General features: G+C 46.8%; 44 protein-coding genes, 1 tRNA gene and 1 pseudogene (1 of these 46 running past the window's edge). 27 read left to right on the forward strand and 19 right to left on the reverse strand.

The window, feature by feature from the left end:
* From JGK07_RS04410 to JGK07_RS04445, 8 genes and pseudogenes are all read left to right on the forward strand, one after another.
* A pseudogene (locus JGK07_RS04410) lies at positions 1-520 on the forward strand (IS701 family transposase); the annotation flags it as partial.
* Between the two features lie 305 nt (positions 521-825).
* On the forward strand, positions 826-5412 hold the full coding sequence (gene gltB / locus JGK07_RS04415; protein WP_293224613.1) for a glutamate synthase large subunit: 4587 nt from the start codon (positions 826-828) through the stop codon (positions 5410-5412).
* 144 nt (positions 5413-5556) lie between these two features.
* Positions 5557-6474 carry a transposase gene (locus JGK07_RS04420; RefSeq protein ID WP_293224615.1) on the forward strand — a complete coding sequence of 306 codons (918 nt, stop codon included), beginning with the start codon at positions 5557-5559 and terminating at the stop codon, positions 6472-6474.
* A gap of 384 nt (positions 6475-6858) precedes the next feature.
* Positions 6859-7269 carry a hypothetical protein gene (locus JGK07_RS04425; RefSeq protein WP_293218319.1) on the forward strand — a complete coding sequence of 137 codons (411 nt, stop codon included), beginning with the start codon at positions 6859-6861 and terminating at the stop codon, positions 7267-7269.
* 6 nt (positions 7270-7275) lie between these two features.
* Positions 7276-8820, forward strand: a complete 1545-nt coding sequence (locus JGK07_RS04430) for a GUN4 domain-containing protein (protein WP_293208854.1) — start codon at positions 7276-7278, stop codon at positions 8818-8820.
* Positions 8821-8925: 105 nt separating this feature from the next.
* Positions 8926-9210, forward strand: a complete 285-nt coding sequence (locus JGK07_RS04435) for a hypothetical protein (RefSeq protein ID WP_293196400.1) — start codon at positions 8926-8928, stop codon at positions 9208-9210.
* Positions 9200-9574, forward strand: coding sequence for a type II toxin-antitoxin system RelE/ParE family toxin (locus JGK07_RS04440; RefSeq protein ID WP_293190686.1), 375 nt, complete (start codon positions 9200-9202; stop codon positions 9572-9574). The genes JGK07_RS04435 and JGK07_RS04440 overlap by 11 nt, the downstream gene beginning before the upstream one ends.
* On the forward strand, positions 9571-9768 hold the full coding sequence (locus tag JGK07_RS04445; protein WP_293190688.1) for a hypothetical protein: 198 nt from the start codon (positions 9571-9573) through the stop codon (positions 9766-9768). Before JGK07_RS04440 ends, JGK07_RS04445 begins: the two co-directional genes overlap by 4 nt.
* Before the next feature lie 93 nt (positions 9769-9861).
* Here JGK07_RS04445 and JGK07_RS04450 read toward each other — a convergent pair whose 3' ends face one another.
* Positions 9862-11415 carry a radical SAM protein gene (locus JGK07_RS04450; protein ID WP_293190690.1) on the reverse strand — a complete coding sequence of 518 codons (1554 nt, stop codon included), beginning with the start codon at positions 11413-11415 and terminating at the stop codon, positions 9862-9864.
* 380 nt (positions 11416-11795) lie between these two features.
* On the opposite strand from JGK07_RS04450, the gene JGK07_RS04455 reads away from it, so the two are divergent.
* The 9 genes from JGK07_RS04455 to JGK07_RS04495 all read left to right on the forward strand — a co-directional run bounded on the left by JGK07_RS04455 (position 11796) and on the right by JGK07_RS04495 (position 15579).
* Positions 11796-12050, forward strand: coding sequence for a hypothetical protein (locus JGK07_RS04455; protein WP_293180611.1), 255 nt, complete (start codon positions 11796-11798; stop codon positions 12048-12050).
* Positions 12051-12221 (forward strand): type II toxin-antitoxin system RelE/ParE family toxin, encoded by a 171-nt coding sequence (locus JGK07_RS04460; protein WP_293180614.1) that lies wholly within the window; start codon positions 12051-12053, stop codon positions 12219-12221.
* A complete protein-coding gene (locus JGK07_RS04465; protein WP_293180794.1) occupies positions 12169-12351 on the forward strand; it encodes a type II toxin-antitoxin system RelE/ParE family toxin in 183 nt (60 codons plus the stop codon). Before JGK07_RS04460 ends, JGK07_RS04465 begins: the two co-directional genes overlap by 53 nt.
* Positions 12352-12373: 22 nt before the next feature.
* Complete coding sequence (locus tag JGK07_RS04470; RefSeq protein WP_293180617.1) at positions 12374-12598, forward strand: hypothetical protein; 225 nt, start codon at positions 12374-12376, stop codon at positions 12596-12598.
* A 195-nt stretch (positions 12599-12793) separates the two neighbouring features.
* Complete coding sequence (locus JGK07_RS04475; RefSeq protein WP_293190694.1) at positions 12794-13042, forward strand: AbrB/MazE/SpoVT family DNA-binding domain-containing protein; 249 nt, start codon at positions 12794-12796, stop codon at positions 13040-13042.
* Positions 13036-13314: a type II toxin-antitoxin system PemK/MazF family toxin gene (locus JGK07_RS04480; RefSeq protein WP_293190696.1), complete on the forward strand. Its 279-nt coding sequence runs from the start codon at positions 13036-13038 to the stop codon at positions 13312-13314. The genes JGK07_RS04475 and JGK07_RS04480 overlap by 7 nt, the downstream gene beginning before the upstream one ends.
* A gap of 161 nt (positions 13315-13475) precedes the next feature.
* The gene (locus tag JGK07_RS04485; protein ID WP_293241433.1) at positions 13476-14333 is read left to right on the forward strand and encodes a hypothetical protein; all 858 of its coding nucleotides are present in this window, start codon (positions 13476-13478) and stop codon (positions 14331-14333) included.
* Between the two features lie 85 nt (positions 14334-14418).
* Positions 14419-14856, forward strand: coding sequence for an O-acetyl-ADP-ribose deacetylase (locus JGK07_RS04490; protein ID WP_293180629.1), 438 nt, complete (start codon positions 14419-14421; stop codon positions 14854-14856).
* Between the two features lie 81 nt (positions 14857-14937).
* A complete protein-coding gene (locus JGK07_RS04495) occupies positions 14938-15579 on the forward strand; it encodes a transglutaminase family protein (RefSeq protein ID WP_293180632.1) in 642 nt (213 codons plus the stop codon).
* Between the two features lie 265 nt (positions 15580-15844).
* Here the strand turns inward: JGK07_RS04495 and JGK07_RS04500 are convergent, their stop codons facing one another.
* The gene (locus JGK07_RS04500) at positions 15845-17059 is read right to left on the reverse strand and encodes a class I SAM-dependent methyltransferase (RefSeq protein WP_293241436.1); all 1215 of its coding nucleotides are present in this window, start codon (positions 17057-17059) and stop codon (positions 15845-15847) included.
* Positions 17060-17306: 247 nt separating this feature from the next.
* Between JGK07_RS04500 and JGK07_RS04505 the strand changes: the two genes are divergently transcribed.
* Positions 17307-17978 carry a hypothetical protein gene (locus JGK07_RS04505; RefSeq protein ID WP_293241439.1) on the forward strand — a complete coding sequence of 224 codons (672 nt, stop codon included), beginning with the start codon at positions 17307-17309 and terminating at the stop codon, positions 17976-17978.
* 94 nt (positions 17979-18072) lie between these two features.
* On the opposite strand, the gene JGK07_RS04510 is transcribed toward JGK07_RS04505, so the two are convergent.
* The gene (locus tag JGK07_RS04510; RefSeq protein ID WP_293122540.1) at positions 18073-19257 is read right to left on the reverse strand and encodes an NAD(P)H-quinone oxidoreductase subunit H; all 1185 of its coding nucleotides are present in this window, start codon (positions 19255-19257) and stop codon (positions 18073-18075) included.
* A 207-nt stretch (positions 19258-19464) separates the two neighbouring features.
* Here JGK07_RS04510 and rsmH point away from each other — a divergent pair, with 207 nt between their 5' ends.
* The 3 genes from rsmH to JGK07_RS04525 all read left to right on the forward strand — a co-directional run bounded on the left by rsmH (position 19465) and on the right by JGK07_RS04525 (position 23695).
* Entirely contained in the window at positions 19465-20367 is a 903-nt protein-coding gene (rsmH, locus tag JGK07_RS04515; protein WP_293190700.1) for a 16S rRNA (cytosine(1402)-N(4))-methyltransferase RsmH, read from the forward strand.
* Positions 20368-20721: 354 nt separating this feature from the next.
* A complete protein-coding gene (locus tag JGK07_RS04520) occupies positions 20722-22395 on the forward strand; it encodes a SpoIIE family protein phosphatase (protein WP_293180644.1) in 1674 nt (557 codons plus the stop codon).
* Between the two features lie 877 nt (positions 22396-23272).
* Positions 23273-23695 carry an anti-sigma regulatory factor gene (locus JGK07_RS04525; protein WP_293150468.1) on the forward strand — a complete coding sequence of 141 codons (423 nt, stop codon included), beginning with the start codon at positions 23273-23275 and terminating at the stop codon, positions 23693-23695.
* Positions 23696-24419: 724 nt separating this feature from the next.
* On the opposite strand, the gene JGK07_RS04530 is transcribed toward JGK07_RS04525, so the two are convergent.
* Together JGK07_RS04530 and JGK07_RS04535 are read right to left on the reverse strand one after the other, a co-directional pair.
* Positions 24420-24851 carry a nuclear transport factor 2 family protein gene (locus tag JGK07_RS04530; RefSeq protein ID WP_293196404.1) on the reverse strand — a complete coding sequence of 144 codons (432 nt, stop codon included), beginning with the start codon at positions 24849-24851 and terminating at the stop codon, positions 24420-24422.
* Between the two features lie 340 nt (positions 24852-25191).
* The gene (locus JGK07_RS04535; RefSeq protein ID WP_293180650.1) at positions 25192-26154 is read right to left on the reverse strand and encodes an orange carotenoid protein N-terminal domain-containing protein; all 963 of its coding nucleotides are present in this window, start codon (positions 26152-26154) and stop codon (positions 25192-25194) included.
* Positions 26155-26365: 211 nt separating this feature from the next.
* Here JGK07_RS04535 and queG point away from each other — a divergent pair, with 211 nt between their 5' ends.
* The 3 genes from queG (at position 26366) to JGK07_RS04550 (ending at position 28575) form a co-directional block, all read left to right on the forward strand.
* Positions 26366-27349, forward strand: a complete 984-nt coding sequence (gene queG / locus JGK07_RS04540; protein ID WP_293180653.1) for a tRNA epoxyqueuosine(34) reductase QueG — start codon at positions 26366-26368, stop codon at positions 27347-27349.
* 438 nt (positions 27350-27787) lie between these two features.
* Positions 27788-27859: transfer RNA gene (locus tag JGK07_RS04545), tRNA-OTHER, on the forward strand.
* 77 nt (positions 27860-27936) lie between these two features.
* Positions 27937-28575: an HAD-IA family hydrolase gene (locus JGK07_RS04550; protein WP_293180656.1), complete on the forward strand. Its 639-nt coding sequence runs from the start codon at positions 27937-27939 to the stop codon at positions 28573-28575.
* Positions 28576-29073: 498 nt separating this feature from the next.
* Here the strand turns inward: JGK07_RS04550 and JGK07_RS04555 are convergent, their stop codons facing one another.
* Both JGK07_RS04555 and JGK07_RS04560 read right to left on the reverse strand, forming a co-directional pair.
* Positions 29074-29901, reverse strand: a complete 828-nt coding sequence (locus tag JGK07_RS04555) for an SWIM zinc finger family protein (protein WP_293180659.1) — start codon at positions 29899-29901, stop codon at positions 29074-29076.
* 259 nt (positions 29902-30160) lie between these two features.
* A complete protein-coding gene (locus JGK07_RS04560) occupies positions 30161-33520 on the reverse strand; it encodes a DEAD/DEAH box helicase (protein WP_293224620.1) in 3360 nt (1119 codons plus the stop codon).
* Positions 33521-33784: 264 nt separating this feature from the next.
* Between JGK07_RS04560 and JGK07_RS04565 the strand changes: the two genes are divergently transcribed.
* Together JGK07_RS04565 and JGK07_RS04570 are read left to right on the forward strand one after the other, a co-directional pair.
* Positions 33785-33952 (forward strand): hypothetical protein, encoded by a 168-nt coding sequence (locus JGK07_RS04565; protein ID WP_293150440.1) that lies wholly within the window; start codon positions 33785-33787, stop codon positions 33950-33952.
* Entirely contained in the window at positions 33921-36068 is a 2148-nt protein-coding gene (locus tag JGK07_RS04570) for a polyribonucleotide nucleotidyltransferase (RefSeq protein WP_293180665.1), read from the forward strand. Before JGK07_RS04565 ends, JGK07_RS04570 begins: the two co-directional genes overlap by 32 nt.
* A gap of 603 nt (positions 36069-36671) precedes the next feature.
* On the opposite strand, the gene JGK07_RS04575 is transcribed toward JGK07_RS04570, so the two are convergent.
* From JGK07_RS04575 to JGK07_RS04620, 10 genes are all read right to left on the reverse strand, one after another.
* The gene (locus JGK07_RS04575) at positions 36672-37895 is read right to left on the reverse strand and encodes a Rid family detoxifying hydrolase (RefSeq protein ID WP_293196410.1); all 1224 of its coding nucleotides are present in this window, start codon (positions 37893-37895) and stop codon (positions 36672-36674) included.
* 127 nt (positions 37896-38022) lie between these two features.
* Entirely contained in the window at positions 38023-38520 is a 498-nt protein-coding gene (msrB, locus tag JGK07_RS04580) for a peptide-methionine (R)-S-oxide reductase MsrB (RefSeq protein ID WP_366035037.1), read from the reverse strand.
* Positions 38521-38777: 257 nt separating this feature from the next.
* Positions 38778-44024 (reverse strand): response regulator, encoded by a 5247-nt coding sequence (locus JGK07_RS04585; protein WP_293290752.1) that lies wholly within the window; start codon positions 44022-44024, stop codon positions 38778-38780.
* 78 nt (positions 44025-44102) lie between these two features.
* Positions 44103-44921 (reverse strand): HNH endonuclease, encoded by an 819-nt coding sequence (locus tag JGK07_RS04590; RefSeq protein WP_293180674.1) that lies wholly within the window; start codon positions 44919-44921, stop codon positions 44103-44105.
* 141 nt (positions 44922-45062) lie between these two features.
* Complete coding sequence (locus tag JGK07_RS04595) at positions 45063-48149, reverse strand: methyl-accepting chemotaxis protein (RefSeq protein ID WP_293180677.1); 3087 nt, start codon at positions 48147-48149, stop codon at positions 45063-45065.
* A gap of 146 nt (positions 48150-48295) precedes the next feature.
* Positions 48296-48829 carry a chemotaxis protein CheW gene (locus JGK07_RS04600; RefSeq protein ID WP_293180800.1) on the reverse strand — a complete coding sequence of 178 codons (534 nt, stop codon included), beginning with the start codon at positions 48827-48829 and terminating at the stop codon, positions 48296-48298.
* A 490-nt stretch (positions 48830-49319) separates the two neighbouring features.
* Positions 49320-49709: a hypothetical protein gene (locus tag JGK07_RS04605; RefSeq protein ID WP_293196414.1), complete on the reverse strand. Its 390-nt coding sequence runs from the start codon at positions 49707-49709 to the stop codon at positions 49320-49322.
* Positions 49710-50130: 421 nt separating this feature from the next.
* Positions 50131-50409 (reverse strand): hypothetical protein, encoded by a 279-nt coding sequence (locus JGK07_RS04610; RefSeq protein WP_293206367.1) that lies wholly within the window; start codon positions 50407-50409, stop codon positions 50131-50133.
* Between the two features lie 19 nt (positions 50410-50428).
* On the reverse strand, positions 50429-51655 hold the full coding sequence (locus JGK07_RS04615) for a response regulator (RefSeq protein WP_293180683.1): 1227 nt from the start codon (positions 51653-51655) through the stop codon (positions 50429-50431).
* Positions 51656-52004: 349 nt separating this feature from the next.
* A complete protein-coding gene (locus JGK07_RS04620) occupies positions 52005-53387 on the reverse strand; it encodes an IS200/IS605 family accessory protein TnpB-related protein (protein ID WP_293211091.1) in 1383 nt (460 codons plus the stop codon).
* Between the two features lie 735 nt (positions 53388-54122).
* Between JGK07_RS04620 and hmpF the strand changes: the two genes are divergently transcribed.
* A complete protein-coding gene (gene hmpF, locus JGK07_RS04625) occupies positions 54123-55928 on the forward strand; it encodes a pilus motility taxis protein HmpF (protein ID WP_325315127.1) in 1806 nt (601 codons plus the stop codon).
* Positions 55929-55930: 2 nt separating this feature from the next.
* On the opposite strand, the gene tilS is transcribed toward hmpF, so the two are convergent.
* Together tilS and JGK07_RS04635 are read right to left on the reverse strand one after the other, a co-directional pair.
* The gene (gene tilS / locus JGK07_RS04630) at positions 55931-57070 is read right to left on the reverse strand and encodes a tRNA lysidine(34) synthetase TilS (RefSeq protein ID WP_293196420.1); all 1140 of its coding nucleotides are present in this window, start codon (positions 57068-57070) and stop codon (positions 55931-55933) included.
* Between the two features lie 410 nt (positions 57071-57480).
* Positions 57481-57671, reverse strand: partial view of a KGK domain-containing protein gene (locus JGK07_RS04635; protein ID WP_293180692.1) — the final stretch only. It continues 241 nt past the right edge of the window; the window shows 191 of its 432 coding nt (coding positions 242-432); its start codon lies off the right edge, out of view; it ends in the stop codon at positions 57481-57483.

The raw sequence follows: 57671 nt of genomic DNA on the forward strand, positions 1-57671 counted from the left end.
GGCTTTCACAAAAATTCAACTTTCTTTAGAACGACCTAGAACAGTATGGGTAGCAATTCAATTCGTCGAATTATCAAAATGCACGGGTAAGAAAGTAATAGCTATCGTCATGAATGCAGAAACTTTCGATACCGCCACTGAAATAGATTATTTGATCGGTAATGTTGACGTATCAACAGCGACAAAGGAGTGGATAGTAAAAACTTATTCACTCATAAATTGGGTTGAAATTTTCTATCGGGAAGCCAAGGGCTGGTTGGGCTTAAATGAATATCAAGTCAGAGATGAAATCAGCCTAAAAAGACATTTCATTATGGTGTTTTGTGCTTACACTTTCATTCTCTGGCATACCTTAACAGGAGGATTAAGGCGCCAATGGGCAAACAAACCTTTAAACACTTTTAATGATGCACTCGAAGCATTTCGGACAGCCATATCTTTTAGATTTGTGAAATCGTTGAACCAAAATTGGGACGTATTCTCCGCTTATAAAGCCAGTTTAGGCCTTGTTTGGGCTTAAAATTTGTTTAAGTCCCGCTAAGGGAACCGCACTCCTGTGTGGTCAGTTCAACAGCGGGCGCAAATCCTTGAGACATAACGGGAACCAAGAGGTGGGAACACCCAGAGAGTGTCACCTTGTGTCAGCCTCGAAGCGGGGAAATCTCACAAACCTTTAGCATTGCACCTTTAACTTCAGTATCTGGCTTATTAATCTGTATCCTGAGCTACTATTTAACGTGCGCTTACCCTGGATACTAGGTCGATCGCCATCCCACGCTCTACTCTAGATCAAAATCTTTTCGCCACTTTGAGAGATACATCAAAATGAACAACAACGGACTGCCACAAAAACAAGGGCTGTACGATCCGCAGTTCGAGCACGATGCTTGCGGAGTCGGATTTATTGTACACGTCAAGGGTAACAAATCCCACGAAATAGTCGAACAGGCATTGACAATCCTGTTAAATCTCGACCATCGGGGGGCTTGTGGCTGCGAAGCCAATACCGGAGACGGCGCGGGCATTTTGATGCAAGTGCCCCACAAATTCCTCAAAAAAGCAGCCGCAGCCGAAAATATCGAACTTCCAGCCGCCGGCGAGTACGGTGTTGGTGCGATTTACTCATCGCGCGATCGGACTCAACGGGAAAACGGCAAACGCATCTTTGCAGAAATCGCCGCCGAAGAAGGATGTCCCGTGCTCGGTTGGCGCGATGTCCCCACAGATAACTCGTCTCTGGGCGACACCGCCAAAGCTAGCGAACCATTTATGCAGCAAGTGTTTGTCAGCCGCACCCCAGGTATGGACGAGGCGGCTTTTGAGCGCAAACTATACGTGATCCGCAAACGCGCCCACAATGCGATTCGCAGGCAGAAAGTAGATCCATACTGGTATAATTCTACGCTGTCATGCCGGACGATCGTCTACAAGGGAATGTTGATGCCCGTGCAAGTTGGAGATTATTATCCCGAACTGCACGACCCCGACATGGAAAGCGCTTTAGCCCTAGTTCACTCGCGCTTCAGCACCAATACTTTCCCAAGTTGGGAACGATCGCACCCTTACCGCTACATCGCCCACAACGGCGAAATTAACACCATGCGCGGCAACATCAATTGGATGAATGCGCGGCAATCGATGTTTGAGTCGGAACTATTCGGCGATGATTTAAAGAAAATCCCCAATTTAATCAATGTCGAAGGTAGCGACTCAACTATTTTTGATAATGCTTTGGAATTGCTGACTTTGGCCGGGCGTTCTTTGCCTCATGCCATTATGATGATGATTCCCGAACCGTGGACAGCCCACGAGTCGATGAGTGATGAGAAAAAGGCTTTCTACGAATACCATTCCTGTTTGATGGAACCTTGGGATGGGCCTGCTTCGATCGCCTTTACGGATGGTACATCGATCGGGGCCGTGCTCGATCGCAATGGTTTGCGTCCTTCTCGTTACTGCATTACCAAGGATGACTTAGTAATTATGGCATCGGAAGCGGGAGTTTTGCCGATCGCACCGGAACGAATTCTTTCAAAAGGCCGCTTGCAACCAGGCCGGATGTTCCTGGTAAATACCGCAGAAGGCCGCATCATTTCTGACGATGAAATCAAACATCAAATCGCTTCGGAACATCCGTACCGCGAGTGGATTGACACGCACATGGTAGAAATTGCCAAACTTCTAGATGTTACGGAAGTTGCAGAATCCAACCCAGTGCCTTTATTACAGCAGCAAATGGCTTTCGGCTACACCTTTGAAGAACTGCGGTTGCTGTTAGCACCGATGGCACGGGACGGGGTGGAAGCTGTCGGTGCAATGGGCGCGGATACGCCGTTAGCTGTTTTATCGAACAGGCAAAAGTTGCTTTATGAATACTTCCAACAACTGTTTGCCCAAGTTACGAATCCGCCCATTGATTCGATCCGCGAAGAGATTGTCACTTCTGCGGAAACGACAATTGGATCGGAACGCAATTTGCTGAAACCGGAACCAGAAAGCTGTCATTTAATTGAGCTGAAAACACCTATTCTCAGCAATGAAGAATTGGCTAAACTCAAACACGTTTCCCAAGGCAATTTCAAGTCGATTACGATACCGATTTTGTTCGACCCCAAAACTGGTGTAAAAGGTCTTGAACAGTCGCTAGAAGATGTTTTCGCAGCAGCCGATCGCGCGATCGCCTCTGGCGTGAATATTCTGATTTTGTGCGATCGGGGAATCGATGCCGAAAATGCCCCGATTCCCGCGCTGCTAGCAGTTGCGGGCCTCCACCACCACTTGATCCGCAAAGGAACGCGCACGCGGGCGGGACTGGTGCTCGAATCCGGCGAACCGCGCGAAGTGCATCACTTTGCGACTTTAATCGGCTACGGTTGCGGTGCGATCAATCCCTATTTGGCTTTCGAGACGATCGCAGATTCGATCCGCGAAGGTTTGCTGGTAAATGTTGATACTAAGACAGCTTGCAAAAACTACGTGAAAGCCGCAACCAAAGGCGTGACTAAGGTTGCCTCGAAAATTGGGATTTCCACCATTCAAAGTTACCGTGGTGCACAGATATTTGAGGCGATCGGCTTAAACAAATCCGTAGTCGATAAATACTTCACTTGGACAGCATCGCGAATTGCAGGAGTAGACCTCGAAGTCATCGCCCAAGAAGCGATTTTACGCCATACCCACGCATTCCCCGATCGCCCATCCAGCGGACACACCCTCGATGTCGGTGGCGAATATCAATGGCGCAAGGAAGGGGAAGCCCACTTGTTCAGCCCGCAAACCATTCACGCCCTGCAAAAAGCCGTGCGCGAGGGAAGTTATCCGCTTTTCAAACAGTATTCCGGGCTGGTTAACGAACAAAGTCAACAGCATTTTACCCTACGCGGTTTGCTGGAATTCAAGCAGCGGGAATCGATTCCGATTGAGGAAGTTGAGCCGATCGAATCTATTATCAAACGCTTCAAAACCGGGGCGATGAGTTATGGTTCGATTTCCCAAGAAGCCCACGAATCTTTAGCCATCGCGATGAACCGCATTGGTGGCAAATCGAACACTGGTGAAGGTGGCGAAGATCCCGATCGATATACTTGGACAAACGATCGCGGTGACTCGAAAAACAGTGCGATCAAACAAGTTGCTTCCGGGCGTTTCGGCGTTACCAGCTTGTACCTTTCCCAAGCGAAGGAACTCCAAATCAAGATGGCGCAAGGGGCAAAACCCGGAGAAGGCGGACAGTTACCCGGTAAAAAAGTATACCCGTGGATTGCCAAAGTCCGGCACTCAACTCCCGGCGTAGGCTTGATTTCGCCTCCGCCTCACCACGACATTTATTCGATCGAAGATTTGGCAGAATTGATTCATGACTTGAAAAATGCCAACCGGGAAGCCCGGATTAGCGTCAAATTGGTGTCGGAAGTGGGAGTTGGGACGATCGCGGCAGGTGTCGCTAAAGCCCACGCCGATGTCGTGCTGATCTCAGGCTACGACGGCGGTACAGGCGCGTCACCCCAAACTTCGATCAAACACTGCGGATTACCTTGGGAGTTGGGATTGGCCGAAACTCACCAAACCCTGGTACTCAACAATCTCCGCAGCCGAATCGCCGTGGAAACCGACGGACAACTCAAAACCGGCCGCGATGTAGCAATTGCTGCATTGCTTGGTGCAGAGGAATTCGGTTTTGCCACCGCACCGCTGGTGACATTGGGCTGCATCATGATGCGCGTTTGCCATCAGAACACTTGCCCTGTCGGCGTTGCGACACAAGACCCCCTGTTGCGGAAAAACTTTACGGGAGATCCTGAACACACGGTAAACTTTATGACATTCATCGCCCAAGAAGTCCGCGAAATCATGGCGCAATTGGGCTTCCGCACGCTGAATGAAATGGTCGGGCGCACCGATGTTTTGGAAGCGAAACAAGCGGTAGAACACTGGAAGGCTAAGGGTTTGGACTTCTCGAACATCCTGTATCAGCCGGAAGTTGGGGCGGATGTCGGGCGCTACTGTCAGATGTCGCAGGATCACGGTTTGGAAAAGTCGATCGACCTTAGTGTACTGCTGGATTTGTGCAAAAGTGCGATCGAAAACGGCGAACCAGTCCGCGCCAAACTCCCAATTACCAACATCAACCGGGTTGTCGGCACAATTCTCGGCAACGAAATCACCAAACGCCACTGGGAAGGCTTGCCCGATGACACGGTGCACCTGCACTTCCAAGGCAGCGCCGGACAAAGCTTTGGCGCATTCGTACCCAAAGGAGTCACCCTAGAGCTCGAAGGCGAAGCCAACGACTATTTGGGCAAAGGCCTCAGCGGCGGCAAAATCATCTTGTACCCGTCGTTAGCTTCCACCTTTGTCGCAGAGGAAAACGCGATCGTCGGCAACGTAGTGCTTTACGGAGCGACATCTGGCGAGGTTTTCATCCGAGGGCTGGCTGGGGAACGTTTTGGGGTGCGTAACTCCGGCGTTAACGCAGTAGTCGAGGGTGTCGGCGATCACGGTTGCGAGTACATGACTGGCGGCAAAGTTGTAGTTTTGGGCGAAACCGGGCGCAATTTTGCAGCGGGAATGAGTGGTGGCGTTGCTTACATTTTGGATGAGGCCGGTGATTTTGCAACTCGCTGCAATATGTCGATGGTGGCGCTGGAAAAACTGGAGGATGTTGAGGAAATTAGCGATTTGCGGGAGTTGATTCAGACTCATTTTGATTTGACTGGAAGTGCGATCGCGTCGAAGGTTTTGGCAAATTGGGATGCGATGTTGCCGGTGTTTGTGAAGGTGATGCCGAAGGATTATAAGCGGGTGTTGCAGGCCATTGAAAGGGCGATCGCTGCGGGTTTGAGCGGTGATGATGCGCTGACGGCGGCTTTTGAAGAAAATGCTCGCGATGTCGCTCGGATTGGCGGTAGTTAGTAAATCCAAGAAACCGGGTTTCTGCGATAATCTCGGAATCCCCACCAAGATTTAGGAAGAAACCCGGTTTCTGAACCCCCACCCAAGATCCCAAAATCCAAGAAACCGGGTTTCTGCGATAATTTCTGCATCATCACCGAGATTGTGGAAAGAAACCCGGTTTCTGAGGCCTTCATGTACCAGGAACTCTGCGTCACAGCAGAGAAACCGGGTTTCTGCGACAATTTCTGCATCATCACCGAGATTGTGGAAAGAAACCCGGTTTCTGAGGCCTCAGTGTACCTGGAACTCTGTCGTCACAGCCAAGAAACCGGGTTTCTGCGACAATCTTGGAATCACCACCCAGATTTAGGAAGAAACCCGGTTTCTAACCCCCACCCAAAATCCAAGAAACCGGGTTTCTGCGATAATCTTGGTGAGGATGCCAAGATTTGGGTGAGAAACCCGGTTTCTGACTCCCCACCAACGGTTTCTAACTCCCCACCGATATGCCATATGCCACATCGTGAAGTTATCTTACAAGCGGGTAATTACTACCATGTTTATAACCGAGGTAATGACCGTCAGTTGATATTTTTTCAACAAGAAAATTATATTTATTTTTTACGCCAATTAAGAAACCATCTGATTATGAATGGTGTCGATATTATCGCTTATTGTTTGATGCCGAACCACTATCATTTATTGGTTTACCTGAAAACCGATAGTTTTTCTAAGCTGATGCAGTCATTTACTCTGTCCTATGTCAAGGCTATCAATAAACGCTATCAAAAAGTCGGTTCGCTGTTTCAGGGAAGGTTTCAGGCAATTCATGTAGATAGAGAAGAATATTTGTTACATCTCACTCGCTATATTCATTTAAACCCAGTCTCTGCTAACATAGTTAAAAAAGCAGAAGACTGGGAATTTTCCAGCTATCAAGAATATATCGATTTGCGTCATGGGAGTTTACCTAAAATAGATGAAGTGCGATCGCAATTTAACTCAGCAGAAGCTTATCGTTACTTTTTAGAAGAATTAACTAGCGATAAATTTATCCACCATCTAACCTTTGAAGAATAACCAAACTCCAAGAAACCGGGTTTCTGCGACAATTTAAACATCATCACCAGATTTAGAAAGAAACCCGGTTTCTAACTCCCCACCAATCACCCTCAAATCCAAGAAACCGGGTTTCTGCGACAATCTCCGAATCCCCACCCAGATTCAGGAAAGAAACCCGGTTTCTAACCTCCCACCATCACCCTCAAATCCAAGAAACCGGGTTTCTGCGACAATCTCCGAATCCCCACCCAGATTCAGGAAAGAAACCCGGTTTCTAACCCCCCACCAACAACCCCTAAAAATCCTCATGAACCAATTGATAAATTTCAGGTACAATCTAAGACTATAGTCGCGGTTAGCATCTACTAAAAATATCCAGATAATTTGGAGCCTTAAACACCCATGCCCGATGAAACGATTTCGATTGTGACCGCCGATACTTGGGATGAGTCTCCTGATGCACCTGATTCTGACGGTGCGAAAAATGGTGGACATATAGGGATAGACTGGAGTGATGCTTGGGACACGCAGCCAAATCAGCAAGCCCAAAAGCAGGTAACAAAAGCGGTTGATAGCTTGCGACTTCACAATGTTAGTATCAATAAATTAGAAAAAGAACTGGCTGATTTTATGCAAACGGTAGATAAAATGTTCAGCCGTGCGGATGCGGAAGCAGACATGAAAGCGATCGAGTTATCTGAAATTGAGTTATCCGTTGCAATTAACGCCGAAGGTTCTTTCAGTTTAGTCGGTATGGGGGCAAAAGTTGCAGATACAAGAACTGTATTGTTGAGATTTAAACGCAAGTCTTAATGTGAAATGGGAAAAAATTTAGCCATATCAATTGGTATCAATACCTATGATTTCCTAACTCCGCTGAAGTATGCCAAGCCGGATGCACATTTAATGCAGAATTTTCTTCGCAATCAGGTGAGGTGTGAGAAAGTTTTATTTTACTCAGATGACTCGCCTGATTTTAATGGTAGATCGACTCGTCCTTTTTTTACTAATCTGAATCTAGTTTTGAGGACAATGTTTGAAAAACCCTTTATGGAAGCTGGGGATAACTTTTGGTTTTTCTTCAGCGGTCATGGTAGGCGGCATAAAGGGTGTGATTACCTGATGGCTTCTGATAGCGATCCGGATGATGTCGAACGTACAGCGATTTCAATTAGTTACGTGACAGAACAATTGCGTCGCTGTGGTGCTGGCAATATTATTTTGATTCTGGATGCTTGTCGAGATCAAGGTAGTAAATCGGGAGAAGGAATCGGGAATCAAGCTGCTGAAGTTGCACGACAAAAGGGAATTATTACCTTTTTTTCTTGTAGTCCCAATCAGTTGTCATACGAAATAGAAACTTTACAGCAAGGTATTTTCACAAAAGCAGTGCTGGAGGGGTTGGGCATTCAAGGGAAATGTGCAACTGTCGAGCGATTGAACCATTATTTGAGTGTGCGAGTTCCCGAACTGATTCGGGAACATAAAGGCGAAAAAGTGCGACAAACACCTTACTGTATTGCAGAGCCAGTTACGAAGTCCCACTTAATTATTTGCCCGCAATATGCAACTTTACAAGATGTTTCTATTCTTAAAAACGATGCCTATCAAGCGGGATTAAACAAAGATTATGATCTAGCAAAACAATTGTGGATTCGCGTATTGGCTGCATCTACTGGCGATATGGAGGCGATTAATGGAATTCAAAGAATCGCTGTCTCGCAGAGAGAAGATGAGCGATATTCTGAAGAGAATTATGTTAGTAGCAATGTTGCGAACAAATCGGCATCTCCATTATCTCCCAAATCTACACCTGTAACGAATGCTAATCCTACTGAGGCTGATGTTCCCTTCAAGTCAGAATGCGGAGTAGACTACACTAAGTTTCGCGATTTACTGGCAACTGAAAAATGGAAACAGGCAAATAAAGAAACATCTAACAAAATGCTGGAAGTAGCGGGGAGAAAAGAGGAGGGCTGGCTGAGAACTGAAGATATCTATCGATTTCCCTGTGAAGACTTGCGAACTATCGATCGGCTTTGGGCAAAATACAGTAACGGGCGCTTCGGCTTTTCGGTGCAGAAGCGGATCTATGAAAGTCTGGGAGGAACCAGAGAATATGATGAGAAAATCTGGGAAGCTTTTGGCGATCGAGTGGGGTGGCGTGTGAATGGAAAATGGTTGTACTACAAAGATGTAAAATTCAACAAATCAGCACCTAGTGGACACCTCCCTTTGGGTGGGGGGTGGTGGGTGGGGGAGAGGGAGGAGTTGGGGATGCGTGGTTCTGGTGGGGAGGGGGAGGAAAATAGGATAGGAGAGGGGTTACGTCTCTTCTCTCGCATCGAAACTTGTAAAGTTTAACAACCGATCGCAATTGAACTCACCCTCGAATTGCTGTTGCCCCACCCGTTTGATATAATATTGTTACTAGATTGTAAAATAACAATCAAAAGGAAACAGATAATTATGACCGTTGAACAAGCCATTTTGGAAAATGTGAAGGTCTTATCGCCAGACCAACAACAAGAAGTCTTAGCTTTCATCAAATTCTTGCAGTCCGATAAATGGGAAGATATCTATAAAGGACGCTTCAAAGAACTGCAACAAGAAATTCGTCAAGATACTGACATCGATCCCGATGATGACCCTACTGAAACTGTCCTCGAAGGAATTCAGCAAGGCTTCCATGAGGCAATTACCGGACAAACTCTTCCCTTGTCTCAACTGTGGGATGGCATCGATGACAATTGATCCACAACCGATCGCAATTGAACTCACCCCCCGATTTCAAAGAGACTTGCGAACTTTAGGCAAACGCTATCGCAACATTCGCAAAGACATTCAGCCTGTAATCGAACAACTTCAAGCGGGGGAACTTCCGGGCGATCGCATTCCGGGAATGGAGTACGAAATTTTCAAAGTCAGAATTAAAAACAGCGACATTCAAAAAGGCAAAAGCGCTGGCTACCGTGCTATTTATTACCTCAAAACTAGCGATTCCATCGTTTTGGTGACTATCTATTCTAAATCAGATCTATCAGACATCGCGGCCGAAACAGTTCGAGAAATTCTAGGCCAATACGAGCAACAATTGCCCGAATCAGAAGAATTATGAACTATCAACTTTATTCAGATGTCATCTTGCTGTGCAACCTTCCTGAAGGCAGTTGCGACGCTACCTGGAAGTTATTTGCGATCGCCCGCAATTTGAATTGTCACAGAAACCCGGTTTCTGAACCCCGCACGCTAATCCGAGAAACCGGGTTTTGGGCGATCGCTTGTACCTTGGGAAATCGAGCGTTCTGCTAAGCGTCAAAAAGGCATTGATTATACCTCAGATTCCTCTTCATTTTCTTCATCCTCGCTCGCAAATTCGCCGATGTAATCTCCCACGAGCGGTGTTTAGTTCAAATTTGCCAACACAACCTTTGAGTCGTCGGAGGAAGCGTCACTAACCATCGCTGAATATTCGCCGTTATAGTTGGTAAATTCAGACGGAGATTTCCGAATCTTAGATAGACGAATTTGCCAATCGGAAACCTGCTCGTAGGTAAGGTGCTTAGTATTGGAAGTCGTTGTCCATACCCCCCAAAGACAGGGGTCTTCAAACTGTAGCATTCCTGATTTCCGTAAGTCATAAGATTGCGGAGTTCCGGGCAAGGGAATAATGCTGTAGCACGAAGTCTGAAATTCCAATTGCGGGTTAATCTCTACCAGTTCATCGACCAATTCTGAGATGGCTTCCTCAAGAAGTAACAAGTCCTCATGGTCATCGTCGGGTAGCCCGATAATGATCCCATAAGCAATCACAGGTACACCAGTTCTGACCACAGATTTCATCAAGGTACAATGCTCTTGCCAAGGAAGGAGCTTCTTGTAAGCTTCTCGTCCAAAAACGGGACGTTCGGCAGGGATATAAGCCAAAGGACAACCGACTTTGCCGTCCCAGCCAAACAGTGCTTCAATCAGTTCTTCGTCAGGTCTGAGGTCGCTGCTTTCATAGTTACGCCCAGCGCCGAGAGTTGTTTTCCTCAGTTCTAAACCATTGGGCCACATCAGAGTTATTCCCATCTCCCGCGCACCATTGGTAATGTCGAGGATCTCTTGTCGCCCCTCAGGAAAGAGTCCACGGGCGAGGAATTGATCGGAACCGATATTGATCGATCGAGCCCCCGCTTCTTTCTGAATCGCCAACCATTTGAGGGATGTTTCAGGAGACATTCTCCGAAAGCCAGTGCCGTAGGTAGGTGTCATGCAAAAATCGCAGGTGCGATCGCAACCAATGTCAGCTACCAACGAACCTACTGGAACAGTTCCCTGGACATTGGGCAGTGTCCCTAAACACTCCCGCGCCACTTCCACCGATGGTAGTGCCCACTCCTCTGGACTTTTGGCTTTAGCCTTCCTGGGATACTGTCTACCATCTGCGAGAATGACACCCGTGAGTTCTTCTCGTGGGGTTTTTCCCAGTACATAGTCAAAAATAGCCCAATTCGCTGCCCCAGATTTATCCTGAACGACTGCTGCTGCGCCGGCCTTCAAGTAGTGGTGCGGTTCAGCGAAAGCATCCGACCCACCAACGACAATGGGACGACCTCCCTTAGCCAGATGCTCAATCACCATACAAGTGACTTGACGGTCTTGGGAGAAATTCACTGTAATGCCCCAAGCATCGAATGCCTGGGGATCTAGGGCAGCAATTTTGCCCCCAACGTAAGTTTTCCGCAGGGTCATCCCTTTCCAGACAATCTCCCCAAATTCTTCACTATAATTGTCATCTCTGAGGTTGACCAATCGGGCATCAAATCCTCCTGCTTGCAAGTCAGGAATCAAAACTTGCTTGCTGATTAAGGAACGATGTCTGTATAAAGAAGTCCAATTTTTACCTTCTGCATCATAGAGTCCCGTTGCTGGAGGTTCAATCAGTCCAATTGTGGGAGAGTTTTTAGCTATCATAATGGAGGATTGGGAATGTGGGATAAGAGGATGGGATTTTTTCCGGCTCGCGATCGCCTGCGACACCAGGGAAGCCAATCGCAACCCCTAGACGGTAGCACAAGTCGGTGAGCTACTCTTTAATAAAATCAGACGATAGCATAAAAATAGATTAATCTAGATGAGATGAGTCAAATTGACTATTTTATTAATCATTTAGTTTTTCGATTTGTTGGGAAATACTGTAGCAGTTGCGACGCTACCTGGAAGTTATTTGCGATTTAATTGAGCGATCGACAACCGATCGCAATTGAACTCACCCCTGAATTGCTGTCAAGCCACCCGTGCGATATAATGTTGTTACTAGATTGTAGAATAACAATCAAAAAAAAGGGATAATTATGACCGTCGAACAAGCCATTTTGGAAAATGTGAAGGTCTTATCGCCAGACCAGCAACAAGAAGTCTTAGCTTTCATCAAACTCTTGCAGTCAGATAAATGGGAGCATATTTATAAAGGACGCTTCAAAGAACTCCAGCAAGAAATTCGTCTGGGAATGGATGCGGCCGATCGAAGTGAAGTAATTAATGCTGAAGATATGTTTCGGAGTTTGCGCTTAAAGCTGCAACAACGTCGCACGCACGCAAGCAGATAGATGAATCAGATTTGTAGATTTACAGTTCCGGCAAGTCGGGATATAGAAAACATTATGGACTATATTGCCGATCGCAGCGGTTTTGATGCAGCAGAAAGCTTTCTGGACAGAATTAACAATAAGTGTCAAACTCTCTCGAAGTTTCCTCCTTCTGGGACGCAATCGGGATGAGTTAATGGAAAATGTACGGAGTTTTCCGATCGATGATTACCTAATTTTCTACAGTGCGATCGAAGCAGGAATTGAAGTTCTGCGGGTTGTTAGCGGCTACCGAGATTTAGAAGATTTATTCTCTGAGTGAACTGTATCGAGTTTCTGATATTATGAAAGCGATTGAAACTACTGGAAAAATTGACGATCGAGGAATGCTTTGTATCGATCGCCCCCTTGCTTTTGCCAACCACAGCCACGTTAGGATTATTGTTTTAGTACCGGAAGATACTGACATCGATCCTGATGATGACCCCATTGAAACAGTCCTCGAAGGGATTCAGCAAGGCTTCCATGAGGCAATTACCGGACAAACCCTCCCCTTGTTTCAACTTTAATAGTTGACTAGGTTTGTGAAGAAACCCCGTTTCTGAGTCCCCCCGCGAAATCCAAGAAACCGGGTTTCTGCGACAATTGACGCCTCCCCACGAGATTTTACGAAGAAACCCGGTTTCTGAACCCCTGCGCCCGATCGCGCCCAACCTTATCTAGCGGTTATAATAGATAAACCTGAGCATTAAAATCGCAAATGTATGACAGCAAAAATACACCTCAGCAACTTGGGTAATTCCTTAGCTTTGCCAATACCAGACTATATTGTAAAATTGTTCAATCTGAAAGCAGATGATTCCGTAATTTGCAGTATAGAAAATGGAAAAATGGTCATAGAGCCTGTAAATCAGAAAATTTCCAAATATACCCTAGATGAACTATTGGCAGGCGAAATAGAACCCAGCGAAGAAATCTCTTGGGGGAAACCAGAAGGAGAAGAAGTTTGGTAAACTACATCCCCGAACGAGGTCATTTCATTCGCCTCAATTTCGATCCTCAAGCAGGACACGAACAAATGGGTACTCGACCTGCACTGGTTGTGAGTCAAACTAAATTTAACCAAAAAATGGGGTTTGTGTTTGTCTGTCCGATTAGCACCACACAACGAAAAAATCCGTTTTATGTTCCCATTCCAGAAGGTGAAGCGGTGACAGGTGTAATTATGACAGATCAACTACGTTATGCAAGATTATCGCGCAAGGCAAGCAAGTTCGATCGGTGAATGTCCAGAAGATTTAGTTAAGGAAGTCTTGAAGAGAATTGAACCTATTTTGTTTGAAAATATGATTCTTGATGAGTAGTTGATCATCAAGAATACGGCAATTATGTGGTTAGACTTGTTAACTGATATCATGTATAGAACTAGGGAAATCAACAAGCAAAATGATTCAATCCATACCGAAAATATCCATCAAACCTGGATATCGTCCCCAGTCAGATGATAAAACTCCTGAAGCTGATGCAATTGATTTCTACCTACTGCGACAACTCACCAATTCCCAACGCTGGCAAATAGGGGTAAAATTAAATCGTTGGGCAAAAACTGTTAGCTTGCGCGGCATGAAAAAAGCTTGTCCCTCAACTTACAAAGAGCGATTTGCCCGATCGATCTTACGTAGCAAATGGCTGCCAATTTTAACCCCCACCAGTGAACCGTCTATGTGGACGCAAGATCCCAGCCACATCGCCCGACTGTTGCACCCAATTTTTCAAACATTATCTATTCCTTATTATATTACAGGAGGCGTTGCCGCTTCTGTCTATGGCGATCCTAGAACGACACGGGATTTAGATTTAGTAATTGAATTGATCCGGGACAATATTTTTCGATTAGTTGAAGCACTAGAAACGGCTGGTTTTTACTGCCCTCCGGGTTCGGTAGAAGATATTCAAAAGGGCAGAGGGATGGTGTTGAGTGTCACTCACATGACTTCCGTATTAAACGCCGATATCGTGCTGAATTCTGATACTGAGTTCGATCGCTCAAAAATGGCAAGACGACGATTAGAAGCGCTTGACGAAGCTGGTGTAGAACTATTTTGGATTGCTTCTCCTGAAGATATTGTGTTGGCAAAACTGCTCTGGCGGCAACAATCTAAGTCTCAAAAACAATGGAATGATGTTTTGGGAATTCTGAAAGTCCAATCTGATAATTTGGATCGGGGTTACTTAACAGAGTGGGCCCAACAATTGGGGTTGATTGATGATTTGAACCTAGCTTGTACTGAATCAGGGATTTGATGCGATTCCAAATTGTTCATTTTGCGATCGCACCCACTCTCTCTGTATCATTATAGGTATGGACTTTTAAAGCTTAATTATTTTTATGCAAGTTATTTTAGGCAACATCACACAACTGAAAGTAGATGCGATCGTCAATGCTGCAAATACCAGTTTGCTTGGAGGTGGTGGAGTAGATGGCGCAATCCACAAAGCAGCAGGCCCGGAACTTGTTGACGAATGTCGATCGCTCCGAGGATGCAAAACCGGGGATGCTAAACTCACAAAAGGATATCGCTTACCTGCGCGCTTCATCATCCACACCGTAGGCCCCGTATGGCAAGGAGGCGACTGCGGAGAACCCGAACTCTTAGCCCAATGTTACCGCAAATGTATGGAAATCGCGATCGAGCAAAAGTTCGAGAGTATCGCATTTCCTTGCATTAGCACCGGCATTTACAAATATCCTAAGGATTTAGCAGGTGAGATTGCAGTCAAAATCTGCTACGAAGAAATGCAAAAAACGGCGCTCCTCAAAACATAACTTTTTGCTGCTTCGATTGGGAGAATCATCAGGTTTATGAGAAGATTGTAGCAGTTCTCAGGCAGAAAGGCTATCAGAAAAATGATTCCAGAAATCAAAACCTATTTAGCAGCGACTGACATTATAGATCGCGATCATCCCGCAATTTTAGCACTCGCGAACAAGATAGCATCACAACATCATACATCAGAGGCGATCGCCCAATCTAGTTTTGAGTGGGTTAGAGACGAAATTCGCCACAGCTACGACTATCAGATGAATCCCGTCACCTGTCGAGCATCCGATGTACTAAAGCACAAAACAGGTTATTGTTTTGCCAAAAGTCACCTATTAGCAGCATTGCTGAGGGCCAACAACATTCCCGCAGGTTTTTGCTACCAAAGATTGAGCTTTGATGACAAAGGTGCGCCCTACACCTTGCACGGTTTCAATGCAGTTTATTTGCCAGATGTAGGTTGGTATCGCGTTGATGCAAGAGGAAATCGCGACAATGTTAATGCTCAATTCACACCTCCTCAAGAGCAATTAGCATTTAAAATTCAGTTTCCTGAAGAAGCAGACTTTCAAACCATTTTATCTGAGCCGCTGCGAGTAGTTGTAGAGGCTTTACAAAATCACAGTACATGGGATAAACTGCTGCTCAATCTTCCAGACGTTTCTCTCGACTCCGCACAGAAATACGGCCTTGCGATCGACTGGAAATCACTCAGGATAGTGAATTAAATAATTTACACATATTTGTGGGATGGGCGTCCCGCCCGTCCTTTCTAGACGGGCGGGACGCCCATCCCACAAGAACAATAAAAATTGTAAGCTATTCTCATTCCTCAGCAACAAGCTGAGGCTTTGGAGAAGCTTTTTCACGTTGATCCGGGGTTGTCAAGGTCGATTTTCCGAAAATTATAAAACAGTATTAGTTAGACTGTGAATCAATAATTTTGTAACCTAATCAAGTCCAAATATCAACTTAGAAAACTAATCTACATAGCTAATCTGGCACTCTCAAGCCTTTAAGCTTTTCCCCTTTCTCCTCCTCACTCAGCCCCTTACACTGCACCAAAACCCCAAACCCCCCCAAACCCATCTGATCGATCAATTGATACAGCGCTTCCCGCCTGCGTAAAAATGTTGCCAAATCCAATACTTGTGCATCATTTGCAGATAGAGAAGCAATTCTATCGCCCACACCCAACACCATCAAAAACCAAGCCTGCTGAGTAAAACCCATCATCTCCAAACCGCACAATTCACCTTGTTTTTCCAGCGCCGTAAAATCAGCATGGGCCGTTAAATCCTGCCACCCCACATTAATATAAGGATTGCTGTGATAGCGGTGGCGGTAATAACATTGCAGCGTTCCCTCTGTGCGTCTCGGATTGTAATAGCGGTGCGCCGGATGGCCGTAATCAATTGTCAACAAATAACCGCGCTGCAATTTTTCTGCAACTGTTTTTATCCACTCTAAAGCTGCTAAATTAACTTCACTGCGATAACCATCCCCATAGACACTTGCCGATAAATCAATTCCTACTAAATCAAAATATTCGGCAATCTTAGGATTTGAAAGCTCGCCTACTACTTCAATAAACTTGCTTCCAGATTGTTCGTTTTTTTCTTCGTTTGCGGTAACGTAAATTTCCCGAAGTTGCCCTTGTTCGATGATAAATTGATGGACTGGAAAAGCATCTACTAACTCGTTAGAAAAGAAGCATCCGACAATCGAGTTATTAGCTATTTCATCCCACTTGCACCACTTGACTATTTTAAATTCAGCTAAGTTTTGCTGCTGCACCGCTTGCTGTACAGGGGAAATCTCAACAATAATGTATTCTAATATTTTAAATAAATCGGGATGTTGTCGTTGCAGGTATTGCAGTAAATGTGTGGCAAAGGTTCCCCGCCCCGCACCCATTTCTACTATGGTAAAATGATGAGGTTTGCCGATAATTTGCCACATTTCCACAAATTGCTCGCCCAAAACCTCAGCAAAATCTGCGCTCCAATGAGGCGACGTGATAAAATCGCCTTGTTTGCCGATGTTTGGTCGATCGCCATTATAGTAACCATACTGCGGGTGATATAGTGCCAAATCCATATATTCCGCAAAGGTAATGCGCTGCTGGGGACTGGCGGCAATTCTTTCGCTGATTAAAGCGCAGAGTTCGGGGTTGCTATCGTTAATATCTAATTGCTGGACTGTCATAGTTTATAGTTGATGTTATTTTATTGAGGAAATAAAGATTTTTTAACCGCAGAGGGCGCAGAGGACACAGAGGAAGAGAAAAGAGAGAAATTTTGATGTTCATAAATTTGGCATTCATTCTGTAACATCTCTATTTTTCAAAATTTATTATATCATTTTGACGCCGATCGCAAAATTGAGATTTGAGATTGGCAATTTTCGCTCGCTGTGATAAGCTAGCCTTAGCTTTTAAATATAATCCTTCTGTATGTCGAGAGATTCATTTTTAGAAGAGTTCAAAAAATCCAGCGAGTTATTATTACCAGCTTATTTAGTTATCTTCGATCTTGCAGACACAAAAAGACGCAATAATTACTTAGGTCACGATGAAGTAGACAAAGATATCATCGCCTTCGATAATTTCTTGAAAAATTGCGTTTCTTTAGAAAGATGCAAGAGAATTGCCGGCGATATATGGGTGGCTTGTTTTACAGAACATCAACTAAACGATATCCCGGCTTTGATAGTGAATTACTCACAAGAAGTTCCTATAGTATTAACATTGTGGAAATGCGAGGCGATCGATCCCAAGGGAAACTCTATATTTATTGAAGAAGAGAGAAACGTTTCGATCTGTCGTGCTGTCCGCTGCGGCTATTTGTGGATTGAAAATGTTAATGAATTAAGTTTCAAAGTCAATGAATTACTAGATAGGGTATGGAGTTTACCTGTTAATACATTAACTTCCCTAGAGTCAGAGGTAGCTGTTAATTTACCAAAATGGCAGTGTATCCCCCCTGAAAGTTTATCTGTAACTGAGTATTGCCCCTACTGCAACAGCACAAACTTGCGGCTGTTAGAAGTAGATTATGATTGTGATAAGCGTATTTGCACGCAGTGCGGAACTCAAGTAATTTTTAGCTATGATTTTTATTGTTGAGATTCCATAGTTTATAGTAGCCGATCGAGGATTCAAAAAAAGGGAGATCGCACTTTTTAGCAAATAGCCCAAAAATACGATCGCCCTTTTTCATCTAGCGATCGACAGAACCCATGATAATATCGATACTGCCCAGAATCGCCACCAAGTCCGCAATCTTTACACCGCGCACGATGTGGGGCAAAATCTGCAAATTATTGAAATCCGCAGCGCGAATCTTCCAGCGCCAAGGAAACACGCTGTCATCGCCGATAATATAGATTCCCAACTCACCCTTGCCGCTTTCAACACGCACGTAATGTTCGCCCTTAGGAATCTTGAAAGTTGGCGCTACTTTTTTGCCAATAAACTGATAGTCGAAACTGTTCCACTCAGATTTTGGCCCGCTTTCTAAGCGCTTGGCTTCCAAGTTTTCGTAAGGGCCGCCGGGGAGTGCTTTCAAAGCTTGATAGAGAATTTTAACTGACTCGCGCATTTCCCGAATTCGGACTAAGTAGCGGGCTAAACAATCGCCCGCAGCTTCGGTGCAAACTTCCCAGTCGAAGTCGTCGTAACATTCGTAATGGTCAACTTTCCGCAAATCCCAATTCACGCCGGAACCCCGCAACATCGGCCCGGATAGTCCCCAGTTAATCGCTTCGGCGCGGGAAATCGTACCCAGTCCTTCAATCCGGCGGCGGAAGATCGGATTGTTGGTAATTAAACGTTCGTATTCGTCAATTTTGGGAAGGAAGTAATCGCAGAAATCTTCGCATTTGTCTACCCAACCGTAGGGTAAATCTGCTGCGACTCCGCCGATGCGGAAGTAGTTGTTGTTTACCATGCGGTAGCCGGTGGCTGCTTCCCACAAGTCGAGAATTGGTTCGCGATCGCGCATAGTGTAGAAAAAGGGAGTTTGCGCGCCCACGTCTGCCAAAAACGGCCCCACCCACATCAAGTGGTTAGCAATCCGGTTCAACTCCAGCATGATTACCCGAATGTAACTCGCCCGTTTGGGCACAGCTATATTCGCTAACTTTTCCGGTGCATTGACTGTCACCGCTTCGTTAAACATCCCCGCAGCGTAGTCCCAGCGGCTCACGTAGGGGACGTACATCACGTTGGTGCGGTTTTCGGCAATTTTTTCCATGCCGCGGTGTAGATAGCCCAAAACAGGCTCGCAGTCCACTACGTCTTCGCCGTCCAGGGTGACAATTAACCGGAGTACGCCGTGCATGGATGGGTGGTGCGGGCCCATGTTGAGCACCATTGGTTCAGTTCTAGTCTCAATTCTTGACATAATAATAGGTAATTGGTAATAGGTAATTGGTCATTGGTAATTGGTCATTGGGCATTGGGCATTGGTCAGTGGTAATTGCTCAAACAGGTCATTGCTCATTAGCAAAAAAACTTTCTAACTAGGAACTGAGAACAACTGACAACTGACAACTGACAACTGACAACTGACAACTGACTATTGTTGATTTTTGTTTCACTTTTATAGATTATGAAGGATATCGAGCTATCTGAAAAGGATACCCCTGGATCGGATGTCAGTGTTGACACCTATCACGTTCCTGTTTTGGGAAGTGAGTTAATTGCGGGTTTAGCTGTGCGTGCCGGCGGGCGCTATTTGGATGCGACGCTTGGGGGCGGCGGACACACGAGTTTGATTTTGGCGGCGGCCCCTGATGTGACGGTGGTGGCGATCGATCGCGATACAGAAGCCATCCGTTTTTGCCAATCCCGATTTGCCAACTCGCCCGTCGAGTTTTGGCACGGCAATTTTGCCCAATATCAGTCTCCTGATGCCAAATTTGATGGTATTATAGCAGACTTGGGCGTTAGCTCTGCTCAGTTCGATACACCGGAACGAGGCTTTAGTTTTCGCCATCCAGCTCAACTAGATATGCGTATGAACCAGCAGCAATCTTTGACCGCAGAAGAGATTATCAATCACTGGGAAGAAGTTAAACTAGCAGATATTATTTACAGGTACGGCGAGGAACGACTGTCGCGGCGCATCGCGAGGCGGATTGTGCAATCGCGTCCTTTTGAAACTACTACAGAGCTCGCAGGTGCGATCGCCTCTACCTTCCCACCCAAGCAGCGCAACGGTAGAATCCATCCCGCCACCCGCACTTTCCAAGCTTTAAGGATAGCTGTCAACTCCGAACTAGCGTCTTTAGACACTTTCCTCAACCAAGCGCCTAAATGGTTAAAACCCGGTGGGAGAATTGGAATTATTACTTTTCACAGTCTCGAAGACAGGCCGGTTAAGCACCAGTTGAGAGCAACAGAGTGTTTGCAGGTACTGACAAAAAAGCCGATCGTGCCACAATCCGACGAACTAGCTAGAAATCCCCGCTCTCGTTCTGCTAAGCTCAGACTGGCAGAAAAATTAACTTGATTCGGCTGTAACGGGAATAAAGGACGAGCTCTCAAAGGCGGCGAGGTCTGTTCAGTTGACAGTTGACAGTTGACAGTTGACAGTTGAGGGCGACCTCTAAGAAGGAAGTCCGAGGATTGGAGTAATGAATAGTCTGATTTTAATTTCTCCCGCTCAACCTTGGGGCTTTAAACCAATTCTTTCTGGTCAGGCCGCGACCGGATGCAAGTTCCGAACTTCCTTGTGGTATCACTAACATGGCACTGACCTATGAAACCCGAACCCCTGATCCTGATTCGGCTCGGCCCAATCAGCCAAGGGTACTTGACAAGCTAGTTTTAGACCTGATTAATTCGCCTAGGAGTAGGGAATAGCATGAGTCGGGGAGATGGAAGCAAACTGAAACTAATGGTAGTCGATGACGAACCCGACAACTTGGATTTGCTGTACCGGACGTTTCGACGCGATTTTCAGGTTTACAAAGCAGATAGCGCCCTCAGCGCCCTGTCCGTTCTAGACGAACAGGGCGAGATGGCGGTGATTATATCTGACCAGCGGATGCCAGAAATGAATGGTACCGAGTTCTTGGGGAAAACAGTCGATCGCTTTCCTGATACGATTCGGATTCTGCTGACAGGATACACCGATGTTGAAGACTTGGTAGAAGCAATTAATGCAGGTCAAGTTTTCAAGTACATCACCAAACCGTGGAATCCTGAAGAGCTCAAATCAGTTATCAATCAAGCGTCAGAAACTTACAAATACTACAAGCAGCGCAGCGTTGCACTGCGCCGCGCTTTACGCAAGGAATCTCTGTTTAATGAGGTGATGGGCGTGATTCGCGGGTCGCTAGATTACTCTAGTATGGTACAAACTATTGTTCAAACCGTAGGTCAAACTTTTGAGGCCAACTATTGTATGCTGCGGCCGGTAGAGGTCGATCGACTATTACCCAGTACCTTTCCCTACCAAGCCCAAAACGCCGAACCTAGCAGCTTTTCTTTTGATGAAAATTTGCTGGTTCAAGCCGTAGCCAGCCGCCAAACTCAAGTCAGCGCCAACAGTGGGGCTGACGGTAACTCGGTTGAGATTGCTGTGCCCCTAACTTATCAGCAAGACTTGCTGGCGGTACTAGCCCTGTGTCAGCAAGGTGGCACTAACCCTTGGTCGGGAGAAGAGATAGAGTTAATAGAAGGTGTAGCAGCTCAAGCTGCTCTCGCCCTGTCTCAAGCTAAGCTCTATCAGCGCACTCTGGATTTAGCCAATCAGATGCAAAACGAGTTGGAGGTGGCCCGCCAAATCCAAACAAACTTGTTGCGCCAAAGTTGGCCGGATTTTGAAACTGTCAGGGTGCAAGCTTGTTGCTATCCCGCGCGGGAAGTTGGCGGCGACTTTTTTGAGGTCTACGTCCACTCTCAAGGGGATATTTGGATAGCTGTGGGAGATGTTTCCGGTAAGGGTGTTCCGGCTGCTCTATTTATGGCTAGCGCGATTTCGGTGATGCGGCGCGAACTTTCTCAAGAAGTTTCTCCCGAACCCGAGAGAGTGATGCAGAATATGAACAGCAGTATGGCTGACGATCTGATCGGCAACAACCATTTTATTACAATGGTTGTAGCTCGTTACACTCCGTCAACAGGACACCTGGCTTTTGCTAATGCTGGTCACATTTATCCGATCGTTTGGTCTAACTCAGAGGTGAAAGCTCAAGCAGCTAGCGGTGCAACGCCAGCAGAGCCGAATTTCCTCAAAGCTCGCGGTATTCCCTTGGGGATATTGCCAGTCTGGAAAGGTAAAGCTGGTGCGATCGAATTAAAGTCAGGAGATGTATTTCTGCTGACAAGTGACGGGATTACTGAAGCTAGCGTGACCACTAAGGCGGTCGCAGGGGGCGAAGAAACCCGTTCTATGCTACAACAAGAAGGGCTTTGGCAACTTTTGATTCAAGAGCCTGGTTCTTTCAACTTGGACAATTTGTTGGCTTACATCCGAGCTGACAATCCCGTTCAGGAAGACGACCAAACCATACTCTCTCTGGAGGTTCTCTGAATCTGTCAGTCATGCCGACGAAGAGTCGGGGGCTTTGGGTCTCAAAAACTCCAGCCGTCAGTTGAGGGCCTACAGATTAATACAGAGAACGCGGGCGATGCTCTTCTGCAAGCTTCGCTAACGGCAAAAGTTACAGAACTAGCGCGTCAGTCGATTTGAGATTTGAGATTTGAGATTTGACTCTCGCATTCAATCGCGGGAGCTTGAACTTTCCTCTAAAATTTGGATCTCTCCACGACGGTGGTAAGTGGCACGGTATCCGTTTTTTGGGCGGGGTAAATGCCTAACTTTTAACTGATGCTTTGCGATCGAGGCTTTCAAAAAAATTGTATTGCATCGATCGCCCGCCATTGAGTATCCTCTATGTAGCGGCAAATATTAACGCCAGATAAATTTGGTGCGTCATGTTTCATAAAACTAATACGGGATGCGGGAAACTCAGAGACTTTAGTCCTTCCTAGGAAAGCGACGCGGAGGACTTTAGTCCCCGTGTTCTTCGTAGTATGATACAATTTAGATTGTGAGTAAGAACAAAAACATCTACGTGTTGAAACATCCTAGTATCGGAGAAATCCCTGCAACTTAGTACGCAAGAGTGAGAGGCAACACAAAAAGAGCTAATAATGGCAGGATGTCGAGCGTACCGCGTCTTGGCAAGTGTGATGGATTCTGAAAGCATTAGAAACAACAATCATTAGCTAGTAACTATCGCTTGACGATGAGTGACTAAGTAGACGGCGCTTGACGGTCGTAACGAGATTAGATTTAGGTCACACCCTTTGTCTAATTCTGTCAGTAGAATCTCAGCGGCTTTAGCCCGCTCGAGTGTCAAACCTGGTCTGAAGACACAGGGTTTTCAAACTTACGGGATTTTTTTATGAATACTGAGCTTCATGTGCCAAGCGACTTGCGGTTTTTAACAATAGTTGAAAATTGGTTGCTGAGCAGTTTGGAAGTTGAGCTAGGAGAGCACGTCGATTGGCCGCGTCAGTCGAATCGTTTGCGCTTGGTGTTAGCAGAAGCCTATTCTAACGTGATCCGCCATGCTCACAAAGATCAACCCAATCTGCCAGTTTTAATTCGCTTGAATTTAAAAAATCGGGATATTGGTTTAGAAATTTGGGATTACGGTAAAGGTTACGAAATGGATACTTACAGTCCCCCGAGGCCGGAAGCTAAACAAGAAAGTGGCTATGGCTGGCTGATTATGAGCCGACTTATGGATCGGGTGGACTACACTTTGCAATTAGACGGTCGTAACTGTCTGAAGTTGGAAGCGAGTTTGCCGGAAAAATCTTAATTAGTCATTAGTCATTAGTCATTAGTCATTAGTGATTGACAATGTTTTTGATTCTAGTGGTTGTCTGTCGCACCGTTTAGTCATTAGTCATTAGTCATTAGTGATTGACAATGTTTTTGATTCTAGTGGTTGTCTGTCGCACCGTGCGGTGACAGCCACTTTTTCTTGCAATCTCGTCCCTCTCTAACCAGACTCTAAGATTGTAGAGCCGAAGGAAGAAGAAAGAATTAAGAAGAAACAAGCAACAGTAGCTGTAGGGTGCGTCGCTATTAAAAATCCGTAAAGAAAAGCGACTTTTAGAGTAGCGACGCACCTCTATCGCGAGTTAAGCAAACAACTCCTCGTTTTACTCATCCCCAACAATTATGTACCAATACTTTTTATAAATCGTATAACATAACAACGTTTTAGCTGTCGGCTGCGGTTGCTCTAGGTACTGTTGCGGGCTGATAAATACTGAAAAAATCGGCTTTCTATAGCGTTGGCTATGCTTAGATAGATGGGAGCCTCTCAGTTTTGATTTTATAGTGCTGTCCCCGAAGAGCGATATATTCAACACTCGCTTTTCGGGGATAGTACTGTAAAAAAATTGCTTTTTTGCATTCATTGGGATGCTCCCTCTGGAGATGAGGTTATTCCTCACTATAAAACAATTTCATTGCGGTCGCTTTCTTGGCAATTACCAATTACCAATTTGTGCCTCACTCCCTGGATAATTCCTATATTAAGAACCGAATTTCTTAGGTCGCAGAGTCAGCAATTCTTGGGGAGACGCTAAGAGTTTGACGGTAACAGAAAGAATTTCTTGCTGAAAATTGAGCAGAAAAACCCATCCGACATTAATACCAAATGCGGGAGTTTGCACCCGGCCGCTGACTTGAATTTCAACTGTGCCATCTTCTAAAATTTTGCTTGCACTTTGCTGGGGTTCGAGATGCATTCCTGGCGCTTCTGTTTTTAGATAACGGGCGATCGAGCTTTTGCCGATAATTGGCTCTTCAAAGGGCGCGTGCAGAACCCCGTCCTCAGCAAACAAATTAGCGGTCGCTTCAAAATCGCCCGCGTTAAAAGTTTCAAAATATTGCTCTAGCGCAGGCTTTGTGAGACCGACGATATTTATAGAGCGAGTTAAAATAGGTCGAGTTGTGGCGGTCATATAAGAAATGATTGGAGATGAATGAATCTAATGTAATCATTCTCTTGGTCACAGCAAATCCATCAAAAGATATAGCTAGGGTCATAAATTTTATCTAAAAAAAATCAATAATGCTATGCGCCTCATGGAGCTTTGAGGCCGATCGACCGAAATTGTACCAGTTACCAAAAATAATGCAACTGTAGGCAAGTCGCAAACCCTTATGCCATCAGCCATTCCCAATCCTTGAATCCTTCAAATCTCAAATCAAAAATCGAAAAATCTCAAATCTCAAATCAACTAAACCCAGACACCTCGTGGCATCTGGGTTGCTGTAGAGTCTTTGTTAAACAAGAAGATGCTATTTGCGCATCAAATTCATCAATTCCTTAGGAGAAGCCAACAAGTCGATCGCCACAAAGAAAATTTGACCTTGAGGATCGAGCATAAACCGCCACGCGATGTTCATACCCACATTGGCGCCGAACCAAGGAGTTTCGACTTTACCCGTGACTTTGACTTGGCGGTAGCCATCTTCAGCAGGCTCCGACACACCTCGCTCGGGCAGCATTTTCAGGCCGATGCACTCTTCCCGCATATAGTTGAGGATAGCTTCGCGACCGACGATCGGCTTTTGGAAAGGCGGTTGGAGAGCACCGTCTTCAGCAAATAAACCGACGGCTGGGGTGAAGTCGAAGGCGTTCATGTTGTCGATGTAGCTGAGCACAGTTTGCTCGCTGATACCCTCAATCTGGGTTTTCACCCGCTCTGCTACAGCGGTTGGAGTGCTGCGAGGAGCAGAGCGTTTGCCGTATTCTTGGCTGAAATCGGGATCGTAGCCCATGTGAACTACGGTGTTGCGAAGTACAGTAATTTGTTGACCCGGATCGAGCTTCTTGATGGTTTCAAGGACTTGGGTTGCTTCGGGAGACATTTGATAGCCAGCAGGGATGGGAGCGACAGCGCCCTGTTTCATCAACTGTCCCAACTCGTACCAGAAACCGAGTTTAGTATTGACGCGTAATGAAGTGTAAATCCGGCCGATGGTGGTGTCGGCGTTGCTGGCTAGGTCAAACATGGTTTTGCTTTGAGCAGCCGGCGACATCTGTTTGATTTCGCCCAGGACGCCTTCAACCAGCGCCATGCTGGCTACTCCCGGGGCGGCTGCGGTAATGGAAATGCCCATTTCGGTGTAAGCATACCAGAGCAGTGCGAGTTGGTCTTCAACGCTGAGTTTGTAGAACGAGTCCGTGGTGGCCGGAACAGCACTAGCAATCTCGGTGTTCGAGAAAATAGATTGAGCTGATTGAATGCTAACTGCCATGTTTATACTGTGGGATTCGCTGTAGGTTTGATTTCCGTACTTGAGATGTGCGAATCGAATTCTCCCTTAATTAAAATTATGTAACGTTTTTGACAAATTACAGTTCAAATTTATAAATATAAAGATTGTGAAAGTATTATGAATTCTGTCGTAAAATCAGTCTAAATATTAATAGACTTATAGCCCATTTTGTGATATGGTTTTTTATCCGATGAAAATAACAATTAATAGCGATCGCATTAAGCAAAAAGGCCTAGAGTTGGGATTTCACAAAGTCGGGATCGCCTCAGCAGACGCAGATGTCGATCGAGAAAAACAAAGATTGCAGGCTTGGCTGGACAAGGGTTATCAGGCGGATATGGCATGGATGGCTAACCCGAAACGGCTGGATATTCGATCGCTCGTGCCAGATGTGCAGTCATTAATATGTGTCGCCCTCAATTACTACACGCCTCACCAACGCCCCGAGAATCCCCCGTTGGAGGGGGGGGACGATGCAGTCAGAGAGTATGCTAAAATCTCTCGCTACGGCTGGGGGCGGGATTACCACAAAATTTTGCACAAAAAACTGAAGCTGTTAGCAAATTGGGTGCGATCGCAAGGCGAAGGAATTGAAGCACGGTATTATGCTGATACCGGGCCGGTTCAGGATAAAGTGTGGGCGCAGCGGGCGGGGATTGGCTGGATGGCTAAAAATGGTAATGTAATTTCGCGAGAATACGGTTCTTGGGTGTTTTTGGGCGAAATTTTGACTAATATCGAGTTAGAGCCGGATGCGCCACACACCGAACATTGCGGTACCTGCACTCGCTGCATCGAGGCGTGTCCGACGAAAGCAATTACTGAGCCTTTTGTCGTGAATGCCGATCGGTGCATAGCTTATCATACGATCGAGAATCGAGCCGAAAAACTGCCCGACGAAATTGCATCTAATTTACAAGGTTGGGTAGCAGGTTGCGACATTTGTCAAGATGTTTGTCCCTGGAATCAGCGATTTGCCAAACCAACGGATGTTGCAGAATTTGAGCCTTATCCTGAAAACATAGCACCGACACTTGCAGAATTAGCGGAGATTTCCGATGAAGAATGGAACCGCCGATTTACAGCTTCGGCGCTGCGGCGAATTAAACCCGAAATGTTGCGGCGGAATGCGAAAGCAAATCAAATTAATAGTCAGTTGACAGTTGATAGTTGATAGTTGTCAGTAGTTTCAGTCTTTTTTTCCTTCTTTCTGACATCCGTTACATCCCGTACATTGCTCGTTGCCGAACTTCCTTCTTTTAAAATCGATGTCTGCAAACGAACCTACCAAGAAAAAATGGTGCGTCAGTTTTGAGATGGTTGGCAGGAAATAACAATTATCGCAACTGACACACCCTACTTGATAGTTATTTATGTCTAGAGTTTGTCAGCTTGGCAATTCTCAAATAGTTGCATTTAAAATGTATAATGCAATGGGGCAGCGTAGCTCAGTGGTAGAGCGATCGCCCCGTCAATCGATTTTAGATTTTAGATTTTAGATTTTAGAGGCGACCCCACGGATAAATTCGGGGGAAGAGAGGATTTTAGATTTTCGATTTGGGATTGATTTGTCAAGGCGAGAGACAACCGTTTGATTCGGTTCGCTGCCACCAGCAACGTAGTTTAAATGGTAGAATTCCCTGGAGTATACCGGGAGATGCGGGTGCGATTCCCGCCGTTGCTATCTTTTTTTTGCGTTAACAATCAAAAGGCAATGAGTAATATAGAAGAGATTTCCCCCTCGTGATTTAATCTTCCCCAATGACCAAAGTAATTATTTTTGATTTTGACGGTACTTTAGCAGATACAATCGATATTCTTCTGAACATCACCAACCGTTTGTCAGCAGAATTCGGCTTTAAGTCTGCGACAAAAGATGAACTCGCTCAATTAAGCAACTTAACTTCTTGGCAAATCCTCCGGTATTCTGGCATTTCTATCTTCAAATTCCCGCTGCTGATTAGAAAATTGAAAGCAGAGTTACGCAGTGAAATTCCTAAAATTGAATTATTTGCGGGAATTAAAGAAGTTTTGCTAGAGTTAAAAAACCTTGGCTTTCAATTGGGGATTATCACCTCTAATTCCCAAGAGAATGTCTTAGCCTTGCTAGAAATCAACGGGTTGCAAAACACTTTCAGCTTTATTTACTCGGGTTCAACTTTTGGCAAACATAAAGTTATTAATAAATGGCTGAAAAAAGAGCATATAAATCCTGAAGAAGTCGTGTATGTAGGAGATGAAATCCGAGATATAGATGCTGCTAGAAAAACTGGTATTAAGGTAATTTCGGTAAGTTGGGGTTTTAATTCTCAGGAAGTTTTGGCTGCACACAATCCCGATTTTTTGATTGAACGGCCTCAGGAATTGCTCGATATTATGAGTAATCTGGGAAGACTGTAACTTTTTGTAAAGAAATATTTTACATTGTAAAGTAGTAAATACTTTATGTCCGGACAGGTTGAAGAAATTGATTGAGGCTGATATAAAGAAAAAGGAAAAGATTTACTCGATCGCTCAAATAAAGAGGAACAGTATTATGTCAGCCTTTGAAACTTTCTTGACGTTCGGCTTGGCTTCAGTTTTCGCCGTAGCTACTTTAGCAACTTGGTTGCGTTTCACCAATCCGCCTTCTGTTAAACGCAATTAGTTCTATTATTGTTTTGAATTTGATATTAGAGTCGGGTTTCTTAACCTGATGGATAGTTAGCCGAAAGCCCGTTGCTCTAGAAATGTTTTGCCATCCAATAGATATTTTCTCAGAAACCCGGTTTCTGAGACTTTGCATAATTAAAAGAAACCCGGTTTCTCTCGAAATGTTTTGCTACCCAGCAGATATTTTCTCAGAAACCGGTTTCTTAGACTTTGCGTAATTCCCAGAAACAAAGAAAGAATAATCTTTTAGTCTGCTTCACTTCGTTTCAGTGCGGCTAAAACTGCTTGCTGGCTAACTGTTTGGTAGATTTTGCTCAAATGCTGTTTGATGCCGTCTGATGCGGGGGAGGATTTGGTAGTTGTCAGTTTGGCGTCGGTTGCCAGGGGAATGGGGCCTAAAATATCTAATACGGTTTCGCTGCTGGGCGGTGGCACAATCACGACTAAAGATGATTCTAGCTGTTGGTTGTATTCCCAAAAGCGATCGACCTTTGGCACTTTAGCATTCGCGGCGGGGGAATTGTCATAGGTGTTTAGCTGGGAATTTTCCTCTGCTTGGGTACCGCGTCTCTGGCGGAGTGCGGTTAAAATTTGCTCTTTGGTTCTACCGCGCAGTTGAAACAGTACGAAGGGGTCTTCGCCGAAGCGATCGCCCAATAAGTAGTATACTGCACTGATGTGTTTGCAAGGATTTTTCGAGTCAGGACAGCTACAGCGCGATCGAATATCTGACAAACTTAACGGAAATAGGGTTTTTCCGGCCGCCGCAAATACATCTTCAATATTGTGAGGCATTTCTCCAGCTAATAGTTTAGCTGAAAAAACCGCTCTTTGCGACATATTTTCAATCACGTAATCCCAATCTTCATCGGTTAAAGTATCGAGTCCTAAAGAAACTTGATAGGGTTTAGGATCAGTTCCTTGAACTATGGCAATTACTTCTTGGTTGGGAAATTTAATGCTGAGAACTTTGCCTTCCCGCGCATATTGCCATCCGCGTTCTAATCGCTTTTTGAAGCGGTAGGTATTGATTAAATCGAGCCATTGTTGTGTCCACCATTCTCTGTCAATCATAAGCGGAAGGAAGAAGGAAGAAGGAAGAAGGAAGAAGGAAGGAGGAAGAAGGAAGAAGGAAGAAGGAAGAAGGAAGAAGAAGGTTTGTAGTGAGGACTTTAGTCCGCAAAAATAAGGAAAAAAAGAAATAAGAAGGTTTGTAGTCAGGACTTTAGTCCGCATTCAAAAAGGAAGAAGGAAGAAGAAAGAAGAAGGTTTGTAGTGAGGACTTTAGTCCGCATTTAAGAAGGACTGAAGTCCTCACTACGAACCCTAAAAATTATTCTTCTTCTGTTTCTATAATAGCATTGCGATCGAGAATTAGTAAATTGCGAAGTTGGTCAGTATCGAGTTCAGTCAGCCAGTTTTCGCCCGCGCTGACTACTTGTTCGGCGAGAGCTTTTTTACTTTCGATCATATCGTGAATTTTCTCCTCTAAAGTACCAGTACAGACAAATTTGTGAACTTGCACATTTCTCGTTTGACCGATCCGAAATACGCGGTCAGTTGCCTGATTTTCTACTGCGGGATTCCACCATCTATCATAGTGGAAAACGTGGGTTGCTCTGGTTAAATTCAAGCCAGTGCCGCCCGCTTTTAAGGATAATATCATAATCGGCGGGCCTTGCGGATCGTGCTGGAAGCGATCGATCATTTCTTCCCGCTGCTGCTGCTTAATGCCGCCGTACAAAAACAAAACCTCTCGCCCTAAATGCTTTTCCAGATGCGGTTTCAGGAGTTTTCCCCATTCAGCAAATTGAGTAAAAATCAAAGCCCGATCGCCCTGGGCGACAACCTCTTCCAACATTTCCACCAACCGCTGCAATTTTCCCGATTCTTGGCTGTTAATGCTCAATTCCTTCGGCTTACCTTCTGCTTTCACAAGGGCAGGGTGGTTGCAAAGTTGCTTCAGTTTTACCAGCAAAGCCAGAATCATGCCTCGGCGCTGAATGCCTTCGGCTGATTCTAAATTAGCGATCGACTCTTCGACAATTTTCTGATATAAAGCCGCCTGTCCTGACGCCAGACTGCAAAATACAGTCATCTCCTGTTTTTCCGGCAAATCTTGGATGATTTCTTTGTCAGTTTTCAGGCGGCGGAGGATGAAAGGCCGGACGAGCGATCGCAAAGTATGCAATGATTCTCTATCTCCATATTTCTCGATCGGAATTGCAAACCGGCGCTGAAAGAAATTGCGCGGCCCCAAATAGCCGGGATTGAGAAACTCTAAAATTGACCACAATTCTTGCAATCTATTTTCCACCGGAGTTCCCGTCAGCGCAATTCTAAAAGATGCCTCTATTTGCCGCACCGCCTGCGACTGCTTCGCCTCGGAATTCTTAATGTTTTGCGCTTCATCTAAAACCAATCCCTGCCATTTAGTGCTTTGAATTTCCTTAGCATCGCGAAACACCAGAGAATAACTGGTAACTATTAAATCTTTTCCCTTAATTGCGGCCGCAAATGCTTTACCTTTAGCGCGTTGATCTCCATAATGGAGTAACACTTTCAACGTCGGGCCAAACTTCTTGACTTCGCGTTCCCAATTCCCTAACACTGATGTCGGACAAACCAGTAAAGTCGGGGCTTTTAGGGCATCCTGTTCTTGCAAATGCAGGAGAAAAGCAATTAGCTGAATCGTTTTGCCGCAACCCATATCGTCCGCGAGACAAGCACCTAAACCCCAGCGTTCTAAAAATGCTAACCAGCCCGCCCCTAGCGCTTGATAAGGCCGCAATTGTCCTCGGAAAGTGGCTGGAGTTGCGATCGCACTTACGGCCTGATTATCGCTCAAAGTATTCAACAATTCCTGAAGTTGACCAGTTGCTTCAAAATTCACCACAGGCAACTTTTCAATCATCTGGGAATCGCCCGAAGCCAACCGCAAAGCATCTTCCAAGGAAAGAGTCATTTGCTCTTTGCGACTAGCAAAGAAACTTTGAGCCGCCCTGACATCGGTTGCGCGCAACTCCACCCACTCGCCGTTAATTTCCACCAAAGGCGAATTCAACGCGATCAAGTTGTCAAATTCTGCCTTAGAAATGCGCTGTCCGCCGATCGTCAATTCCCACTTAAAACTTAACAGACTTTGCAAGCCCAACCCCCCCTTGCCCCCCCTTACTAAGGGGGGGTTAGTTTCTCCTACTCCCCCCCTTACTAAGGGGGGGTTGGGGGGGGTTTTTTCCGCCTTAATACTCAAACCCAAACGACTCGCCCAACCATCAGCCTTTGTCAAACTCGGCGGCAAAACCACGCCCAACCCGCTATCAGCAAACCGCCAAGCCACAGACTTAATAAACTCGTAAGCTTGCAGCGGATTTAGTTGACAAGATTGCGGTCGTTGTGCTTGCAAACTCGGCTCAATTAACGGATAAAGTTTCGAGGCTAAACCCAAGCCACTGAGCAAAGTTTCTTGAGGCAATTCAATTGTCCGCCCCGCATAATTTAAACGTTCGACAGAGTTGTTCCAAACAGTTGTCGCATCTACCAAAAAATCGGTTTCATCTACTGCTTGCAAGCAATAATTTAAACTCCAGTTAACTTTGCCGGGAGACGGCGGTAGTAGTTGAAAACAAGTGTGAAATTGATTTTGTTGAGATAGTTGATTTTGCAGCGGTGCAGCCCAAGCAGTCAGCTTGGTTGCCAACTTTTCCAAAGCTGCTGATTCGGCGCGCACAATCCCAGATTCCTGCTGCAAAGCTTGCAACCATTCGCGGGTTGGGGAAACTGTTTTGATATCTAAAGTTGAGCCAGCAGCCGTTAGCGCAGCCCTCGCAGACGATCGCACTTCACAATCTACAACACTACTCAAAAACCCCAACACCAAATCCTCCGCCCCCACCGGCAAATCCACCGCCAAAGCCCATTCCCCGATTTCTGCTTCCTTTCTTCCTTCTTCCTTCTCCCCTCTTCCTTCTTCCTTCTTCTGATATATTCGACAAGCCGCCGGCATTTGCTTGGAAAAAGTAGCGAGGCGGAGTGTATCTGTAGAACTATCTAACAAAGGTTGCCATTTAGCAATAGCAGAACCGTCAGGTTGTGGTTCTAATGCTGGCAAAAATTTGCACCTCGCCAACAAATCCAAACTCCACCTAGCAATATGAGACCAAAAACGCAAATCCGATCCGACAAAAGAGTCTAGTTCTGTGCTATTGAGTGGCAGTGATTGCAAGAAAACAAAAGCTGCTTGAGGGTTGAGTAAATAACCTTCTACTTGCCAAGGATAAAGGTAAATTTCCTCGATTTTTGTTGGTTCTTCAAGTGCTGCTGCTGAGTGCTGCGGGATTAGTGTGGCGTTGTCTGCGGAGATTTGGGTGGGAAGTGCGATCGCCCGAACTTGCCTCTGAATCGATAAATTTTCCGTAGGAATGGCTGCGGTGGTCGTTTTGGGCGATCGTCTAGTCTTCTTGCTTTTCTCCTGAATATCTGCGGTTTCGGGTAATTGCCAGTTTAGTTTGCCCGACTGCTGCAAGGAAGTTAGAAAAGTCTTCAGTTCAGATTCGGTCATTGCCAAAGGATGCTGTAGACTCATCCCCGATTTAACGGTATCAATCGCCCCAACTTTCCGCCAAGTTTCTCCCCAAATAAATAAGCCACTTTTTTCTTTTTCCAGTAGCCAACTGCCGTGTAAAATTGCCATTTTTAAATCCTAATATTTTTATTTAATTGCGAGACTTGCTACAGCAGTCCTGTTTGATTTGTGAATAATATAACTCTTGCAAAAAATCCGAAATATCTTGAAATTATCTGCGTTAATCTGTGTTTATCTGCCTGACATCTGCGGTTGACCTAATTGATCCAAATTTCCCAATCGAAAATTCATAGTACCATCTATGGAATGTGTTTGGCGGGCGATCGACCGGAGAATCGACTGGAGAACATGAAAAAAAATTAAAGAGTATAAATGCTTACAATCAAGACACTGACAGTCGATCGCCCGCCGATTATCTCTCTCTTTTGGCTGGTTCCTCTCAAACATCCTGTGGTAATGTTACGATCCCGACAGAGAAAGAATGTGGTAGATAAGGAAGCAGTGCTACATGGTAGAGATAGACAAGTCAATATCTTTTGATGGACGGGATATTAGACTGAAGATTGGTTTACTGGCGCCTCAAGCAGGCGGTGCAGTTTTGATTCAGTCGGGTGACACGGCGGTTTTAGTGACAGCGACTCGATCGCAGGGGAGAGAGGGAATTGATTTCCTGCCCCTGTTGGTGGATTACGAAGAGAGACTCTACGCTGGCGGTAAAATTCCCGGTGGATTTTTGCGCCGGGAAGGGCGTCCCCCAGAAAAAGTTACTTTGACTGGGCGTTTGATCGATCGCCCGTTGCGTCCGCTATTCCCTAGCTGGCTGCGAGATGACATCCAAGTTGTCGCAACAACGCTGTCGATGGACGAACAAGTGCCCCCCGACGTTTTGGCAGTGACAGGCGCTTCCGTCGCGATTCTGCTGGCGAAAATGCCGTTTTACGGGCCGATGGCGGCTGTGCGAGTTGGTTTGGTAGGGGACGATTTCATCATCAATCCCACCTATAGCGAAATCAAAGAAGGCGAATTGGATCTCGTGGTAGCCGGTTCTCCAGACGGAGTAATCATGGTGGAAGCCAGCGCCAACCAATTGCCGGAACAGGATATCATCGAGGCGATCGACTTCGGCTACGAAGCAACCTGTGACTTGATTCAAGCCCAGCGCGAAATCATGGCAGAATTGGGCATCGATTTCGTGGTAGAGGAACGCCCACCGCAAGATTTCGCCCTCGAAAACTTCATTCGCGATCGCGCCCAAGAACCCATCCGCATCATTTTGTCAAGATTTGAAAAAGACAAAACAATACGGAATGCAGCTTTGGACGAAGTGAAGGCAAATGCAGTCGAATCTGCGATCGCCGAACTAGCCGAAGACGATCCGATCAAACTAGCAGCCACCAGCAAGACAATTGGCAACGTTTTCAAAGACGTTACCAAGAAAATGATGCGGAAGCAAATCATCGAAGATGGCGTCCGTGTAGACGGCCGCAAGCTAGACGAGGTGCGACCCGTTTCTTGTCGTGTAGGCGTCTTGCCGTCGCGAGTACACGGCTGTGCGCTGTTCAATCGCGGCTTAACCCAAGTCTTGTCCGCAGCAACTCTGGGAACTCCAGGAGACGCCCAAGATTTAGCCGATGACTTGCACCCGCAGCAAGACAAACGCTACCTGCATCACTACAATTTCCCCCCATTTTCCGTGGGAGAAACCAAACCGATGCGATCGCCCGGACGCCGAGAAATCGGTCATGGAGCCCTTGCAGAACGCGCTTTGCTGCCAGTTTTGCCATCCAAAGAAGATTTCCCCTACGTCATTCGCGTAGTTTCCGAAATCCTCTCCTCCGACGGTTCAACCTCAATGGGTTCAGTTTGCGCCTCAACGCTAGCGTTAATGGATGCAGGCGTTCCCCTTTCGCAACCCGTCAGCGGCGCGGCCATGGGATTAATCAAAGAAGGCGATGAAGTCCGAATCTTGACTGACATTCAAGCAATTGAAGACTTCTTAGGCGACATGGACTTCAAAGTAGCCGGTACCGACACCGGAATTACTGCTTTGCAAATGGACATGAAAATCAAAGGTTTGCCCTTAGATGCGATCGCAAATGCGATCCGTCAAGCCAAACCTGCGAGACTGCACATTTTAGAAAGAATGCTAGCAACCATCGACACTCCCCGCAAGGAAATGTCGCCGTTTGCACCGCGTTTGCTAACGCTGAAAATCGATCCCGAATTTATCGGTTTGGTAATTGGGCCTGGTGGTAAAACTATCAAAGCCATCACCGAAGAAACTGGTGTCAAGATTGACATCGAAGACGACGGAACCGTGACAATTGCTGGTAACGACAGTGAAAAAGCTCAACGGGCTTACAATATTGTCCAAGGCATGACGCGGAAGTTGAATGCTGGAGACGTGTATGTCGGCCGCGTAACTCGAATTATTCCGATCGGCGCTTTTGTCGAAATTCTGCCAGGAAAAGAAGGAATGATTCACATTTCCCAGTTAGCGGACTACCGTGTTGGGAAAGTGGAAGACGAGTTAGCTGTGAATGATGAAGTGATTGTCAAAGTGCGAGAAATTGACAATAAAGGTCGAATTAATTTGACCCGTTTGAACATTCATCCCGATGAAGCGGTAGCCGCCCGCGAAGCGTTGAATAAATAGTTGACAGTTGGTAATTGGTAATTGCTTTTGGAGTAATTGCTAATTGCTGATTGGTAACTGGTAATTAGTAATTCCTAATTGCTAATTGAGATAAAATCTGATTGTTTCAGATTGATTTGGGAGTAGGTGCGCGACAGCGACAGATCGACAAAAGTGCGATCGGCTGTGGAAGTTCATACAGTCGCGCACTTTCCCCTCGGCACTTAAAACTATCTGCGATCGTTTGGCGGTTGAAACCGCTACTATACAAACGAAGTCCGCCTCCGCGGACTGAATAAAATATAAAGTATGCTTAGCTGTAGGGTGCGTCGCCATTAAAAATCCCTCAAAAAAATCGACAATCGATCGAGCGACGCACCTTACAAAATGGTCAGTATAAACAACCCTCTGCTTAACTCTTGCCCAAAATTTTATTGTACCAAGATTTTTGAGAAATAGTATAACCTAATACGGTTGACTTAAGAACAATCTGAGTTGAGGGTACGTTGTTGCGCTTCAGCGCTCTTTCCTAATATTTATAAAGAGCGCTGAAGCGCAACAACGTACCTAATTTGTCTCACGGGGAAGTAGGGGGCAAGAATTCGGAAGATCGAGTCCTAATAATCAAATAACAGCAATACAATCAATCTCTACCAACACATCCTTCGGCAAACGAGCAACTTCCACACAAGCCCGTGCCGGTGCAGTTTTCTCATCAAAATATTTCCCATAAACCGCATTGACAGCGGCAAAATCATTCATATTTTTGAGAAAAACCGTAGTTTTCACGACATCCAACCAAGTAGCGCCGGCTTCTGTGAGAATGGCTTCGAGATTTGCCATCACTTGTTCGGTTTGCTTGGCCACGTCGTCGGTGTAGACGATATCGTTTAGTCTAGTGTCGATCGCAATTTGGCCAGCTACAAACAGCATAGTGCCCGTTGCGGCGATCGCTTGATTGTAAGGGCCCACAGGTGCGGGTGCTTTGTCAGTACGAATAATTTTGCGCGTCATAGATGTTCCTGTTTGAGATTCTTGTTGATTGGTTTCTGGTTTGTAAAATTCTCCATCAGGCATGATTGTACCAGTTAAGTCTGCATCCTTGATGTTCATACCATAAGTATTGGCATCAGTCAAATCTGCTCTCTTAAGCTTAGCACCCTCCAGATTTGCTCGGATCAAATTAGCTCCTTGAAGACCCGTTCTCTCTAAAATTGCACCCCGCAAACAAGCGTTTCTTAGATTTACTTTTATCAATTCGGCTCCAGCTAAATCCGCCTTTGCTAGATTGATACCCGACAAATCATAGCTAGACAAATTGACACCGCGCAGCTTGGCTCCCTGAAGATTGGTATCTTTGATTTTTATGCTAGTTATATCTGCCCGACTTAAGTCTGCTTCAGTCAAGTTTGCCTGAGTCAGGTTTGCACTGTTGAGTTTAGCTCTGCTCAAACACACTTCAATCAAGGATGCTTCAATAAATTTTACACCAGCTAGTTGGGCATCACTTAGGATTGCTTCATTCAAGTTCGCATTACTAAAATTAGCATAATTTAAATTGGCTTTACTCAAATTAGCACCGCACAAATCTGCATCAGTGAAGTTTGCAGATTGAGCTTGTACTAACCCGCTCAAATTCGCACCTTTCAAAGATGCCTTCGTGAGGTTTGTACTATTAAGCGTTGCTTTCGTTAAGTTGGCCTCATTCAACTCTGCTGCTGTCAAGTTTGCAGAGCTTAAGTCTATCCCACTTAAGTCTGCACCTTTGAGGTCTACACCTCTGAGCATAGCTGAATGAAATTGTCGTTCGCCTTTGGCATATCTTTCTAAAAGTTCTTCAGCGTCCATTCATAACCTCGATCGCCCTCACGTCCCACAAACCACTATACCATCCGCGCGAATCAGGAGTGCACCTGCGATTTGGCGCGCGGATGATTATCGGATTTCACACCACAGAATTACCCGTGAAAGAACCTCAGCCAGCAATAAACTTCATCGCAACACCATTCATGCAGTAACGTTTGCCAGTAGGTGCAGGGCCGTCATCAAATACATGACCCAAATGCCCGCCACAGCGACGGCAATGTACCTCAATTCTAGTCCCAAACAGCGAATTATCGATCGATGTGGCGATCGCCCCTTTGATCGGATCGTAAAAACTTGGCCAACCAGTACCGCTATCAAATTTAGTTTGCGACGCAAAAACTGGTAAATTACACCCAGCACACGCATAAATTCCCTTACCGTATTGCTTGTCGAGAATGCTAGTATGAGAGCGTTCAGTAGCGTGTTTTCGCAACACATTAAACTGTGCCGGAGTCAAAAGTTTGCGCCACTCTGCCTCAGTTTTAGTAACTTCAAAAATACCATTACCAGCCGCCATAACATCTGACTTCCCCGGCAAACAGGACGATAACCATGCCATGCTGACTGTTGCTATACCAGCTTTCAAAAATAATCGTTTCTTCATCATTCATCATCCACTTGTTAATTAATTTAAACCACCAGCAGTCACGTTCAAAACTTTTTGCTGGATTTGTATCTTTTTTATCGGCGGTTGCAAAATTGCTCTTTTTCAACCGCAGATATAGGCAGATAAACGCAGATGAACGCAGATGAATTAGATATTATCTGCGTTAATCCGCGTTCATCCATTTTCATCTGCGGTTGCAAAATTCCTCTTTTTCAACCGCAGATATAGGCAAATAAACGCAGATAAACGCAGATGAATTAAACAACAACCGGAGCACCGACAACTTCACCCTTCAGCATCCGAGCAGCAGCATCCATCAACTGTTCCTCCAAATAAGGCTTAGTGAAATAGCCCTTCGCGCCCAAACTGTAAGCCATTTGGCGGTGTCTGTCAGCACCCCGAGAAGTTAGCATCGCGATCGGCAATTCGCACAAAACCGCATCCTTCTGCATCCGAGAAAGCAGTTCTAAACCATCCATTCTCGGCATCTCGATATCGCAGAACACGATATCGCAAGGCAGACCGGATTTCATCTTTTCCCAAGCTTCCTTACCGTCGCGAGCTTCTTCAACACGGTAGCCAGCTTTTTCAAAAGTAATCGACAAGAGCGATCGCACTGTAATCGAATCGTCCACAATCAGCACAGTTGGCTCAGTCTTCTCCTCAGCAGCCTCCGCAGCAGCCCGATCGCCACTTTCATCCCAAAGCGTACCGCCAGCTTCCTTCCGCAGCCTGCCAGTAGCCAAATCAATCAATTCCAGAACATCGGCAATCGCCACAATTTTGCCGTCCCCGAGTACCGTAGCACCCGCAATCCCGATCGGCTTCGGCACAGGCCCCTCCAACTGCTTGATCACGATTTCCTGTTCCGTCGAAACCTGATCCACCTGCACCGCCAAGAAATTCCCAGCAGAGCGCAGCACGATCACCGAAATCATGTCATCGTCAGTATTAAACCCGTAAACACTGCCCCGGCCCAAATGGCGGTTGTAACCCAGCAAATCCCGCAGCGGGCGGAACGGCAAAATCGAACCCCGCCACTCAATGCAAGGCAAACCGTCTGCCCCAGTCGTCACCTGATCGCGAGGTACATCGATCATGTCCTCCACCCCGTCCATCGGGAAAGCAATCCGAGCTCGATCGCTAATGCAAGTCAGAGCCTTAGAAATACTCAACACCAGAGGTAAACGGATGGTAAATACAGTGCCTTTGCCGATCGTCGAATCAATCCCCACAGTCCCCCGAATTTCGTGCAAGGAGGTCTCCACGACGTTCATACCGACCCCCCGGCCGGCGTACTCCGTCGCCTGTTCCTGAGTGCTGAAACCGGGCATAAACAGCAAATTGTAAACTTCCGAGCGAGACATCCTCTGAGCCTGAGCCGCCGTCAACAAATTCTGCTTGATCGCCTTCGCCTTCACCTTTTGCGGGTCAATTCCCGCCCCATCATCAGAAACCGAAACCACCGTTTGATTCCCTTGGTGGAAAGCCCGAATCGTAATCCTGCCCATCGCAGGCTTCCCGGCTGCCAAACGCACCTCCGGCGCTTCGATTCCGTGGGTAATCGCATTGTTCACCAAGTGAGTCATCGGGTCATAAAGTTGATCCACAATCATCTTGTCGATCAAAATATCCTTACCCTCAACCTGCAACTGAGCCTGCTTCCCGCACTTAATCCCAATTTCCCGCACCGCCCGGAACAGCCTGTCCGTCGTCTCCGCAAACGGCTTCATCCGGGCGCGAGTCAAACCTTCTTGCAGTTGAGTCGTGACTTGGCGCAATTGGCGAGTCACCTGATCCGCCTCATCCACCAAAAACTCAATGTCCGCCGCCGACTCCCGCACCCGCACGATCAGCTCGATAATCTCCTGAGCCAAACTGTGGAAAGGAGTAAACCTGTCCATTTCCTCTGGTCTCCAAGCGCTTTCGCGTTGGTGGGACGACTCTTCGGTGCGCCATGCCGATCGATGTCCCTGGCGGTTTGCCAGCAAAGCAATCTCCAAAAGACTCCGCTCGTAGAAATCCTGAGTCCGTTGGCTGACATCGCTCAGCAGCGTCACTTGGTGCAGCAAATTGTCCAAAAACTGCCGCATCCGTTCTTGGTCTTGCTCCAAACTGTTGCGGTTGACTACCAGTTCCCCCATCAAGTTGCTGAGGTTGTCCAGTTGCTTGACCGGTACGCGCATGGTTTGGTCGCCGAACCCGCCCGCGCGGGCATTCCGCCTGGGTCTGTTATTGACCGACGACTGTCCGATATTGGTTTCGCTTTGACGGCCGCTGTCCTTTGGATCTTCCAGCAGTTTTTCTAAGTCGCCAAATTCGTCGTCGCTCTCCGCAGCAGGAGCGGGTGGTGCTTTGCGGGCAGTTTTCGCCGGTGCTGGAATTTCCGGCATAGTTGCGCTCTCGCTCAGCAGATCTTCAAGATCGGAGAAAACTTCCGTCGTTACCGGACTCGGATTTGCACCCCCAGAGGCTGCCATTGCGACCCCAGCACCGCCTGCGATTAACAGCGCTTCTAAATCGTCAAAATTGCCTTCGGAATCCTCAGTACCTGATTGAATGTCGCTAAAAAAGTCCGCCAGCGACTCATCTTCCAACTGTGCTGCATCGGCTTCGCTCAATTCTTCTTCTTCGTCGCCAAAGCCCGTCAGTTCCGAAGTCACCAGAGGCCCAGCATCTAGCGAATCCAACAAATCATCAAAAGCATCCAACTCTTCGGTGTTGAGAGTCGCCCCGGTTTCCAGAGCTGCTAGCAAATCAGCATCGCCCTCAAACATATCATCGAGAGATTCTGACGACATCACCTCTAAATCGCCAGCCGCAAAATCCGTTTCCAGCGCGCCAAACAAATCATCTTCCTCCTCGTCGGATTCACTTGCCGCATCTGTTTGGGCTCGATCGAACAAACTCTCAGGAACTTCGGCCGACAACTCCTGCAAATCAAAACCAGCTTCGGCATCCACCGACGGTGGAGGCGCTTCGCCAAACATATCCTCCAACAAATCGAAAGTACCCTCATCAGACTCGACACTGGCAATTTCCGCATCAGGACGATCGGACAATAGCCCCAATTCAGCCGCTGCCAAATCTGTCAAGCCTGCCTCCGAAACAGTAGCCTCCGAGTCCGAGAACAAACTCGCCAAGTCCCCCTCATCCGCTGCCGTACCAGCACTGGGCAATTGAGAATCTCCATTTAAATTCAACCAATCCCCATCGACTTCTGGCGAAGCTTCCCCGTCATACTCAGTACCCGTAGGTACAGAACCGAACAGATCTGCCAAATTCGCCGCTTCTTGGGAATGAACCGCCTGCCGATCGCGCCCAGTCTCCTCATCCTCAGAAATCGAGTCCGACGTAATCTCCCCAAACAGCGCATCTAAATCGGTATCCTCCAGATCCAGGTTGGTCGATTGCACAGACTCGTCTTCCAGGCCAAAAGCATCTTCTAGCCAATCTCCATCCGCAGAAATATCTAAATCAGAATCAGAATCAGAATTTGATGTCATATTAAAAACGCTGCCACTTTCCTCATTTGGTGTGCTGCCAGTAGCTAAAGATCGATCGCCCCTGCTCTCCCCAGCTTCACCTTCAGAAGAAAGGAAATCAGAAGTAATGCTCAACAGCTCGCTGAAATCCGAGTCTTCCTCCACCCCAGAGAGCAACTCGAAATCATCTATTTCGGCTACAGTCGGTTTTTCTGCATCCCCTGAATCATTGCCACCACCTGCTAGTAGATCCGAAAATTCTGCGTCGAAAGCATCCGGGTTGAGAGCATACTCCTCGGAAACTGCCGGCACAGTCGCTTCCTCAGATGAGCCTAAATCGCCGAACAAGTTATCCAAATCAGCATCTGCCGTCACAACAGAAGTTTGGGCCGCCACTTCGTCCAAAAGCGTACCGAGAGCATCTTCATCAGCTTGCCTCCTGGTAATGCCGACCCTGCCCTCTCCCCGATCCAAACCCTGCCTGTTTGTTTCAAGCTGTTTGCGAGTTGGCGGCTGCTTTAAACCCGCATTTTCGCGATCGGCTGCCACCGCCGAACCATCAGCCTCACCTCCAAACAGCAAATCGTCCCCAAACAAACTCGTGAGATCCTCTAAAGGAGTCCTCGCATTCGTTTCCGAATTTTCCTCACCGTATTCGTCAAACAACAAATCAGTAAAATCGCCGGAATTGTCATCATCATCTAATTCCATGATTCCCCCCGTCGGCATCCTAGAAGCAGATTGTACGTAGTCCAGATCATCTTCTTCTTCCCAAGCGCCGTCGAGATCTGGAGATTCGCCTTCAAACAAGTCTGCTAAAGTGTTGAGTTCGGCCGCCCCCACTTCCGGGCCCGTGCGCGTCGAGATTCTAAAAGAACCTGTCTCTACATCTGATTCTCCGAACCCTGGGGAATTGTCCAACGGCGATAGACCTCCGGCGTAATCGTCACTTTCGTCGCCGTCGAGTTGCTCGAACAGCTCGTCTATGCTCAGCCCAGAAATTGTTGGCAGCAACTTGTTCGATCCATCCGGGGAATCGCCGCCCAAAGCCAGATCCCAGGCCGCATCTTCAACAGAGACCGCATTTGAACCCAACGTACCCGGTTGAGCGAATGCCAGCAAGTCTTCAAAATCTGTTTCCGGAACCACAACCGTCGGCACCAGCGCCAGAAGTTTGGCGCTGGGTGCGATCGACCCAGATTGACCCAAAAGTACCTGTTCTTGGGCTTGTTTGATGTCTTTGATGACCGTTGGGGCTAAGGTGCGGTAGGTATTTTCTGAGTTGGCGATCGCCTTTTCTACCACAGCGATCAATTCTATCCACTCGGGCAGTTCAAATTCCTCCCCCGCCATTTTCAAGTTCCGACAAATATTCCTAAGTTGTCGCCTGCTGTCAGAACCCTCAGGCTGTTTGAACTCTTGCAGCATTTCCCGCATCCTCGCCGGCACATCCGAGTCAAATACCAGATGCAGCGCGGTTTCTTCCGTTTCTGTGAGATCGGATGCGTAAGCTGAATCCGAGTCCGCAAAACTCATCGATGAGTTAAACGTCCCGGCTCCCATTCGGGCCATAACTGTTTGTGGTATTGGCAGCGGGCTGCTTTCGTCTGAATCGTTAGCGCAGTGTCCGACGAGTCCCCCCAAGTGCCCGTTGAGTTCTTCAAATACAGGTTCTAATTCTCGAACCATCTGCTCTCCCAATTCCTCTGTCAGCCCAAAAGGCCCCGACAGTTGCTCTAACAGCCCTTGTAACGTGTCAAAAATTCGCAAAAACAGCGACTCTAGCTGTTGGTCTACTTTAACGCTGCACTCTTTTAAAATTTTAAAACTATCTTCTAGTCGGTGAGATGTTTGCTGAATGCTAGTCAGGCCAAGCATTGCGGCTCCTCCTTTGACAGAGTGAGCAGCCCTAAATACTTCGTTAACCAGTTCTGGGTCTTCGATCGTCGCTTGTAGGTTGAGCAAGCCTTGTTCGATCGTATTGAGGTGGTCTTTTGCCTCCTCAATAAAGTAGCCCATGATCCTCTGTTGTTGCTCCGGCAGCATAGTTTTATTCCTGATTTTAAGCGTTATTGTATTTTGTCTATTTTAGGAGTCTTAGAGAATGTCTTTGTAAATCTGTCCCCTTGACAAGAGAATAATCTGACTGCGAGATATGGCAAATGTCCTGGCTATTTCTCTTTTCGATATCCCCTCACCTAAAAGATAGCGAATCTGCTGCACCTGTTCGGGTTTTAGCTTGCGGTTAGGATTTATATTGCCGGGAACGAAAGGAAAGCGGTTTTTTTCTATAGAATCGCGGGAGTTATCGGCGGGAGTTCCTTCCCACAAATGATCGGGGTTGACACAACCGCGATCGTCGCAACTGTGACAGGCAAAATAACCCGGTTTGATCGATCGTCCCAGTTTGTTTTCCAGTACCAGTCTGTGAGCGTAGAAACTTTTAGTTTTGCCATTAATTTTAGTACCCTTAATGGCGTAACCATCACTTCTTTTAGCCAGGATACAAATCATGCAGCCATTTGGCTGTATTTCGGCCCGAATGCCGGGAATTACTTCTATGCCTCGCGGTACTTTTTGAGGTTTAGGAGCAGATGTGCTTCCTACATCTTTAACCCGTCCTTTTCTAAACCTATCTTGAGAATTTTCCAGCCTAGAACCTTCCCATAAATGGTTGGGATTAATGCAGTTACGGACATCGCAAGTATGACAAGAAAAGTATTCTGATCTAATCGGACGACCTAAGATATTTTCTAATACTAAACGGTGAACTGTAAACGTTTTCCATTCACCGTCAATCTTAAGTCTTTTGTTGGCATAGCCCCTGCTAGACTTGGTTAAAGTAGAGATAATACAGCCATTCGGCTGAATTTCACCAAAAATACCAGGAATTACCTCTACTATGTTATCGTTCATCTGTACAACTCCTAGTTTATTTAGGTGCTGGATTGGCATTCCCGCAATCGTTTCAAGACTGCGAGGTTGCTTTTTGTTTGCCATCATTGCCACACTAAGGTGCTTGTAAATCAGGAAGTAAAAAAAGCATTAAACAATCAATTATTGTCTTTCTGCTGTTTCTACTCGGAACCTTTCCACCGATGTCAAAAGGTCGCGAGCAACGCCTACCAAATTTTGCAAAGCACCGGAAACTCGCTGCGCTTCTTGGGACGTTTCCTGAGCAGTTAACTCGACAGCTTGCATCACAGCGGCCACCGAACGAGCTGTTTCGTTCTGCTCCACAGTGTCCGCCGTAATCGATCGCACTAACACGTCAATGCGATTGGTAACTTGAATGATATCTTCAAGCGATCGCTTCGCCTGTTCTGCCAATCTTGTCCCCTCAATCACCTGCTGCGTCCCTTCTTCCATCGCCGTCATTACCGCGCCGGTTTCACTTTGAATTTGCATCACGATCTGCTCAATTTCTTTCAAAGACTTCGCCGATCGATCTGCCAACTGCCGCACCTCATCCGCCACGATCGCAAAACCCCTACCCGATTCCCCAGCTCTCGCCGCCTCAATACTAGCGTTGAGAGCCAACAAATTCGTCCGAGAGGCGATCGCCGCAATCAAACCCACAATCTTAGAAATTTCTTGAGAAGCTTCCGCCAACCGCTTGACTTTTCTCGTGGTTTCTGCTACCGTTTCTCGAATTTCCAAAATCCCGGCCACCGTCCGCTCCACAGCCTCGCCCCCTTTCAGAGCCGTTGCCGCCGCGCCCCGGGCCACTTCTTCCGCCTCTCTAGCACTCTCTGCGACCCGCTGAATCGCATCGGTGAGGACTTGCACCGAATTCAGCGTCGCCGCCAGTTCCTCAGCCTGCCGCAGCGCATCAGAAGACAAATCGCCCGCAAACTTGGCACTATCCGTAGCGCCTTTGCTAACCTCCCGAGCCGCCTGCTTCACCTGATGGACGATTTCGCGGAGGTTTTGAATTGTCAAGTTAAACGAGTCAGCAACAGCACCCAAAACGTCTGCCGTCACTTCCGCCGTCACCGTCAAGTCACCCCGAGCCGCTCCTTCCACGTCATCTAGCAAGCGAATCACTTGGCGCTGCAAGTCTTCTTTTGCCTGTTCCTGTTCGTCAGACTTGCGTCTGGTATCGCTAATCGTAGTTTGGATCACCTTCGCCATGTGGTTGAATTTAGCAGCCATTTTGCCAAATTCATCTTCCGAGTAAATCGTTGCCCGAGCGTCCAAAGTTCCTTGAGATACCGCATCGAACTGAGCTTGCAAATTGTCCGAGGACTTGCGTACCTGCTTGGCGATCAACTGGCCGATACCCCAAGAAGTCAAAAAGCTCGTAAAGCCTGCGGCAGCCGTCATTACCCAGCCTGTTTGGCGCAGGTAAACGATCGCCTCCGGCTTGTCTTGCTTCAGAGCTTGATAGGAGGCAATGTTAGTCACGAAAGCCACAGCTACCAGAGAAACCAATCCAGCCCCGATTGCCGTGTACAACTGTTTGGTAAACAGAGGGGCATTTTCCAAGAAAGCCAGTCCGCCCTGTTCTACAGTCACCGAACTATCGATCGCCTCACTTTCTGTCGGAGCAAAAGTCGGCACCGACGCATCAGCAGGGCCGGAAATGCTAAAAATCTCGTCGTCTCGAATTGCCGAGCCGTCGCTGTTGTCAAAGTCCAGACCGCTGCCGCTCGTACCCATCATGCCGCTGGTCGAGTTGCCGAAATTGGTGTTACCTCTAGTCAGGATCGAACTGTTGGCATCTTCTGAGATATCAAAATCCGGCAAATTGCCCAAATCGTCAAAATCGTCAAATTCGTCTAAAAAGCCGCTGTGTTCTTGAGCGTTCCCAGTTCTTGACGACCAGTCGCTGCTGTTCTTGGTGGCAGCCCCGAAAGCAGTCGCTTGCTCGTTTTCGTCGAGAGAGAAAGAATCGCTGAAAGCGTCGTCATCAAAAGCATCTAGCTCAAAGCTGTCCATGGAGCCAAATGCCTGCGGTTCCGAGTCGCCGTAACCGTTGCTGTTAGAGTTTGAGCGATCGGCCGAATTAAATTGTCCCCGGCTCGACCTTTGACTCTGAGAATTGGGGACAGCACCTCCCATCAACAGCGTTTCGTCTTCCGCCAGCGAATAATTTGACGAGTATTCCGAGTCAATATTCGGCTGCTTGCTTTGAGATCGAGAAGACCCAAAACCCGAGGACATCGGCTGAGCAAAAGGGTCTGCCTCTTCTGGCAGAGGTGGCTTCTGACCTTGATTTTGCCCGGTCACGGGCGGGGATTGATAGTCGTAGTCGTCATCATTCAGGTCGAGTTCGTCTGGCAAATCGAGCGGCGCAAAAGGTTCGCCAAAATTGTCAGACGGCCCAGTGGGGGAGTCTAATTGCTCCGAATCGAAGGAATTCCCGGTTTCAGAACCAGCAAAACTTTGACCGTTGAGTACCTGAGTTGGAGCTTCTGAAAACAACTCTCCTGAATAAGGCGCCTTGGAACCAGAAACTTTGCTATCAGACAAGTCACCAGCATCAAACCCTGGGTCATCTAAGCCAAAAGGATCTCCCAAGTCCGAGCCAAATTCGTCCATGTCTAGCGGCTCGGACGCATCAGCATAAGCTGCCATTGCGCCGCTGTCGCCAGCAAAGGGGTTAGTTAAATCTTCGAGAGAGGTTGCAGCACTGCTACTGCTGTCTTGTGGTTCCCACTCCAACCCGCTCATCCCCAAATCTGCCAAGTCCTCGTTTTCCATGTCCTGTGGCGATTGACTCCCATAGGACATGGATGGAGAATTCCCTTGGAAAAGTGCTAAATCCGGGTCTTCCAACCCTTCCTCCATAGACAAGTCTGGGTAGAATTCCAATTCAGTTTCCGCAGACAAAGCCTCGAAACTTTCCGTGTGCAGTTCTCCGGATAAAAATTGGTCTGTGTGGCTAATACCGCCGTGAGCGTGTTCGACCAAACTCGGGTCGTCACTCAGGCTCAGCACCACCATGTACTGTTCCCGTGCCACCTCATACTGTTGCAGTCCGTAACAGTAGATGTGCCCGCATAGCAGCCGAGCGCTGGGGTCTTCGGGAAAATCTTCTACTAATTGATAAACTAGGGCTGCGGCTTCTGAATAGTTGCCATCCATGTAGGCCGCTTCTGCCCGTTGGTAGTCCTGCTGAAAGTTGGTACTTGTTGCCATTTGCCGCCCTCTTTTGATTTTAGATTTTAGATTTGAGATTTTAGATTTTTATCTTGCTTGAATGTTTAGATGCGTGCCTCAAGTCCTGTGACTGTTGATAGTTAGACCCCAATCGAAAATCGCAAATCGCAAATCTAAAATCGATTTCACGCTGCCCACCGCGCAGAGCGCAGAATTTTCACTTGATCTAGCAGTCGGAGCACTTTAGTCGCTGGTGCACCTAACATCCATTCTCCCCTCAGAAATGGAATCATGCCGTCTGGTGCATTGTTCTGAGAGTGCAGTTGGTCTACGTCGAGCCAGTCCATCCCCACAATTCGATCGACTGCCAGCCCCAAAATCGTATCTTGGTCTTCCACAGCCACGATCGGGATTTCGGGTCGATCGGTGTTCAGAGGTGTTTGGTCTCCCAGAAATTGGCCCAGATCTGCCACCCAAATCACTCGTCCTCTCATGTTTAGCGTACCTAAAAGCAAGGAGGAAACGTTAGGAATGGGTGTCATTCGGTCTGGGGAGGGGGATAGCACCTCTCTAATCCCTGTTGCCGGCAGTGCGAACTCGTTCCCCGAAGGAACGTAGAACCGCAGGTGCAGCTCGCCTTCGGGAGTTTCTAGTTCCTGGAATTCCGGAGCCTGATCTATGCCTTGTCCTGGTAATATAAAGTCTGGGCTGCCACTAATCATAATTCTTCTCTCTGGGAAACCCACATCGTACCCCTACTCAAGTCGGTGTTGGGAGGAAAATGGGAGCTCGGTCTATGAAACATAACTATAACCGTCCTTTTTGTAAATGTGTTGGCAGTATTTATGACTAATTCCTTGCACCAATCCTGCTGGGGTTGAGACCTTAAAACTTCCACTGGTGCAGGTTGCCTTTTTTCTACATAATTCCCTATTTTGTTGCTGCTATTAACTATCTGATACTTTTACCCTGAAGATTGGGATAATTTTAGACTTCCTGCTAGATGCTAAGTACAACACGAGCGAGCTCGGACATTAGCGATCGATATTTTATCCCACAAAGCTTTCCCCAAAATCTTTACAACCGGGGAATCTCTAGAAATTTCATACCCACAGTCAGGAAACTTACAATTTGGGCAACCACCCAATTTTAAGTATAATTTTTCCCACGGCACGAATGTTTTAGAGGTGGGTTCGTCTTTGCTCCCAACTAACTTGGAACCGTCAAGGCAACACAAGTTTTGTAAGGTTTTCCTGAATTTTTGCCAGCCAAATTCATCATTGATGTCGCCGTTTTACTCCTTAAAATGCGATTTTTTAGAATTAGTCTTTTATACATCTCAAATGTCGGAAAAAATATAAAATCGTAAGTTGTGGCAAAAGCAGAAGCAATTTGTTTGTCACATTCCCAACCTAAATCATGAATCCTGGTTTTGAATGCTGCCAGCGTTCTAGGGATGCACCATTTAGGAATTAAACCTGATGTTTTTAGCACCATTTTCAAACCTCGCTTTCCTCGACCCTTGCCGATTTTGATAAAACCTTGATGTTCGTCTAGGTAAGCAATTAAAATGTTGTAAACTTTGCGAACAGCGCTCACCCACTTTTTCCGGATTACCCCTAATTTCTGGCACGGGTAAACTTGGTAACTAACGGTCTCGGCATACTTGCTATTGGTATTTTCTGAGTATCGCGCCCAGGCTGCAACTAAAGATGTGGATGATGGCGAGGACATCTTCAACGATTTCTCAAATCGGGCTAAAGTAGCCAGATTTGAGAACCAATATCTCAGTTTTTGTGGGCAGGTTCGGACATGAGATAAAATTGAATCCAAACCTGCACCAACCAGCTTTGCAGGCAATGACAACCAATCCGACTTCATTTGACAAAACGGATTCCAGTTTGGTTTGAAGGTCTTTTCTTTTGAATTTGAGTCCTGATCCGATGTCGGTTTAGCCATAAAGCCAGCGTTTGCTTTACTTGGGAAATTTAACAGAAGATGTCTTGTCTGTTCAGATAATTCAGTCTGCTTGAGATTTGAAATTCAAGGAATCATTGCTGTGCCCATCGGTTTTGGCGATCGGCTGCAAGTGGAGAACAAATATATTATATTTGCACTTTGAGCGACTTAGGCCCGACAGCGATCGAGAAATTGAACTGAGTTTTACTGACGCCGGACGGCCAGCTCGCAAATTTATACATTCTAGTTGATGGTGCGATCGCCCGCAGCAAGGAGCTTTCTCTCTGTGACTGCCGGGACTGCCCTGGGTTGCTGGGATACAAAAAACCTCCCGTGCCATCAGTGCGGAATTTATTGGCTTATAATTCGTGTTCTAGCGATCGGCTTAATAATTTTTCCGAGAGATTGGCCGGAGGATAGCCCGGGCCTACATATTTTTCTACCAGCATTAATAACTCGCTTTCGCCAAAAGGTTTGGTGAAGTAGTCAGTCGCCCCCGCCATGCGGGCTTGAACGCGATCGATAAATCCGTCGATCCCTGTCAACATGACAATGGGCGTGTGCCGGAAAGCACTAGAATTTCGCAGCATCGCGCAAATTTCGTAGCCGTCGAGTTCGGGCATGGCGATGTCGCACAAAATTAAATCGGGTTTGAGTTTAAAAACTAAACTCAGGGCTTCGAGGGGATTGCTGATGCCAGTAGCTTCGTAACCCTGTTCGTTTAAAATTGACTCAACTGTTTTGCGAATCACATTGTCATCGTCTATACAGACAACTCTCTTGACCTTGGTTTCTGGAGAAGACCATTCTATTTTGTTGTTGCCAGGGACAACAGAAGGCTGGAAAAATACTTGCACCAATCCCTGCTGCACGAAAGGGTAAATCGCCTTGGCGACAGTCAGCACGTCTCGGTTGAGGTAGCGCGCCATTTGGCGGATCGAAGTGTGACCGTCGGCCCAGCGTCTGAGAGTATTAAAGGTATTGGCAGGGAGCGCGACTCGGAGCTGGGCGGGATCTGAAATCATCGGGCATTGGTTGGGCGACTGAATGTGAGGGTGAAACTGCTTCCACTGCTGCACCTGTTGGACAATCTTCGCCAGCAGCGAGCTAATTTCTAAGCTGGTGAGTTGAGGAGCCAATGCCGATCCCATTTCAAAAGTGAAGGAACCCTGGTGGAGGCTGAGCAAGTCAAACAGGGTTTCGTGGATCATGCTGTGGATGATGTTGCGCCCTTGAGCTGGGGTGAGGGTGTGGTTTTCTAGCAGGGCCCACAGGTAGGCGTATTCTGGGGCATTGGTAGATGCCATATAGGGAACTTGGATTTTGTCAAGGGCGGTGTCTGCTTTGTAGCGGCGCAGGTAGTCGCGCAAGCGAAACAAACTGCCCGCACTCTGGGTAGCGTAAATAATCTGACCGTTGAAGCAGAAGACATACCAGGATTGTCCTGCAGGGGAGCGCTGGGTAGGTAGATTACCCGAGTTGCCGATGAAGCTGTAGGCCTCTACGAACAGTTCTCCGGTGCGCTGACCTAACTCAATTAATTGCAGGATGCTGCGGATGTCAATTTCACTCAAATTTCCCTGCATGCAGCTAAAGTATCCTCCTTAAAACCGTTGGCGTCTGAAATCGGAAAGACTGTGCGATCGCGCTCATATTGACTTTAGTTTCTGTCAATAATTTACCTGTCAACTGTCAACTGTCAACTGTCAACTGAATGAAGGGCTTGATGCCACTGGCACAATTAGGAATTGACGAAAGGGCGATTTTCTCTTGTTGACATACTCCCCAGCTATGGAGGCCTGGGGATTTTGAGCTTCGGGCAGCAATTTCAGGCATCAGCCTGTCTAGAATTAAGTCTTACAAGCCGCTTATAAAAACCTAGGCAAACCTAGGTAAACTCTGCGGTATAAGTTTGAAACATTCTTTCTTAGCGCTTTACGCTTCCTCAGTATCGAGGTTGACCAAGAAACTCCAGTTAGAAACACTGTAATAATCACAACGACGTGATATCATAGCGGAACGTTTGATTTTTTTATTCAGTTTGTTCCACTCGCTCCAAACGTGCTTTTCTGAATTCACTTCAGAATAGGCGGTTAAGGAGCAAGGTATTTTTTCACTTAACTTGCGTGCCCTACGAGCAATTACCAGTGCAGCCGCTTCGTCACTAGCTAAGCCATACATTCTCAGGTATTTCACCAAGCTGATAATGCTTGAATAAGCTGGATTGACCGTTGTCAACTCAATCCCACGATTCGACAAAATAGAACTGAGTTGTTTATAAAACTCACTATACGCCCAACCCGACAACATTCGAGCATACTTTCTACCTTTCTCTCGCAGCGATTGCTTTTTTGTTGAGAAATCAAGTTCTTCACAAACCACAGGACATTCAAATTCTGTGGCTTTTGCAGCTAGTTGCAGACAAGCATCAACAATTTGAGCCTGTTGCTTGCCGGAGGGTAAACCTATCTGCAATGGGATCTGCCCTTTGGCTTTGAGATTCCCTTCAGAATCGACATACACCCACCCAATAGAACCGGGATTTATGTCGATACCAATGCAACCGTACATTCTCTCTCTCGAAACCTGCTTCGCGGGATTTGGGGTAAACTGCACAGCAGCAACCCACTTTCCATTCTTACGGTAGAAATGCCAGGTTTTAGCACCGCATTCTGGCAGTCTGTTGATGTTGCGGCTGAAATCACCAATCTCAGAGGACACAGTTTTTCCAAATCGTGACTCTAAGCATTTGGGGACTCTAAAAGTTATTTTATCCCCATTCCACTGGCAGACTTGATTGCCAAAAGACTCATCCTTAGAGCCGACAACAAAAATATCCCTCATCGGGATGAAGACTTTGACTGGCGAAAGCCTTAAATGTTCTACTCTGTTAATTAACCCAGTCAGTTTACGCTTTTTGTTGTGAATTTGAAAGCGCAAATTCTGCCAGTTTGTGGATTTATATTGAAGTGAGCAGGCTAGGGGGAAATTGCAACCTGTTTTTGATTTCTGCCATTTTTTCTTGGCATAGAACTTACGAGCTAATACCAACTTGCTTTCGGCTTTCTTGACCCACGCACCAATAGATTTAATTTTTCCTTCAAGAGCTTTTAGATGTAAAATCCTGTGTTCTTTAGCACCATCTACACGACCCTTGGCAGAACTGATTACACCATTTGCGTGGCGCTTATTGATGCCGTAGGTTTGCTGTAAATGCTTGTTCCAATCTGATTTCTTGAATTCTGTACCTAAAAGTAAGCGGTCAACTGTTTCAATGCTTGCAGCCCTAAAAATCTGGGCGTAAGCTTCTAAGAACATCTCGAAATCTGTAAATCCTAGTTCGTTGAGTTCGTGTACTGGTGTGGGCAAGCCTTTGCAATAAGTTAGGGTAGCCATTGATTCGACCTCTCAATGTGTTTATCTCTTCGTATGTTAACAGCTTTAAAGCTCTGCTAACTCGCCAATACTCATCAATCTATCCATTGGCTTACCGAGAATCTAACTACTAAATCCTGGGTAAATCTAGGTAAATTGTTAACAGTCATCACCCCGGCATTGGTGCGTGGGGTTTATGACACACACAATTGTCTGGGCTTTTCGATCGTCGTCCAACGCTGGCAGGGACGACTGGTTCAAGTCTTCGACCGCCAAAATTTTGACGTTTACCTTGCGCTGTGCGTCCTTGCGGTTGGGTTCTGTCTTAAAGCATTGACCTTTTTGCTCAAGAGTAGATCTCGATGACAGGCTCGCGTGATTCCACTATTCTAAGGCAGCGCGGTTCAAATCCCTAGTCCGCCTGCGGAGGAGACCCGATGCTGGGTAATTAAAGGACGAGATGGCGATCGACCCGCAGCCAAAGCCTGATACAATCAATGAAAGTTTTTGACTGACTGATCTTTTTCGGCTTTGGGCTATGGCAGTCCCCCCAGTTTTGCTAGTCTTGAATCAAGCGGCATTGATACTGCTCTCCCATTGGTTCAGAAAGCAGGCGGCGGCAGTGCTTTCTAGACGCAGTGCGAGAGAAGCAGTGCTCTCGGCGAGTGCTGAAGACAGTTGTTCAAGGATGCTATTCCCGATCGGGCAAACGACACCAAAGAGAGGACTATTAGTGTGCTGTATCTAGCAGAAGTACAAAAACAGAGAAGCGGCTTTGGTCTCGGTGGCGGTAAGGCTGAACTGAAACTGCTAGCTTGTCAGCGGGGCGAACACAACTGGAGCGCCGTACCGGGCGATGACGCGATCCCAGTTGAGGAAGCTAATAAGTTTAACGACGGCACGCTGGTGCTGGTGGAGTTGAGCGCTAACAAGCAAGTGCAGCGGATTCAGGAGGCTGCCCGCCAGTTGGTGAGCATTCTGCAAAATTTCTCCCGCTTGCAGGACAAGTTTAAGGATAAGGAAGAGGAAATTGAGCAGTGGAAGGCTTCTCTGACGTTTTCGAGTCAGGAACTCAATCGCCGGGAAATGGAAATGCAAGCCCGCGAAGAGCAGTTGGCTCAAATGGAGGAGGAGTTGGAGCGCCTGGAGGCTCAACGCTCGGAAATTGAAAATACTCGAGATGAAGCTAACCGACTGCGAGAAGAGGTCGATCGCAGCCGCGCGGAGATGGAGACGGCTTGGGAACAGTTGCGGGGCGAACAGCAGCAGGTGGCTCACCAGCAGTCTCAGGCTCCTCAGGGGGCAGTTGTTGACGAGCAGCAGGCATTGAGAATTCAGGAGTTGATGAACAAGCTGGGAGGAGCAATTTCTGCGGCCCAAGGAGTTCGGGAACAACTGAATCAGTCTTTTGGTGTTGTGGGCGCTCAGCAGGCAATTCTGGATTTGCACTGGCAGCAGTTGGAGCAAAAACGCACAAACGCTCAGCAACAGCAGGAAGAGGTCGATCGACAAAATCAGAGCCTCCAAAGCCGCTGGCAGGAATGGTATCAATCCCAAGATGCTTTGGCGCAAGCTCGGGCCCAACTGAAAGGGCAGCAATGTACCCTCGGCGCTAAGCAGGAGCAGGCTCAGTCTATGTCTGTCCAGGTGAAGGCTGTTGAGACTATGTACCAGCAAATCTCCGGGCTGGCGTCTGGTTCGGGTGCTGGGGCTGTGGAGCAGGTAGTAGATGTGTCTGCTCTGGAGCGGATGCCGGTTGAGGAATTACAGGGGCTGGTGCAACACCTGCAAGAGGATTTGGAAAAGGTGTTCCGGTTTGTTAACGATCAAGAGGAGGAGTTGACTCTCCAGCGGGAAACAATCGAGGAGTTGCAAGCCAAAATTCAAGCGGCTTCCGAGTACGATCGCATGGCTTTGGAAAATGAAATGGCCGATGAACTCGAAAGTTATCAGATGTTGAATGAAACTTTGGTGGGACAGCGCCTCCGCTTGCAGGAACGGGAAAATGTTTTGAAGCAGCATCAGGCGGTGCTGTGGCGTCGCTTGGGTACTGCTAATCCTCAAAAAACAGAACCTGGACAGATTGATTTGGGGCCGATCGTCACACAGCTCAATACTCAACGCCAGCAGCAAAGCCAAGAATTGCAACGGCTGGAAACCGAAATTCAGCAGGTGCGGGAGTCAATATCTCAAATTGAGGGAAATGTCAACCGTCAAAATGGGGAAAGTGAAGCGAAACGCAATGAACTTAAGCAGTTAGAGCAGACTTTGTTCAGCCAGAAAGGTGCTGTGGCGGAACTCTGGGGCCGGGTGAATGTTTATCAAGAAATGTTGCAACCGGTGCAGGACAATTTGAGCGGGCTGCGCCAAAAGCTGGAAGCGGTGGGGGGAGAACTCGATCGCGTACAGCAAACTGGAGAGCAGCAAGATCGGGTTGTTTCGGATCTGCGGCAAGCTCTTTCGAGTTTTCTGCCAAGCGCCTAAAATTAAATATCGATCGCGATCCAAGGGTTTTCAACTCGGGCGATCGCTCCTCCAGGAAATGGATCGGTTTGCGATCGGTTGGGCGCTGCGATTAAGCTGCTGAGTTTTTCTACGCTGTCAAAACTGGGTGCACAGGGCAATATTTGTAGCAATACCTGTCGCATTGCTCGCCGTTGCAATGACAGGGGTGCTTCTCGCAAAATTGGGCGATTTAACTTGACGGGGAGTTGAATTTGCAACTGCGGGTTGTCTGTAGTTGGAGAGATGGCTCGCTGTAGTAATTCACTGGCTGCAATTTCGAGATATTCGACATCGGCGCGGAGGAGTTCGGCTGTTTGGGCGAGGGCTTGTTGGGTTTTTGGGTTGAAATGAGTTTCTAAATAAGGCAATAATTGCGATCGAATTCGGTTGCGCGCATATTGCAAATCTTGATTAGTGGAATCTTCCCAAATTGGTAGTTTTTGCTCTTGACAAAATTGACCTGTTTGCGATCGGGTGATTTCCAGCAACGGACGAACCAAGTAGATTTTAGATTTGGGATTTGGGATTTTTGATTGGGGAGTTTGATCTAAATTGTGCGATCGCAAATCGGCAGATATTTGGAAATTGGGATTGTCGCCAGAATCTCCCAATCTAAAATCTAAAATCGGCAATCGCAAATCGGCAAGGGGGCGCGTCCAAGTCAGGGCGGAAAGTCCGTCGGCGCCACTACCGCGAATTAGGTTGTAGAGGAGTGTTTCCGCGCGATCGCTGGCTGTGTGGCCTGTGACAATGTAGGGGTAGTTGTGGGCGATCGCAACTTCGGTTAAAGCTTGATACCGCCACTTTCTGGCCGCTGCTTCGGTTTTGGGGATGTCCGAGGCTGTTTGCAAATAATAGGATATTCCGAAATTTTTAGCTAAATTTTCTACATGATTTGCATTAGATTGGGAATCAGAACGCCAGCAGTGATCGCAATGAGCAATGGCTAGATTCCACCCCCATTTGGGCTGCAAATCCAGCAGTAATTTGAGCGTACACAGAGAATCTTGCCCGCCGGATACTGCTACTAACAATCGCTGATTTGAGGGCAAGATTTGTCGTTGCAGCAGTGTCCGGTGCAGTTGAGCGTGGAGGCGCGTCCAATTGGAAGATTCAGGCATTACAGTTGATAGTTAGCAGTTGTCAGTTGTCAGCTTGTCAGTAGTCGTAGGGTGTGTCGCCATCGATACTACCCAACAAAAGACAGAAAATCGATCGAGCGACGCACCACCGACAATATTTGACTACACAAACTCAACTAAGGATCGCGAATTAAATAACTTATAATTTTAACTACTTATTGTGGGATGGGCGTCCCGCCCGTCCAAAAAGGGCCAGCGGGCGGGACACCCCACAAACTTGTGTAAGTTATTAAATTTTCGTTCCTAAGAGCGTTGTAGCAAGGATTTTTTAATTGGTATCAGTTGTTAGTTGTCAGTTGTATGAAGGATGCAATTAGAAGCTCCTCAACTCAAAACTCTCAACTTAAAATTTAAAAATCTTCCTGCTTTCCCTCCCTGTAAGTAGCAGCTTAGCTCCACATTCCTCGACTGTGGGGGTTGCTGTCTGGATACCTAGAAATAGGAAAATCATTACTTATTTCTGTTGAGTCCGTGACATCTAATGGCTCATTTGTATCAATTTGCTCTGAGTCGGAGCTATCTTCGGCGTTGTTTTGGGCGGTGTCTGATTCTTCCGGTGCGGCGGGAAGAGCTTTTTGTT

The sequence above is a fragment of the Microcoleus sp. PH2017_24_DOB_U_A genome (assembly GCF_020738205.1).
Taxonomy (GTDB): Bacteria; Cyanobacteriota; Cyanobacteriia; order Cyanobacteriales; family Microcoleaceae; genus Microcoleus.

What these genes read in the sequence shown, in the direction of transcription:
- gltB (WP_293224613.1), top strand. Translation starts at nt 826, where the DNA reads ATGAACAACAACGGACTGCCACAAAAACAAGGGCTGTACGATCCGCAG.
- JGK07_RS04425 (WP_293218319.1), top strand. Translation starts at nt 6,859, where the DNA reads ATGCCCGATGAAACGATTTCGATTGTGACCGCCGATACTTGGGATGAG.
- JGK07_RS04430 (WP_293208854.1), top strand. Translation starts at nt 7,276, where the DNA reads ATGGGAAAAAATTTAGCCATATCAATTGGTATCAATACCTATGATTTC.
- JGK07_RS04435 (WP_293196400.1), top strand. Translation starts at nt 8,926, where the DNA reads ATGACCGTTGAACAAGCCATTTTGGAAAATGTGAAGGTCTTATCGCCA.
- JGK07_RS04440 (WP_293190686.1), top strand. Translation starts at nt 9,200, where the DNA reads ATGACAATTGATCCACAACCGATCGCAATTGAACTCACCCCCCGATTT.
- JGK07_RS04445 (WP_293190688.1), top strand. Translation starts at nt 9,571, where the DNA reads ATGAACTATCAACTTTATTCAGATGTCATCTTGCTGTGCAACCTTCCT.
- JGK07_RS04450 (WP_293190690.1), bottom strand. Translation starts at nt 11,415, where the DNA reads ATGATAGCTAAAAACTCTCCCACAATTGGACTGATTGAACCTCCAGCA.
- JGK07_RS04455 (WP_293180611.1), top strand. Translation starts at nt 11,796, where the DNA reads ATGACCGTCGAACAAGCCATTTTGGAAAATGTGAAGGTCTTATCGCCA.
- JGK07_RS04460 (WP_293180614.1), top strand. Translation starts at nt 12,051, where the DNA reads ATGAATCAGATTTGTAGATTTACAGTTCCGGCAAGTCGGGATATAGAA.
- JGK07_RS04470 (WP_293180617.1), top strand. Translation starts at nt 12,374, where the DNA reads ATGAAAGCGATTGAAACTACTGGAAAAATTGACGATCGAGGAATGCTT.
- JGK07_RS04475 (WP_293190694.1), top strand. Translation starts at nt 12,794, where the DNA reads ATGACAGCAAAAATACACCTCAGCAACTTGGGTAATTCCTTAGCTTTG.
- JGK07_RS04485 (WP_293241433.1), top strand. Translation starts at nt 13,476, where the DNA reads ATGATTCAATCCATACCGAAAATATCCATCAAACCTGGATATCGTCCC.
- JGK07_RS04490 (WP_293180629.1), top strand. Translation starts at nt 14,419, where the DNA reads ATGCAAGTTATTTTAGGCAACATCACACAACTGAAAGTAGATGCGATC.
- JGK07_RS04495 (WP_293180632.1), top strand. Translation starts at nt 14,938, where the DNA reads ATGATTCCAGAAATCAAAACCTATTTAGCAGCGACTGACATTATAGAT.
- JGK07_RS04500 (WP_293241436.1), bottom strand. Translation starts at nt 17,059, where the DNA reads ATGACAGTCCAGCAATTAGATATTAACGATAGCAACCCCGAACTCTGC.
- JGK07_RS04505 (WP_293241439.1), top strand. Translation starts at nt 17,307, where the DNA reads ATGTCGAGAGATTCATTTTTAGAAGAGTTCAAAAAATCCAGCGAGTTA.
- JGK07_RS04510 (WP_293122540.1), bottom strand. Translation starts at nt 19,257, where the DNA reads ATGTCAAGAATTGAGACTAGAACTGAACCAATGGTGCTCAACATGGGC.
- rsmH (WP_293190700.1), top strand. Translation starts at nt 19,465, where the DNA reads ATGAAGGATATCGAGCTATCTGAAAAGGATACCCCTGGATCGGATGTC.
- JGK07_RS04520 (WP_293180644.1), top strand. Translation starts at nt 20,722, where the DNA reads ATGAGTCGGGGAGATGGAAGCAAACTGAAACTAATGGTAGTCGATGAC.
- JGK07_RS04525 (WP_293150468.1), top strand. Translation starts at nt 23,273, where the DNA reads ATGAATACTGAGCTTCATGTGCCAAGCGACTTGCGGTTTTTAACAATA.
- JGK07_RS04530 (WP_293196404.1), bottom strand. Translation starts at nt 24,851, where the DNA reads ATGACCGCCACAACTCGACCTATTTTAACTCGCTCTATAAATATCGTC.
- JGK07_RS04535 (WP_293180650.1), bottom strand. Translation starts at nt 26,154, where the DNA reads ATGGCAGTTAGCATTCAATCAGCTCAATCTATTTTCTCGAACACCGAG.
- queG (WP_293180653.1), top strand. Translation starts at nt 26,366, where the DNA reads ATGAAAATAACAATTAATAGCGATCGCATTAAGCAAAAAGGCCTAGAG.
- JGK07_RS04550 (WP_293180656.1), top strand. Translation starts at nt 27,937, where the DNA reads ATGACCAAAGTAATTATTTTTGATTTTGACGGTACTTTAGCAGATACA.
- JGK07_RS04555 (WP_293180659.1), bottom strand. Translation starts at nt 29,901, where the DNA reads ATGATTGACAGAGAATGGTGGACACAACAATGGCTCGATTTAATCAAT.
- JGK07_RS04560 (WP_293224620.1), bottom strand. Translation starts at nt 33,520, where the DNA reads ATGGCAATTTTACACGGCAGTTGGCTACTGGAAAAAGAAAAAAGTGGC.
- JGK07_RS04565 (WP_293150440.1), top strand. Translation starts at nt 33,785, where the DNA reads ATGCTTACAATCAAGACACTGACAGTCGATCGCCCGCCGATTATCTCT.
- JGK07_RS04570 (WP_293180665.1), top strand. Translation starts at nt 33,921, where the DNA reads ATGGTAGAGATAGACAAGTCAATATCTTTTGATGGACGGGATATTAGA.
- JGK07_RS04575 (WP_293196410.1), bottom strand. Translation starts at nt 37,895, where the DNA reads ATGGACGCTGAAGAACTTTTAGAAAGATATGCCAAAGGCGAACGACAA.
- msrB (WP_366035037.1), bottom strand. Translation starts at nt 38,520, where the DNA reads ATGATGAAGAAACGATTATTTTTGAAAGCTGGTATAGCAACAGTCAGC.
- JGK07_RS04585 (WP_293290752.1), bottom strand. Translation starts at nt 44,024, where the DNA reads ATGGGCTACTTTATTGAGGAGGCAAAAGACCACCTCAATACGATCGAA.
- JGK07_RS04590 (WP_293180674.1), bottom strand. Translation starts at nt 44,921, where the DNA reads ATGAACGATAACATAGTAGAGGTAATTCCTGGTATTTTTGGTGAAATT.
- JGK07_RS04595 (WP_293180677.1), bottom strand. Translation starts at nt 48,149, where the DNA reads ATGGCAACAAGTACCAACTTTCAGCAGGACTACCAACGGGCAGAAGCG.
- JGK07_RS04610 (WP_293206367.1), bottom strand. Translation starts at nt 50,409, where the DNA reads ATGGCACGGGAGGTTTTTTGTATCCCAGCAACCCAGGGCAGTCCCGGC.
- JGK07_RS04615 (WP_293180683.1), bottom strand. Translation starts at nt 51,655, where the DNA reads ATGCAGGGAAATTTGAGTGAAATTGACATCCGCAGCATCCTGCAATTA.
- JGK07_RS04620 (WP_293211091.1), bottom strand. Translation starts at nt 53,387, where the DNA reads ATGTTCTTAGAAGCTTACGCCCAGATTTTTAGGGCTGCAAGCATTGAA.
- tilS (WP_293196420.1), bottom strand. Translation starts at nt 57,070, where the DNA reads ATGCCTGAATCTTCCAATTGGACGCGCCTCCACGCTCAACTGCACCGG.